Raw genomic sequence first — 55,367 nt, 5'->3', positions numbered from 1 at the left:
TTGGGGCATGGGCTATGCCCTGATGGAGCTGGGCCACGTCCGCATCGACATCTTGCGCGCCCGCGCCGGCCAACGCCTGAGGGCCGCTTTCGACCTGTTTGCCATGCTGGTGCTGTCGGGCACGATCACCCTGATCGCCATGCGCGCCTGGCCGGTTGTCGAACGCTCGTTGAACAATTCCAGCCGCGCCAACACGCCGCTGGAAACGCCGCTGGCCCTGGTGCAGGTGCCGTGGTTCGCCGGGTGGGTCTGGTTCGCCTTCGTCGCCTGGGCCACGTTTGCCGCTGCGCTGATGCTTGTCGCGCGCGGTGAATTCGCGAAATCCGAGGCCGCCATCGGCAGCTTCTCCGAGGCGGAGACCCTGGAATGATCGGCGCTTTGACCATCGGCCTGCTGGGCCTTCTGTCCCTGTCCATTCCCGTGGGCATCGTTCTGTTCCTGCTGGGGTTCGGCATCGACCAGTTCTTTTCCGCCTTCCCGCTGATCCGGGGGCTGGGCAACCTCGTCTGGTCCACCTCGAACAACGCCACTCTGATCGCCATTCCGTTTTTCGTGCTGCTGGGCGAAATACTCGTGCGCTCGGGGCTGGCCGCGCGCACCTATGCCGCGCTTGACCGCTGGGTCAGCTGGCTGCCCGGCGGGCTGATCCATGCCAACGTGGCCACCGCCACGATGTTCTCGGCCACCTCGGGCAGTTCCGTGGCCACCGCCGCCACCGTGGCCACCGTCGCCATGCCACAGGCCGAGAAACTGGGCTACGACCCCAAGCTCTTTTCCGGCGCCATCGCGGCCGGCGGCACGCTGGGCATCATGATTCCACCCTCGATCAACCTGATCGTCTACGGGTTCCTCACGCAAACCTCGATCCCGCGGCTGTTCCTGGCCGGGTTGATCCCCGGCATCGCGCTGGCACTGGGGTTTGTCCTCATCACCATGATCCTGTGCATGATCCGCCCCTCGCTGGGCGGTGAGCGCCGGGTTTTTCCACTGGCCGTCATGCTGCGCGCGCTGCTTGACCTGATCCCGATCATCTTGCTGTTCACGGTCATCATCGGCACCATCTACAAGGGCTGGGCCACCCCCACCGAGGCCGCCGCCGTGGGCGTCGCGGGCGCGCTGGCCATCGCGGGCGCCTTTGGCGGGATCACCGCGCAGATGCTGATCGACAGCATACTGGGCACCGTCAAGATAACCGCCATGATCATGCTGGTCGTCATCGGCGCCTCGTTCCTGAACTTCACGCTCGCCTCGGCCGGGCTGGGCCGCGAGTTGCAGGATTTCCTGACCGGGCTGGGCCTGTCGCCCATGGGGCTGATACTGGTGGTGGTCTGCATCTACATCGTGCTGGGCTTTTTCATCGAAACCCTGTCGCTGATGGTCGTGACCATCCCGATCATCGTGCCGCTGGTCGTCGCGCAGGGGTTTGACCCGATCTGGTTCGGCATCCTGATGATCGTGCTGATCGAAATGGCGCTGATCACGCCGCCCGTGGGCCTGAACCTGTACGTGGTTCAGGGCGCGCGGCAATCCGGCTCCATGACCGAGGTGATGCTGGGCGCCATTCCCTACGTCCTGGCCATGCTGATGATGGTGGCCGCCCTTATCGCCTTTCCGCAGATCGCGCTTTACCTGCCCGACGCCCTGCAATGACCGACTGGCCGCAAATCCGCCCCGCGGGCCTCGATGGCCTGCTGGTCAGCTTTGGCGACAGGTTGTCGGAACCCGCCAACCGCGCCGCGCTGGCCTTTCGCGCCGCGGTCGAAGGGTCCGGCTGGCCCGCCGTGCAGGAATGTTCCACCTCGCTTGTCTCGACCTACCTGCGGTTCGACCCGCTGGCCGAAACGCCCCAGGCGCTGCACGACGACGTGCAGACCCTTCTGACCAGCCGCAACTGGTATGATGCCGCCCTGCCCGATGGCCGCCGCCTGTGGCGTATTCCCACCGTCTACGGGACCGAGATGGCCCCGCAACTGGACGAGGCCGCGCAAGAGGCCGGTTTGAGCGCGCGGGACGCCATCGAACACCTGTCGCAAACGCGCGTCCGGGTGCAGACCATCGGTTTCGCCCCCGGCCAACCCTACCTGGGCGAATTGCCCGAGGCCTGGAACATCCCCCGCCAGACCGCGCTGACCGACAGCGTGCCGGTGGGCGCGCTGACCGTGGCGATCCGGCAGCTTGTGCTGTTCTCGGTCTCGACGCCCACGGGCTGGCGCCACGTTGGTCAAACCGCCATGCGCCTGTTCCGCCCCGAAAGCGACACGCCCTTCATCCTGCGCCCGGGCGACGAGGTGCTGTTTCCGCAGGTCACGCCCGAGGAACTTGAAAACATGCGCACCGATGCCGATGGCGGCGCGCGGGCCGAGGTGCTGGAATGAGCCGCACCCTGACCATTCACCAGGCCGGACCGGGCGTCACCGTGCAGGACATGGGCCGCCCTGGCTACCTGTCTCTGGGCCTGTCGCGCGGCGGCGCCGCCGATACGCGCGCCCTGGCCGAGGGCGCGGCCCTGCTGCGCCAATCGCCCGACTGCGCCGTGCTGGAAATGACCGGCATGGGTGGCACGTTCGAGGTGGATCATGATACCCGGATCGCCCTGACCGGCGCGCCGATGCAAACCGCGATTGATGGCGACCCGATCGCCTGGAACGCCAGCCATCTGTTGCCGGCGGGCGCCCGCCTGACCATCGGCGCCGCGCGCGCCGGCGTCTATGGCTACCTGCACCTGGGCGGTGGCATTGACACGGACCCGATACTGGGTGCGCGCTCCGTCCACCTGGCCGCCGGGCTGGGCGCGCGCGTCGCGGCTGGCGATGTCCTGCCCCTGGGCGATGACAGCGGCGCCGAAACCGGCCTGGCCCTGCCCCCTGACGACCGTTTCGCGGGCGGCACCGTGCGCGTGGTGCCCAGCCTGCAAACCGGGCTTTTCGCGCAATCCGAAATCGACCGCTTCGAGGATACCGAATTTCACCGCGACAATCGCGGCAACCGCATGGGCGTGCGTGTCGTGCCACCGGGTGAAGGGTTTGCGCCCGAAGGCGGGCGGTCCGTGCTGTCCGAAATCATCGTGCCCGGCGACATCCAGATCACCGGCGACGGCACGCCCTTCGTGCTGCTGGCGGAATGTCAGACAACCGGGGGCTACCCGCGCATCGGTGCGGTTCTGCCCTGTGACCTGCCGCGCGTGGCACAAGCCGCGGCGGGCGCGCAACTGCGCTTTCGCTTCGTTTCCGCCGAAGAGGGGCTGGCCGCGCTCCGCCGCGAGGCCGAGTCGCGCAAGGGGCTGGCCAAGGCCGCCCATCCGCTGGTGCGCGACCCGGCCACCATCCGCGACCTGCTGTCCTATCAGTTGATCAGCGGCGTGACGAACGGCCAACCCTAGGCCCCGCCCGTAGGCCGGGCTTCAGCCCGGCCATCCGCGCGTTCCGGTCTTTGGAACGCCGCGCGATTCCGCCCCGGAACCGCGCAGTTTCTGCATATTTATGCGCGCTCTAATAATACCGAGCCCACGGAATACCCGGCGCCGAAAGAGCATATCATCCCGTAATCGCCGGGCTGCATAGCGTCGGAATGCTTGGCGAACGCGATAATCGACCCGGCCGAAGAGGTGTTGGCATAATCTTGCAGGATGTTGGGCTGTTCCTCGGGTGTGGGCTCGCGCCCCAGCACCTTGCGCCCCACGAAATCATTCATTCCCTTGTTGGCCTGGTGCAGCCACATCCGGCGCAGTTGGTCGGGGGAAACGCCTTCGGATTCAAGATGTTGCAGCATATGCTCCGACACCATCGGCACCACTTCCTTGAACACCTTGCGCCCGTTCTGCATGAACTGCATGTCGCGCCTGTCGGCCATCCCGTCGGGGCGGTTGCGGCGCAGGAACCCGTTGTTGTTTCGGATGTTGTTGGAAAACTCTGTGGCGCAGCGGGCCGATCGCACCAGCCAATGCGCGCCCTTCGCATCCTCGGCACGTTCCAGCACTGTGGCGGTGGCCACGTCGCCGAAAATGAAATGGCAATCCCTGTCCCGCCACTCCAGATGTCCGCTGGTAATCTCCGGGTTCACCACGATCGCGCGCCGGACCGAACCTGCGCGGATCATGTCAGCAGCCGCCTGAATCCCGAATGTCGCCGAGGAGCAGGCAACATTCATATCGAAGGCGAAACCATTGGCCTGCAATGCATTTTGTATCTCGATTCCGACCGCGGGATAGGCGCGCTCCATGTTCGAGGCGGCGCAGATCACAAGGTCGATATCCGAACCCGTCAATCCCGCCTGGGCCAGCGCCGGCTCGCAGGCCTTCAGCGCGATTTCGGTCATGATCCCCGGTTCGTCATCGCTGCGCTGGCGAAACCGCGGATACATGCGCGCGGGGTCAAGAATTCCCTCTTTTTCAAGAACGTACCGTTGCTTGATCCCGCTGGCCTTTTCGATGAAGCCGGTCGATGAATATTCTTTCGCCGCGACATCACCGGCCTCTATCGCCTCGGCATTCTCGGCGTTGAAAAGGTCGACATGCTTGTTGAAGCTTTCCACCAGTTCGTCATTCGTGATGACATGTTCGGGCGTGAACACGCCGGTTCCGCTGATCGCTGGCTGGTGCATCGTTTTCCCTTTCGTCCTGCCCACCCACATCATCCAAACCGCCCGCCCGGGTCAAGGGCAGCCGCCTTGCCGGCATGTTGGGCTAAAGCTTGTTGGGCGGCGCCTCGCCGTTGAAAAACGCCTGCAGGTTGTCCAGGACCATCATCCCCATGTCGATGCGCACCTCCTCGGCAGCCGTGCCCAGATGGGGCAACAGCACCACGTTTTCCAACGCGCGCAGGGCGGCGGGCACCTCGGGTTCCAACTCGTACACATCGAGCCCCGCGCCCGCGATCCGGCCTGACTGCAAGGCAGAGACCAGCGCCCCCTCGTCCACCACGTCGCCGCGGCTGATATTGACGAAATGCGCCGTGGGTTTCATCGCGTTGAACACGTCGGCCCCGATCAGGTGATGGGTTTCCGCCCCGCCGGGCGTGGCCGCCACCAGCACGTCGCAGCGCGCGGCCAGTTCGGCCAAGTCCGCCACCTGCGTGGCCGGGAAATCCACGGTTTTCTGCGAGCGGTTGACGAACAGAACCTCCATCCCGAAACCGAAATGGCAGCGCCGGGCAATCGCCTGGCCGATGCGGCCCATGCCGACGATGCCCACCGTCTTGCCGGAGACATGCAGGCCCAGCATCTGGGTCGGGTGCCACCCTTCCCACGCGCCGGACCGCACCAGCCGCTCGCCTTCGGCTGCGCGGCGTGCGCTCATCAGGATCAGGGTCATGGCGATATCGGCGGTGGCATCCGTTACGGCGCCGGGCGTGTTCGTCACCGTCACCGCGTGGGCGCGGGCGGCCTCGATATCGATATGGTTATATCCGACACCAAAATTGGCCAGTATCTTGCAGCGCGGGCGGCCGAACTCGTTAAAGATGTCGGCGCTGAAACGGTCGCCCAGCGTCGGCATGATCGCATCATAGATCGCCAGCCCCGCGCGCATTTCGGACGGTGTCATGGGCGCGGTCTTGTCACGCAGGGTCAGGTCGAACAGATCATCGGCACGGGCAAGAACCGCATCGGGCAAACGCCGGGCCAAAAGCACTTTCTTCTTTGACATCAATGCATCCTGCCGCCCAGCGGCACCTCTTGATCGGGAGAAACCAGAACGATGTCGCCCTGCGCGTCGCCGACGCCCAGAACCAGCACCTCGGACATGAATGGACCAATCTGGCGTGGCGGGAAGTTGACCACGGCCATCACCTGTCGTCCCACCAGCGCCTCGGGCGTGTAGTGGGCTGTCACCTGCGCGCTTGTCTTTTTCTCGCCCAGTTCGGGGCCAAAATCTATCCACATCTTGATCGCAGGCTTGCGTGCCTCGGGAAAGGGTTCGGCACGCGTCACCCGGCCCGCCCGAATATCGACGCGCAGGAAATCGTCAAACGAGATGTCAGCCATCGCGCAACGCCTTGCTACGCTCGGTGGCCGCCTTGACGGTGGCACGCATCAGCGGCGGCAGGCCGGTTTCGTCATTCATCAACACCTCCAACCCTGCCTGCGTGGTGCCGTTGGGGCTGGTGACGTTGACACGCAACTGCGCGGGCGTCTCGTCCGCTGCCTCGGCCAGCGCGCCCGCGCCCGCCACAGTGGCCCTCGCCAATCGCATCGCCAGGTCCGGCGACAGGCCCTGCGCCTCACCCGCCTGCGCCATGCATTCGATCATGTGGAACACGTAGGCCGGCCCCGAGCCCGACAGGCCCGTCACCGCGTCCATCTGGTCTTCGCTTTCCAGCCGCACCACCTGCCCCACGGCCCGCAAAAGTGCCTCGGCCAGGCCGAGGTGGGCATCGGTGGTCTGCGCATTGCCGATGATCGCGGTAATGCCCTTGGCCACGGCGGCGGGCGTGTTGGGCATCGCGCGCACGATTGGCGTGCCTGCCCCCAGAACGGATTCGAAATGCGCAATCGACGTACCAGCCGCCACGGACACGAACAGCGTTCCGCCGCCGCCCAACGCCTGCATGCGGGGCAGCGCCTCGCCCATCATCTGCGGCTTGACGGCGACCAGCACCAGGCCTGGCTCGGGCGGCAGTTCGGCGTTCAGATGCACGCCCGTTTCGCGCAGCCAGTCCGAGGGGTTCGGGTCGATCACCCAGACAGAGGCCGCGGGCAACCCGCCCTTCAGCCAGCCTTCCAGCATGGCCGAGCCCATCTTGCCGCAGCCCAGCAAGACCAGGCCCCGTTTTTCCAGATCGTCCATATTCATGGAAATACCCCCGTCACATCATTGGATTTGGGGGAGTGTTACGCCGCACGGTCGCAGGGGGCAATGGTCTTGGCGCAGGCAGGCGACGGCTTGCCCGCGCCAATACCGTCAGGCGCGCCCGTAAGTCTGGCCGATCGCCACCTGCAACGCCTCGCGCGGTGGGCGGTTGCCCCAGACCACGAGCTGGAACGCGGGGTAGTAGCGTTCGGCGCTCAGCACGGCGGCGCTGATCATGGTATCTATCTGTTCGGCGCTGGCCATCTGCCCGCCCGCCAACACAAGGCCATAGCGATAAACCATGAGCTTGTGTTCATCCCAGTAGCTGAAACCACCGGCCCAGCACTGGTCATTGGTCGCGTTCAGACATTCGTAAAGCGCGGGCAAGCGGTCTTCGGGGGGTTCCATTTCGAAGGTGCAGACCATGCGCAGCGTTTCATCGTAGGCCGACCAGGCCAGGGTGACCGAGTAGGTGCGCCACTGCCCTTCGACGGCCATGGCGATCTGGTCGTCATGCACGCGGTCGAAATCCCAGTCGTTGAATTCGGCCAGATGCTCGACAATGTCGATCGGGTGCAAATCTTCTTGAAGAAACTGCTCGGACAGGGCCATGACGCCACCTCCTGTTTATGCGTAGCGCCGGGGCGTGGCAGCGCCCCAAGCGCTAGCTGCCTGCTCAAGAAACCGGGGCTTTTCGCCCTGCTTCTACCAGATATGGTGTGCGTCAATTCTTGTCCTGTAAAGCAAAAAGTTGGGGATAACCCCTATATCTTGTGGATGACTTCGAAAATTCATCAACTCATCATCCCTCTTTCACCGGCGCGTCGCGCATGGCACGTTGCCGCCAGGGAACGGAGGATCGGATGATTGATTTCCTGGTCATCGGCGGCGGGGTTGCGGGCGTCAGCGCGGCGGCACGGCTGGCACCACATGGCAGCGTGACGCTGCTCGAAGCTGAAGAGGCACTGGCCTATCACGCTTCGGGCCGCTCGGCGGCGATGTTTCTGGAAAGCTACGGCAACAAGGTCGTGCGCGCCCTGAACGAGGCAAGCGCCGATTACCTGCGGACGGCGCATGGCGGCGTGTTGTCGCCACGCCCAATGATGTTGCTGGGTGCCGCGGACGAGGCGACGGGCTTTGCCGCCCAGGCCGCCGATATGGGGCTAAAGCGGATCGGGCTGGACGAGGCCGCAACGCTTTGGCCGCTGCTCGACCGAACGCATGCCGCCCATGCCGCTTGGCGCGACGACACCTGTGACCTGGATACCGACCTGTTCATCCAGAATTTCCTGCGCGAGGCGCGCGGCGCCGGGGCGCAGGTCGTCACGCGCGCGCGCGTTTCAGCCATCGCGCGCGACGGTTCGGGCTGGCGCGTCACAGCGGGAGGTGCGACCCATGTGGCCCGCCATATCGTGAACGCGGCCGGTGCCTGGGCCGATACCGTGGCCCGCATGGCCGGGGTTACCCCGTTGGGCATTCAGCCCTTTCGTCGGTCAATGGCGCGGATCGCCTTGCCGGAGGGCATGAACCCCGCGAACTGGGCCTTTGTCGACGGGGTCGGCGACAACTGGTATGCCAAGCCCGATGCTGGCGCGCTGATCGTCAGCCCGGGCGAGGAAGACCCGATGGACCCGCAAGATGCCTGGGCCGACGACATGATCCTGGCCGAAGGGCTGGCCCGGTACCAGGAATTTTCCACCGCGCCGGTCGCGCGGATGCTGGCCAACTGGGCGGGCCTGCGCAGCTTTGCCCCCGACCGCGCGCTGGTAATTGGCCCCGACGCGGCCGCGCCCGGCTTTCTGTGGCTGGCCGGCCAGGGCGGCTATGGCTTTCAAACCGCGGCTGCCGCCAGTGCGCTTTTGGCGCAGCTGGCCACGGGCACCCCGACCACGCTGGACGCGACAACCGTGGCCGCGCTGTCACCCGCGCGTTTCGCGCGATGACGCTGCGACGGCGCCCCTTTCTGACGGGACTTGGCGCCACAGGCCTTCTGGCCGCTTGCGGCAGCCGCCCGGCGCCCGTCGCCCGTCCCATCCCGCGCGCCTCGAACCCGCGCGCCACGGTGATGGGCGATGACAACCCGGTGGATTGGCCCGGCCGCACGCCACGCGCCTATGCCGTGCACGGCATCGACGCGGCGCGTTTTCAAGGGGTGATCGACTGGCGGCAAGTGCAGGCGGCCAACATCCGCTTTGCTTTTCTCAAGGCGACCGAGGGCGGGGACAGGCTTGACCCGATGTTTGGCGAAAACCTGCGGCGGGCACAGCGCGTGGGCGTGCCCGTCGGCGCCTATCACTTCTACTATTTCTGCACCGACCCAGACACGCAGGCCCGCTGGTTCATCCGCAACGTGCCGCGCGCGCGAATTGACCTGCCCCCGGTTCTGGACCTGGAATGGAACCCCTATTCGCCCAGTTGCACCACCCGGCCAGACCCGGCCGAGGTGCGCCGGGTCGCCACCCGTTTCATCGCGCGGCTCACCGATCATTACGGCCAGCGCCCGATCATATATACCACGCCCGATTTCTGGCAAACGAACCAGGTGGCCCGGCTTGGCGGCGAATTCTGGCTGCGTTCGGTCGCCGACCATCCTTCGGCGGTCTATCCCGGGGCACGCTGGACATTCTGGCAATACACCGGCACGGGTCGCGTGCCCGGTATCGACACCCCCGTTGACATCAACGCCTTTGCAGGCGACGCGCAAGCGTGGCAAAACTGGCTTTCCCGAAGACGCATCCATTAGAGGACACTATGCCCCGCCGCATGACACTGCCCGAAAACGCCTCGGTCGCCACACCGTCCGAAGATGGCCGCATGTTCGCCCCCGCCGCCGCCCGCAATGCCGAGGCGATCGCGGAACTGGTGGCCGCGCATGCGCCAGCGCAAGGCCGCGCGCTGGAACTGGCCGCGGGCACCGGCGAACATGCCGTCACGCTGGCGCGCAGGCTGCCCGGCCTGGCATGGCAGCCCACCGAGATCGACGCCGACCGCCGCCGCTCGATCGACGCGCATGGCAAGATGGCAGAACTGCCGAACCTGGCCCCAGCCATCGCGCTTGATGCCACTGCACCGGGCTGGGGGGCACAGCACGCGGGCCATGATCTGATCCTTTTGGTAAACCTGCTGCACCTTATCAGCGAGGGCGAGGCCAGAACTCTGATCGCCGAAGCCGCGCAGGCACTTGCGCCGGGTGGCCGTTTCATCCTGTATGGCCCGTTTCTGCGCGATGGTGAGACCACGTCAGAAGGCGATGCCAGGTTTCATGCCGCGCTTACGTCACAAGACCCCGAGATCGGCTACAAGGACGATTGGGACGTGATCGAATGGCTGCACCAGAATTTCCTGGAACTGGTGCAGGTTGTGGAAATGCCCGCCAACAACCTCGGGCTCGTGGCGCGCCGCCCCTGACCGTTCGGCTTTCCGGGCCCCCTGCCGCAGGCGCATCTTGCCCCCGCGTGAAAAATCCTGACCATCTGATCGAAGTCAAAGAGCCTGCGCCGCGCCCGTGTTCTGGCTGTGCCGGTACACATTCAAGGAGCGGCAGACATGGCCTGGACCGAAACACTCGACAACACCCGCAATCGCCTTCGCGTGCTTTACAAGACCATCCCCGACGTTACCCGCGGCTTCGGCGCGATGTCGAAGGCGGTCAAGGAGGGCGGCGTTCTTGATTTCAAGACCAAGGAATTCGTCGCCCTGGGCATCGCCGTCGGAATCCGCTGCGAATCCTGCATCGCGCTGCATGTCGAGGCATTGGTGAAGGCCGGCGCCACGCGCGACGAAATTGCAGACGTGCTTGGCATGTCGATCCAGATGGGCGGCGGGCCGGCCACCATGTATGCCAGCAAGGCGCTGGAATGTTTCGATGAATTGACCGAACAGGCATAGGGCGGCACGGCTCGCCCTCTGACACGGAACCGGGCCCCTTTCGGGGTCCGGCGCGCATCATGTTTGGGTCACACGTCCTTGCGGATGGTCTCGTTCTTCGGATCATAAGGGCTGTCACAGGTCACTTCGGCGTCATACAGTGTGCCCATGATCAGCACTTTCAGCTTCTGGCCCTCTTTGGCCAGTTCCGGCGCGACATACCCCATGCCGATGGATTTTCCGAACGCGACAGAATAGCCACCCGAAGTCAGGCGCCCAACCTTCTTGCCATCGACAAACAGCGCCTCGCGCCCCCATGGGTCGGCGTCGTCAGGTCCGTCGATCAGCACGGTCACGCATTTGGAACGCACCCCCAGCGCCTCCATCGTCGCCTTGCCGTGAAACTCCTTGGACAGGTCCACGAAACGCGGCAGGTCGGCCTCGATCGGGGTGGCGTCACGGCCCAGTTCGTTGCCGAAGGCGCGATAGGATTTTTCCTGGCGCAGCCAGTTTTGCGCCCGCGCGCCCACCAGCTTCATCCCGTGCGGTTCACCTGCCTTTTCCAGCAGGTCGAACAGGTAGTTCTGCATCTCGATGGGGTGATGCAATTCCCAGCCCAGTTCGCCGGTATAGGCCACGCGGATCGCGCGCACCGGGCACATGCCCAGTTCGATGTCACGGCAGGAAAGCCACGGGAACCGCTTGTTAGACAGCGCGGTTGACGGATCGGCATCCTTGATCACCGCGTTCAGCACATCGCGCGTTTTCGGGCCCGCGATGGCGAAAACACCCCATTGCGTGGCAACGTCCTGAATCTCGATATAGCCGAATTCAGGGGCCTTGTCCTCGGCCGCCTTGCGCAGGTAATCGCCGTCATAAGCCGTCCAGGCACCCGCGGAAACAAGGTAATATTCGTCCTCGGCCAGGCGCACGATGGTGTATTCGGTGCGCGTAGTGCCCGCCGCCGTCAGCGCATAGGTCAGGTTGATCCGGCCAACCTTTGGAAGCTTGTTGCAGGTGAACCAGTCGAGGAACTGCGTCGCGCCCGGCCCCTTGACCACGTGCTTGGTAAAGGCGGTGGCATCGATCAGGCCCACGCCCTCACGCACGGCCGTTGCCTCGTCCACGGCATATTGCCACCAACCGCCCCTGCGAAAACTGCGCGCGTCGTGATCGAAGTTTTCTGGCGCATCCAGCGGCCCGAAATAGTTGGGTCTTTCGAACCCGTTGGCACAGCCGAACTGCGCGCCGCGCGCCTTTTGGCGGTCATAGGCCGGGGCGGTCCGCAGCGGGCGGCAGGCGGGGCGTTCTTCGTCGGGGTGGTGCAGGATGTAGACGTGCTCATACGCCTCTTCGTTCTTGCGCGCGCCGTATTCGGTGGTCATCCAATCCTGGCCATAGCGGCGCGGATCAAGGCTGGCCATGTCGATTTCGGCCTCGCCCTCGACCATCAACTGGGCCAGGTAGTGGCCGGTGCCACCGGCTGCCGTGATCCCGAAGGAAAAGCCCTCGGCCAGCCACATGTTGCGCAAACCCGGTGCCGGGCCAACCAGCGGGTTGCCATCCGGCGTATAGCAGATTGGGCCGTTATAGTCGTCCTTGAGGCCCGCGCTTTCCGACGACGGAAGCCGGTGGATCATCGACATGTATTCTTCTTCGATCCGCTCCAGGTCCAGTGGGAACAGGTCGGCGCGGAAACTGTCGGGCACGCCGTATTCGAACCGTACGGGCGCGTTGCGTTCGTAAGGGCCCAAGATCCAGCCGCCGCGTTCCTCGCGCACGTACCACTTGGCGTCGGCGTCGCGCAGCACGGGATGTTCGGGGTTCGACTTGCGATAGGCTACCAGCGCCGGGTCCTGCTCGGTCACGATGAACTGGTGTTCGACCGGAATCGCGGGAATCGTGATTCCCAGCAGGCGTGCCGTGCGCTGCGCATGGTTGCCGGTGGCGGTGACGACATGTTCGGCGGTGATGGTGGTCTGCTCCTCGGACGCAACAAGGTTGCCCCCCTTTTCCACCATCCGGGTCAGGGTGACGCGCCAGTCGCTGCCCGTCCACTCATAGCCGTCGACCTGCCACTTGCGTTCGATCACGACGCCGCGCTGGCGCGCACCCTTGGCCATCGCCATCGTCACATCGGCCGGGTTGATGTAGCCATCGGTCGGGTGATAAATCGCGCCCTTCAGGTCGTCGCAATTGACCAGCGGCCACCGTTCCTTGATCTGGGCCGGGGTCATCCATTCATAGGGGATACCCACTGTTTCCGCCGTCGAGGCATAAAGCATGTATTCATCCATGCGCTCTTGGGTCTGGGCCATGCGCAGGTTGCCCACCACCGAGAAGCCGGCATTCAGGCCGGTCTCTTCCTCGAGGGTCTTGTAGAACCTGACGCTGTAATCGTGGATATGGCTTGTTGCATAGCTCATGTTGAACAGCGGCAACAGCCCCGCCGCGTGCCATGTCGAGCCCGAGGTCAGTTCGTCGCGCTCAAGCAACATCACATCGGACCAGCCCGCGCGGGCAAGGTGATAGGCAATCGAGGTGCCGACAGCGCCACCGCCGACGACCAGAGCTTTGACATGGGTTTTCATTGCGCAGGCGACTCCCTTGGATCATGCGTTGCACGATCAATAGCAGCCCGCGCGAATTGCGGATGGCCCAGCCGACGCAATGCCGCCCAAAACCGACCTGCGGGGCGCAAACCGACGCCGCGCGCCGCGCAGCAACAGGCTGCGGCCGGCCGCCGGGGGCATAAGCCGCCCCCGTGCCGCGCGATCAGTAGCTGTAATCCTGATAGATGCGGCTGATATCGCCGTTCCAGTCGGTGTTGTAGCGCTCCAGCAATTCATCCGCCGGGGCCTGCCCGGTTTCGATGCTGTCTTCCAAGGCGTGCAGGAAATGGCGTTCATCCTGCACCATACCGCCCAACCCGGGGCGCGCCCGCGCCTTGAGGCCCGCGCGGCTGACATCCAGCGCCTCGGCGGCCAGGTCGATCATCCGGCGGCCGCCCACGATGGCCTGAAGCCCGCGCACCGATGACTCGACCCGCCATGCCTCGCGCGTTTCCGCATCCCAGTGCTTGCACAGATCCCAGGCCGCATCCAGGCTGGACTGGTCGTACATCAACCCCACCCAGAAAGCGGGCAATGCGCAGATGCGCCGCCACGGGCCGCCATCGGCACCGCGCATTTCCATGTATTTCTTGATCCGCGCCTCGGGGAAAATGGTTGTCAGGTGATCTGCCCAATCCGACAGCGTAGGCGTTTCGCCCGGCAGCGCGGGCAGCTTGCCATCGAGGAAATCGCGGAAGGATTGCCCCAGCGCGTCGATATACTGACCGTCGCGGTAGACGAAATACATCGGCACATCGAGCGCGTAATCGACATAGCGATCAAAGCCGAACCCATCCTCGAACACGAACGGCAACATGCCCGTGCGCGACTCGTCCAGATGGCGCCAGACCCATCCGCGCCAGGATTTGTGGCCGTTGGGCTTGCCCTCGAAAAACGGCGAATTGCCAAACAACGCATTGGCCACCGGCTGCAACGCCAGCGCCACGCGCAGCTTCTTGACCATGTCGGCCTCGGACGAGAAATCCAGGTTCACCTGCACGGTGCAGGTGCGCCGCATCATGATTTTGCCGGCTTTGCCCACCTTGTCCATGTAGGCATCCATCAGCTTGTAACGCCCCTTGGGCATCAGCGGCATCTCTTCATGCGTCCATTCGGGCGCAGCGCCCAACCCGATGAAGCCCACCCCGATCGCATCGGCGATATCCTTGACTTCGCGCAGGTGCTCGTTCACCTCGTCGCAAGTCTGGTGGATCGTTTCCAGCGGCGCGCCCGACAGCTCCAGCTGACCGCCGGGTTCCAGGCTGACATTGGCGCCGTCTTTGCTCAGGCCGATCAGGTTGCCGCCCTCTTCCACCGGCTGCCAGCCATGCTTGTCGCGCAATCCTTCAAGCACCGCGCGCACACCGCTCGGCCCGTCGTAAGGGATGGGGGCGTGCGTGTCCTTGTTGTAGCCGAATTTCTCGTGCTCGGTGCCTATGCGCCATGCCTCTTTCGGCTTGCAACCGCTTTCCAGGTAGCTCGCCAACTGGTCGAAGCTTTCGATAGGGCCGCCGCCGGATTGAGGAATGGACATGGGATGGCTCTCCGACGTTGCTGTTAAAACGGGGTATGGGTGCGACGAATTGTTGTCGCTGTCAATGTAGACGGGGCCTAGTTTTTTGCCAGATCGTAACAGGTGCCTGTGCGCCACCGCGCAATTCGGCCAACATTCGCGGCGTATCCAGGCCCGGCAGTCGCGCGAACGCGTCAAACAGCGCATCGGCCCCTTCCGCCGTCACGGGGATGTCAAGCGGCGCCTGCCCGGGCGCGTGCAACCGCCAGACAGCCGGATCGGATGTCGGGTCAAGCTCCAGCCGGTCGAGTTCGGACAGCGCCACCGCGCCGCCGCCGAAGGGCCCCAGCCAGGCCACTGCGCCCTCGTCGACCGTCACGACACCGGGCCCGCCCCGACCCGCGTGAAATCGCGCCCGGCGGGCCCCGGTCCAGATCAGAACCAGCCCGAGCAGCAACAGCCCCCAGCCCACCCATGACAGAATGCCATGCGCCGTCAGGCCCCACCACGCACCCAGGCCGCCAAGGACCAGCCCAACCAGCGCATCACGCCAGCGCGACAGCGTGGCCGCGGCTTCGGGACGCACAAAGTTCAACGCCAATCCCCCAATTGCATCTGCCACAGCGTCAGCGCGGCCACCGCTGCCGTATCGGCACGCAGGATACGCGGACCCAGGCTGACCGGGTGGGCAAAGGGCAGATCGCGCAAACGCGCGCGCTCGGCATCGGAAAAGCCGCCTTCGGGGCCGATCAGGACGGCCCATGGACCATCCGCACCGCCCTTTTCCACGGCTGACCCCGCAAGGGCCGATGAGCGGCCCGTCAGCGCCTCGTCGCAGAACATCAACTGGCGGTCGGCATCCCAACCCTCAAGCAGCCGATCCAGCTTTTGCAGATCGCAAACCTCGGGCACGTAGGTTCCGCCGCATTGCTCGGCCGCCTCGATAGCGTGGGCTTGCAGCCGGTCTTGGCGAATACGCTCGGCATTGGTGAACTCGGTCTGCACCGGGCAGATGCGTGCGGCGCCCATCTCGGCCGCTTTTTCAACGATGAAATCTGTGCGCGCCTTCTTGATCGGGGCGAACAGCAGCCAAAGGTCGGGCGGCATCTGCAAGGGGCGGGTCTGCGCCTCGCATGTCACTTCACCGCCGCGCTTTCCTGCCTGCGTCACATGGGCCAGCCATTCGCCATCACGCCCGTTGAACAGCAACACCGGCGCGCCCGTTCCCTGCCGCATGACACCGAAAAGGTAATGCGCCTGATCACGATCCAAAGCGACGCATTGCCCAGCCCCCAACGGGTGATCTACATAAAGGCGGATTTTCGCAGTCGTATTCATGGGGCCGACCATATGACCACACCCGACGGGACGCCAGAGGCCAAAGACGCGCAAGGCTCCGTGGCCGACGCCTATCGCGGCAATTGGGTTGACCGGCGCGCGCCGGCCTGGTCGCGGCCCTACCTGCGGCTCAGCCGTGCCGATCGCCCGATTGGCACGTGGCTTTTGCTGATCCCGTGCTGGTGGGGGCTGGCGCTGGCCATCCTGCATGACGGGCAAGCCCGATGGGAAGACGCCTGGATCTTTGTCGGCTGCGGCATCGGCGCCTGGTTGATGCGCGGGGCGGGTTGCACTTGGAACGATATCACCGACCGTGATTTCGACGGATCGGTGGCGCGCACGGCCTCGCGCCCGATTCCGTCGGGCCAGGTCAGCGTCAAGCAGGCCGCCGCATGGCTGATCGTGCAATCGCTGATCGCCTTCTGCATCCTGCTGACGTTCAATACCGCGGCGATCCTCATGGGCATCGTGGCGCTGCTGCCGGTGGCGATCTACCCCTTTGCCAAGCGGTTTACCTGGTGGCCGCAGGTGTTTCTGGGGCTTGCGTTCAACTGGGGCGCGATGCTGGCCTGGGTGGCGCATACCGGGTATCTCCACCCCGCGCCGTTGATCCTTTACATGGCGGGCATCGCCTGGACGCTGTTCTACGACACGATCTATGCCCACCAGGACAAGGAAGACGATGCGCTTATCGGCGTGAAATCGACCGCGCGGCTGTTCGGGGCCGACACCGCGATCTGGCTGCGGCGATTTCTTGTGGCCATCGTCAGCCTGATGGCCATGGCCATTCTTTCGGCCATGGCCGGGCGCGGCGGCGACCCGCTGGCAATCGGCCTGGCGATATTCGGACCTTGGGGCATGGGGTGGCACATGGTCTGGCAACTGCGCAAGCTGCAGATCGACGACCCCGATACCTGCCTCATGCTTTTCAGGTCGAACCGCGACACCGGGCTGATCCCCTTGCTGTTTTTCGCCGGTGCCATGTTCGTGTGATTGCACCCCGGCGCCAGCGGCCCTAAACACGCCCTGTCATTCACTTGTCACGGCTGTTCCATGCGCTTGTCCTCGATCGCTCTTGTCTTCGGCACCTTCCTGATCGGGGCGGTGCTGTGCCTTGTCACCGCCCTTTTCGCGGTGAACGTGATCCAGGACAATTCCGAGCGTGGCGTGCGCCGCGCGCTCGACCTTGCCGCGCTGCACTGGGCCGAGGTCGAGGCCGATGGCCTGCGCGTGTACCTGGCCGGCACCGCCCCCAGCGAGGCGCTGCGTTTTCAGGCGCTGTCAACGGCGGGAGCGGTTGTCGACGCAGCCCGGATCATCGACCAGATGGAGGTCGAAGAAACCAAGCAAATGGCCCCCCCGCGCTTTTCGATCGAGATCCTGCGCAACGATGGCGGCATTTCGCTGATCGGGCTGGTGCCTTCTGCCACCGACCGCGAGGCGCTTGCTGCACGGCTTGGAAAGCTGACCGAAGACGGGTCAGTTGCCGACCTTCTTGAAAGCGCCGATTACGCCACGCCGGATGGCTGGGATACTGCCGTCGACTATGCCGTTTCGGCCTTGCAGCGCCTGAAACGCGCCAAGGTGTCTGTCAGCGCCCAGCAGGTCGAGATCACCGCGATTTCCAACAGCCCCAATGCCAAGCGCAGCCTGGAAAGCGAATTGTCCTCGTCCGCGCCGCGCGGCCTGCGCCTTTCGCTGAACATCAGCGCGCCGCGCCCCGTCATCACACCTTTCACGCTGCGCTTCCTGATCGAGGACGGTACTCCGCGATTCGATGCCTGTTCGGCCGACACCGAAGAGGCGCGCAACCGCATCCTGAGCGCGGCCACGTCCGCAGGCCTGACCGGCAAGGCGGCCTGCACTATCGGGCTGGGCGTGCCCACGCCCAACTGGGCCGCCGCCGCCGAACAGGCCATTGCCGCACTGGCCCGGCTGGGCGGCGGCTCGGTTACTTTTTCGGACGCGGATGTAACGCTTGTCGCGGCCGAGGGCACCGAGCCGGACCTGTTCGACCGCACCGTGGGCGAGCTGGAAAACAGTCTGCCCGATGTCTTTGCGCTGCACGCGGTCTTGCCCGAACCCAAGGATGACAAGGCCACCGGCCCACCGGAGTTCTTGGCGACCCTGTCGCCCGAGGGGCTGCTGCAATTGCGTGGCCGGCTAAGCGACGAGTTAAGCCGCACCACCACCGAAAGCTTTGCCAGGGCGCGTTTTGGCTCGGGCAATATCTATGTCGGGGCGCGGCTAGACGACAGCCTGCCCGCCGATTGGCCCGTGCGCGTGCTGACCGGGCTCGAGGCGCTGTCGAAACTATCGAACGGTGCCCTTATCGTGCAGCCCGACACGATCCGCGTCAGCGGTAATACCGGCAACACAGAAGCCTCGGCCGAGATCGCGCGCCTTCTGGCCGAGAAACTGGGCGAGGCCGAGCGGTTCGACATCGACGTGACCTATCAGGAAAAGCTTGATCCCGTCGCTTCGATTCCCACGCCGGAAGAGTGCGAGGCCGAGATTGCCGCCATCCTCGATACGCGCAAGATCAACTTTGAACCGGGATCGTCCACGCCCGATTCCGCGGCGCGTGGCACCATCGACGACATCGCTGAAATCCTGAAGACTTGCGGCGAGGTCCGCATGGAAATCGGCGGCCACACCGACAGCCAGGGCCGCGAAGTGATGAACCAGCAGCTGAGCCAGGCCCGTGCGCAGGCAGTTCTGAACGCTTTGCGCGAGCGCCGTGTTCTGACTGCGAACATAACCGCCAAGGGTTATGGTGAAGAAACCCCGATCGCGGATAACGATACCGAAGAGGGCCGCGAGGCCAACCGGCGCATCGAGTTCAAGCTGATCCGGCCGGAACCGACCGACGAGGAACAAACCACGCTTGAAAGTGTGGAGCAGTCCAACGTAGAAGACACCGACGCCGAGGCTCCCTCGGAACAAGGATCGTCCGATGAATAGAACCGAAATCATCATCGCCACAGCGATCATTCTGTTCGTGGCTTTTTGCGTGGGATGGTTCGCGCATTGGCTCATCCACCGTTTCACCCGCGTGTCGCGTTCGGACATGGGTGAGCTTGAGCGCATGGCCCAAGAGCTGCACGAGGCGGAAGAAACCCGCGACCAGGCCATCACCTATCTTCAGCAGCGCGAAGCCGAGCTGACCAACCAGATCAGCCAGACCGAGGCCGAGCTGGCCGCCGCGATGGACGGGTTGCGCGACGCGCGCCAGGAAGCCGAAGAGCTGCGCGGCCAGTTGGAGCGGGTCCGCACTTAAGCGGCCCGCCCCCTGCAATCAGATTTTCAGGAACGGCTGCGCGAGGCGCGGCATCAGGCCACGGAATTTTAGCGGCGCATCGGTTGCGGCAAGGCAAATGCAATCTTCGCCGATATCCGCGACCGGGGTATGTTCAAGCTCTTCATCGGCAACTTCGACATCGCCACGCGCAAACCGGCCGTCCTCGTCAAGAAACGCGCCTTGCAGAACAAGCGTCAATTCGGTTCCGCGGTGGCCGTGATCGGGGACAGCACAGCCCGCAGGTATATACAGCAGGCGCACGCTGGCATCCTCGCTGGTGGGCAAGATGGCCTGCCGCACACCCATTCCGACAGGCTTCCATTTCACCGCTCCCAGGTCGCCACCGACATATTCCTGCAGCGGCGCGGGGAAGACCCCGCTTGGCTTGCGCGGCTTGGCCACCGGCCCGCCCTGCATGATCCGTGCCATCGTCGCCTCGAGCGCGCCGGCCGACATCGCCGTTTCCGCACACTCCTCCAGCACCGCGCCACCGACGGTATCGAAACTGGCCAACTGCGCCCGGCAGTCATCGCACAGCGAAACATGCGTCGCGACGACCAGGCTGAACGCCTCGGGCAAGGTGCCGGCCGAGTATGCCATAAGCAACTCGTCGGTCAGGTGGTGCTTGATCTTCTCTGTGGTCATGGTCATTTTCACTTCATTGAATGGCGCAACCTGTCGAGCGCCAACCGTATCCTCGATTTGATCGTGCCAAGCGGCAAACCGGTCTCTGCCGCGATCTCGCTGTGCGACAAATCTCCGAAATAGGCTCTTTCGACCAGATTTCTCTGTTTCTCCGGCAATTCGGCCAATGCCTGGCCCAACGCGCTGGTTTCCTGTTGCAGGGTCAGGAGATCTTCCTGATCCGGCTCCGCTTCGGGGCCCCAGGGCAAATCCTCGGGCTCGGGTCTTTTTTGCTTGCGCAGCGCGTCGATCTTCTTGTTCCGCGCGATGGTGAACACCCAGGTGGCCACCGACGCCCGGCCGGGGTCGAACATGTGCGCCTTGTGCCAAAGCGTCACCATGACTTCCTGAGCGCATTCTTCGGCCAGAGATGCGTCGGCGCCAGACCGCATCAGGAATGCCTTGACCCGCGGGGCGAAATGGCGGAACAGCTCGGCGAAAGCGGCCTGATCCTGCGCATCTCTTATGCGAATGACATGGTCTACCCACTCATCCGCGCGCGCCTTTGCGTTGCTCCTCAACTTTTCGCTTCCCACGCCTGATTTGCGGTCGACCACACCCCTAGCACGCACGGCTACCGGGGGCGAGGCAAAGTCTTCGCAAGGCTTGGTCTGCTCAAACATGTTCAGAATACGCATCGCCTGCCGGGGCGGATCACATTCGCCCAGAAAATTTTTTTCCATCCGCTTTGCGCCTGGCACCGTACCTACCCATGAAACGACAATCGCCGGAGAAACAAGAATATGCCATTTGAGGCTGGGCCAGTTGCCCCGAAAAAGATCGCCGTGATCGGTGCAGGAATCGCAGGCATGGGCGCGGCGCACATGCTGTCGGCCCATCACGACGTCACGTTGATAGAGGCCGAGCCGCGCCTTGGCGGCCATGCCCGCACGATCATTGCAGGCAAGAACGGCGATCAGCCGGTCGATACGGGGTTCATCGTGTTCAATTACGCCAACTACCCGCATCTGGCGGCCCTGTTTGCCGAACTCGATGTTCCGGTCACCAAATCGAACATGAGCTTTGGTGCATCGCTCAAGGGGGGGACGCTGGAATACGGGCTGGCCAGCCTGGGCGCGCTGTTTGCACAGACACGCAACATGGCAAACCCGCGTTTCCTGCGCATGATCCGCGACGTGATGCATTTCAACGCCAACGCCTTGAGCGAGTCGCAGGATCGCAGCCTGTCGATTGCTGATTTTCTTGAAAAGATGGGCACAGGCGATTGGTTCCGTGATTACTATCTTCTGCCGCTGTCAGGGGCTATCTGGTCGACCCCGGTCGAAAAGATCATGGATTTTCCCGCCCACGCGATGGTCCAGTTCTTTGAAAACCACGCGCTGCTGCATCACAGTGGCCAGCACCAGTGGTTCACGGTCGAGGGCGGTTCGGTGTCTTATGTAACCCGGATCGAGGCCGCCATGCGCGCGCGCGGTGTCAGGATATGCCTGGGGTCGCCGGTCGAGGCGGTGCGCCGAACCACGCTTGGGGCCGAGGTAAAGCTGCCCGGCACCGAGTGGGAGGCGTTCGACGACGTGGTGTTTGCGACCCATTCCGACGACACGCTGCGCCTGCTGGCAGACCCCTCGTCACAGGAGCGCGCGGGGCTGGGGGCCATCGCCTATCAGCCCAACGATATCGTTCTGCACGCCGATGTCTCGATCATGCCCAAACGGCGCAAGGTCTGGTCCAGCTGGAACTACATCGAAACCGCCGACAAGCAGTGCGACAAGATCGACCTTACCTACTGGATGAACTCGTTGCAGCCGATCCCGCAGGACGATCCGCATTTCGTCACGCTGAACAGCACCCGCCCGATCCGCGAAGACCTGATCTATGACACGGTGACGTTGCGCCATCCGGTCTATGACCTTGCCGCGCTTCAGGCGCAAAAGGACATCGCGGCGATGAACGGCACGCGAAACACATGGTTCTGCGGCGCCTGGATGAAGCACGGTTTTCACGAAGACGGGCTATCGAGCGCGGTTGACGTGGTCGAGGCCATCGCCAAGCGCAGCACCGTCGCGATGGCCGCGGAATGAGCGGCATCGACCATATCGCCGGCCACACATGGCATGGCCGCAAGGGGGCGGTGGAAAATGCGTTCCGCTACAGTGTCGACTACATCCTGCTTGAGCCCGAAGCGCATCCGCGCCTGCCAAGGCTGATGTCGCGCAACCGCGCCAACCTGACCGCGCTGCATGACAGTGATCACGGTGGCGCGCCCGGCAAAGGGCGCGGGGCGGCCTGGGTGCGCGAGGTGCTTGAGACGCATGACCTGCCCAAACCCGCCCGGATCGAACTGCTGACACAGCCGCGGATGCTGGGCCATGTATTCAACCCGGTGTCATTCTGGCTGTGCCGGGATGCGTCTGACGATCTGCGCGTGGTGGTGGCCGAGGTCAGCAACACGTTCGGTGATCGGCACTCCTACCTCGTACACCGCGACGATCTTGAGCCGATCACAGCCACCGACCGGCTGCGCGCAACCAAGATATTTCATGTCTCGCCCTTTCAGCCGCTCGATGGGTGCTATGAATTCAGGTTTGATATTCGCGATGACCGGATCGGCATCTGGATCGACTTTACTGGCGGCAATGGCGGCGTGATCGCAACGTTGTGCGGCACGCGTAAACCCGCCAGCAGCGCCGGGCTGTTGCGCGCCGCGCTTCGGCGGCCCTTCGGGTCGCGCCGGGTACTGGCGCTGATCCATTGGCAAGCGCTGAAGCTGTGGTGGAAGGGTGCGGGCTATCGCGCCCGCCCCGAGCCCCCCGCCGAAGAGGTGTCGCGGTGAGAAACCGGGTTGCCCCGCTGCCGGCCTACGGCTTGTTTGCCGGGCTTTTGGCCGCGGCAGGGCTGCCGCTATATATCCACGCCCCCAAGGTCTACGTGGATCAATACGGCGTATCGCTGGCGGCGCTTGGCTCGGTCCTTTTCGGGCTACGGTTGCTGGATGTCGTGCAAGACCCTTTGCTGGGGCGGCTGGCCGGACGGCTGCGCGACCACCGTGGCCTGGCGGTCACGGCGGCGGTGACGCTGATGGCCGCTGCGATGCTGGGGCTTTTTGCCGTAACGCCTCCGATGGCGCCGCTGCTTTGGTTCGCGCTGATGCTGACGGGGATATTCTCGGCCTTTTCCTTCCTGACCATCTGCTTCTATGCCCAGGGGGTCGATCGCGCGGGCCGAATGGGTACAGGCGGACATTTGCGCCTGGCACGTTGGCGCGAGACCGGCGCCCTTTTGGGCGTATGCGCGGCAGCCGTGGCACCCACCGCGCTGGGGGGCTTCTCGGCCTATGCGCTGGCCTTTGTCGCGCTGGCGGCGCTGGCAGCCCTGTCCATGCGGCGCGAATGGCGCGGCATCACGGCACCCGACTCGGGCTTTGCGCCCGTTTTGCAAGATGCGCAGGCGCGCCGGCTTTTGCTGTTGGCGCTGGTCAACGCGGCGCCCGTGGCCGTCAGTTCAACACTGTTCTTGTTCTTCGTCGAAAGCCGCCTTCAGGCGCCGGGGGCCGAGGGGCCGCTTTTGCTGTTGTTTTTCCTGTCAGCCGCGCTGGCAGCGCCGGCTTGGTCGCGCGCAGCCGAACGTTGGGGCGCCAAGCCTGTGCTGATCGCGGGCATGGTACTGTCGATCATCGCCTTCGGCTTTGCAATTACGCTGGGCGCGGGCGACATCTGGGCCTTCGGGCTCATCTGCGTGGCATCGGGCGCGGCGTTGGGGGCCGATATGACGCTGCTGCCCGCGATCTTTGCCGCGCGGATGGAACGGATCGCTCCCGGCGCGGCGGGCGCCTTTGGCCTGTGGTCCTTCGTTTCGAAATTCACCCTCGCCTTCGCCGCGGTCACCCTGCTGCCCGCGCTGCAATTGGCGGGCTTCACACCCGGCGGCGAAAACGGCGCGGTCGCACTGACGGCGCTTTCACTGGCCTATGGCGCGGTGCCATGCCTGCTGAAATTGCTGGCCATCGTGCTGGTTGCAACGATCGAGACATCGGAGGTCTGAAACGATGGATACCGCCCTCTGGCTGCTGGCAGGCATTCTCTTGGCTTTCGTGCTGGTCTGGCTTCGCCACCGCTTTGCAAGCTTCGCCGCCCAGAGACCCGAGGATTACGAAAGCGGCGATCCGTTTGACCTGCGCACCCATTTGAACGGTGCGCTGCAATGCGACGGCGTTATATACGGGCCCACGGGGCGCGTGGCGTCACGCTTCACTGCCGATTTCGATGCCCGGTGGGAGGGCAACCGATGCGTCATGGCCGAGCATTTCCACTATGACAGCGGCAGCAGGCAAGACCGCGAATGGCGGCTGGACCTGGGCAATGACGGCCGCCTGCGCGCGCTGGCCGATGACGTGGTGGGCACCGGAACCGGGCGGCAGCATGGCTCGGCCCTGCATCTGAAATACCGAATCCGCCTGGCCGAGGATGCCGGGGGGCACGTGCTTTCGGTGACCGATTGGATGTATCTTGCCCCCGATGGCGCGATCGTGAACCGCAGCCAGTTTCGGAAGTTCGGCATCAAGGTGGCCGAGCTGGTCGCGGTGATGCGTCGGAAGGACACAGATACGAAAGGACGTGCCGCATGATTGACTGGACCACCAAGACCTATTGGCTGATTGGCGCCTCCGAAGGGCTGGGGGCCGCGCTTGCCCACAAGATCAGCGCCACGGGTGCGCAGGTGATCTTGTCGGCCCGCAATGCCGAACGGCTGCAAGAACTGGCCGACAGCCTGCCCGGCCCCGCCCGCATCCTGCCGATGGATGTACAAGATGATGACAGCGTGGCCGACGCGGTTGCCCAAGCGGACGAGATTGACGGGCTGGTATGGCTGGCCGGCGTCTATTGGCCGATGCCGGCCACCGATTGGGATGTCAAAAAAGGCGTCGCCATGGCCGACGTGAACTTTACCGGTGCCTACCGGGTGCTTGGCCGGGCGGTGCCGCCGATGGTGGCGCGCGATACCGGCCATATCGTGCTGGTCGGCAGCCTCTCGGGCTTTCGCGGCCTGCCCGGCGCCATCGGCTATGCCCCGTCCAAGGCGGGGGTCATGGCGCTGGGTGAATCGCTTTATGCAGATCTGCATCGCACCGGCCTGAACGTTCAGTTGGCCAACCCCGGTTTCATCCGCACACGGCTGACCGACAAGAACGATTTCAAGATGCCCTTCCTGATGGAACCCGAGCAGGCCGCGCAACAGGTGTTCGACCTGATGTGCACGCCCAAGCGGTTCAAGAAAAGTTTTCCAACGGTTTTCAGCTGGGTCTTTCGTCTGTCGCAATTTCTGCCGGATTGGATTTACTACCGCCTATTTGCGTAGGATCATGGCCCCGATCCATGCTATGGGGTGATCGTGCGCGATAGAAACGCGAGAGGACCCAATGCTAGATATTTCCCTTAGAAAAGTCGCCAATGTCATCCTCATGGCGCGCGAAATGAGTCGCGCCGAGGGCGAATTGCGCGCCTTCATCGACCGCCTCACAGAAGATGAACAGGTTTCACTGGTAGCCCTTATGTGGATCGGGCGCGGCAGTTTCGACGCCGAAGAGTTGGACGAGGCCAAGGCCACTGCCGCCTCCGAGGCCACCACCCCGACAGCCGACTACCTGCTCGGCTCGCCCCATCTGAGCGACCATCTCGAGAACGGCCTGGACGCGCTGGGGTTGTCGGTAACCGATGAAGAAGACGACCTGTTGGGACATCGCTAAAGCCGTCTGCGCATTTATGCACATTTGATCTTCCAAAATCGAAAATCCGGCCGGTATTCCGGTCGGATTTTTTTTGCCTTCTGGTATTTCAATCGGAATTTTTCCAACCGCGACCTAGCAAATCCGTGAGGATCATACTGGAAAAACTTTGCAAGAACTCGCCCTAAGATACTTTTTTTTATTATCTTTTTACAAAACTTCCGAACCCTGATCAGGATAGCTGAACAGATATCTCGCACCTGCTCACACATGGGTGAATACTGGTGTTTTGAAACTGCGCATCTACGCACCCAACTTGATAAGCATAACGCACCGTACAGAGCGGGGCACGCAAATCACCATAGATGGCCGCGGCCATCGGAAGGAGAGACAAGATGAAACGCATGACCATCGCATTCGCACTGATCGCCAGCGCAGCCGCAGCACCGGCATTTTCGCAAGAGCTGGATGGAACCGTGATTTCCACGATGGGTGAAACGTCGACCGTTGCCCTGAGCCCCGCAGAAAGCGGCCTCGGCAACAATGGCATCGTGACAGCCACCAGCGGTCAGCCCGTTGAATTGCCCAAGGAGCGTGTTCTGCTTGAACGCGAAAAGGGCCAGGTCTCGGGCGAGTTCGTGACCGCCTACACGTTCCCCAGCAATGAATCCGCCGTAACGCCTTATGGCGCGCGGTGACGCACGACCCGGGGCGCCCAACCGGCGCCCCACCTGACCAAGAAAGACTTTGGAAAGAAAGGAGTTCACAATGAAACGCCTGATCGCAACAATCGCTCTGACCACCGCAACCGCAGCGCCGGCCCTTGCCAGCGAAATGCTGGATGGCACGGTCATCTCGACCAGCGGTGACAGTAACATCGTTGCCCTGCATCCGCGTGAACGTGCTATCGGCGACGAGGGCTATGTCGAGGCACAGGACGGCTCGAAAATCCGCCTGTCGGCCGAACGTGTTCTGCAAGAACGAGAACAGGCCCGCGTCGATGGCAACTACGTGACCGGCTACAGCTTTCCCAGCGAAGGTGATGCCGTCACGCAATACGGCGCACGGTAACACTGGTGACAGGCGCCTCGCGCCTTGACCCTGGAAAGGCCCCGCTCGGCAATAGCCGGGCGGGGTTTTTGCGTTTCACGTGTGCGACACGATCTGCAAATGCTGCGCCAGTTTGTCGATCTCGGCCATGAAATCACCGACCAGTTTCGGGCTCGATGGCGCGGCGCTCACGCCCGCCGGAATTTCGTTGTTCAGCACCGCCTCAACCGCCAGTGACACGGGGATGGACACCAGCCGCGCCATTGCCGTGCCGCGCGCATCGCCCCAGGCATCCATCACATAGGTCTTGTGCCATACCGCCTGGCCGTCTTTCTCGGCCTTCAACCCCACGCACAGAACAACGCGGTCTGCTTCGCCCTCGTCATAGGCGTTGTCGCGCCAGAACTGGTCGGACATCTCTTGCAGGCGCGCCTCGCCGGCCGGGCCTTCAAGCGTTTCGATCTCGGCGAACACGTCTTTCCACGCTTCGGCCCAGCCGTTCAGACGCAGCGTGCCGCGCACGAATTCCCTGACGGGCCAATCCTCGTCGAAATCATACTGCGCCATGAAGGGAACCGAATCGCGGTTCGGGTAAACCTCGAACGCCTCGGGGTGCGGCAACGGCGCGGTATAGCTGGAAATCGCGTCCCACGGACGGGCCACGCGCAGTTCTGAATACTCCTTGATCGAGCGCGAGGGCGAGCGAAGCGCCTTGAGCACACCCAGCGGCGACCAGCTGAACTTGTAGCGGAACGGGTTGGGTTCCTTGGGCACTCCGCCGCAATAAGAAATAAAGGAAATCGCGTTGTCCGGGTCAAAGGCATCGGACGCGCGGTATTCATGAACCAGGTGATGCGCCATCAGATGGTCAATGCCCGGGTCCAACCCGATCTCGTTCACGAAACGAAGGCCCTTTTGGCCCGCGGCCTCGTCAAGCGCGCGCATTTCCGGCGCGATGTAAGAAGAGCTAACGAAATCCGCCTCTTTTTCAAGGCACAGCTCGGCCAGTGGCACATGCCATTCGCCCGGCAGCATCGACACCACCACGTCGCCCGGTGCCAGCACGGCGGCCAACGCGTCGCGGTCAAAGGCACGAATGTCATCTGTAAGGTCGCCCACGGCCTCTTGCGCCTTGTCGACCGTGCGATTCCAGACCGTAACCGCGTGCCCGTTTTGCAGCAGACGCCGAAGCCCCGGAATTGCCGACAGCCCCGTGCCGCACCAATGGATTGTCATGTCAGTCTCCCTATTTTCGTTGGCGGCGCGGTCAAAGCCGCGCGATATGTTTGTCGAACGTGGCCCTTGCCCGGCCCCAGACCCCCTCATCAAGCTGGCCCAGCGTAAGCAGCGCCGGCAAAAGTTGCCCGGCGTAATCGCGGCTGCTTTCGATGGGCAGCATGGATGGCAGGTTATCGATGGCCATAACGTCCAGCACCGGCTGGTCATGCACGCGCAGCGCCGGTGCATCCCAGGTGGTCGTACGCCCGTACACCTTGATGGGCGAGAAATCAGAGGTCGGATCACAGGCGATATCGCCAATGGCCGTCAAGGCGCGCGGGGCGGTTTTGGCCTCGGCCGGGACGAAAACCGGGCAACCCGGCTGCGCCAGGATGCAGTTCAGGAACACCTCGTGCTCCAACACCTGCGGAAACGGGCCGCCATACGCGGTTTCGGCCATGTCCCAGCGGGTGACGGGCACACCGACCGCCTCGCACAGATCGGCCGCGCCGGTGCCCACGCGCCCCAAGGCGCCGATCACGATGGCGCGGGGACGGGCGGGGCCGGTGGCCTCCATCTCGTTGGACAGCGCCGATACCAGCGCATCGCGCCCGGCATACACGCCGACCGGCCCGCATAAGTCGCCGCGTTGCTGCGCGGCCCAGGCCAGCAGCGTCACTGCCGCCCCCGCGAAGCCCGCCCAATAGCCAAAGGCAGCGACGCGGCGGCCCGTCTCATCCACCAGGTATTCCAGGTCGTAAAGCGTGCCGCCCCCCGCATTGAAGCGGCGCAACAGATCCTGCCCGGCAGGCTGCCCCTTGTAGGCATGGCCGAACATGATGTGGCGATGGCGTAGCGGAGTGCCGTCCTCGGGCAGCTCCTTCAGGCCGAATATGATTGCCTCGGCAGGTGCGTCTGGCCAGCTGTTTTCCGGCGCGATCTCGGCGCCTGCGTCGCGGTAGCCGTCGGTCGGGATGGCGCGCACGCTGCTTTCCTCGACCGTTACGCGCAGGCCCGCCTTGACCAGTTCAGCGCAACCTTCGGGCGTCAGGCCCACCCGCTCTTCGTTCTTGCGCTGTTCGGCGCGCACCCACAGATGTGTCATATCTTCCCCGTCACGAATTTCACGCAGCCTAGCGCCGCCATGCGCAAGCTTAAAGATGGGTCTGCGCAAATTGTCGCTCGGGCCGATCCAGATGTGGGACGGCGTTGAACTGCGTCAGTGCCAGCGCCCCCCCGATTGGGTGCAGCCGATGAACCGAGGTGTTCATGATCGTGATCGCAGTACGGGCAAAGCCGGTCAGGTCCAGCCCCATCACCTGACGCACGCCCATGCCGATCAACCCGCCCGACGTGACGACCAGCGCCGGGCCGTGGCCCTGCGCGATGTCTTGCAATACCCCGGCGATACGCCCTTCGAAAGCCTCAAAACTTTCGGGCGCCCCCTCCAGCCGACCTTCGGCCCAGGCCGTCATCAGGCGCGGCATGTAGCCCACGAATTCCTCGCGGCTGGCGGGCATGGGCACGCCATGCTCGGCCTGCAGGGCGTAGGCCAGGGTAAAGAATTCCAACTCGTTCAGGCGCGCATCGGTGACGGTATCGGCGGCAAACCCCATCGACTGCGCGGTTTCGCGATGCCGGCGCAAGGTGCCGGTATAGACCCGGCTGTAATGCTCGCGCGTGGCGCGCAGGTGATCGCCCAGCCATTCGGCCTGGCGGTGGCCAAGCGCGCTCAGCCGGTCATAATTCTGTTCGTCACGCGCGGCGGTGTTCGCCTGCCCGTGGCGGATCAAGGTGATGGTGGACATGACGCGCCCCTTCGTTCCGGTTGTCTTTCGATTAGGCCCGCCGAACGCGGGATGCAATGGCGCGCTTGCACCCGCTCGCGGCGTGGTGTTGGGTTGCCCTGACACGACAGAGGAGCGCCAGATGCAGATCGACCCAAACCGCTTTCTAGCCGACCTCCACGCCCTGCGCGAATTCGGCGCCTCGGGCGTGGGCAAAGGCGTGGTGCGCCCGGCCTATTCCGATGCCGATATCTCCGCGCGCGATTGGCTGGCAAGCCGCATGCAAGAGGCCGGCCTGACCCCGCATTTCGACCCGGTGGGCAACCTTTTCGGCCTGGCCGAGGGACCATCGCTGCTGGTCGGTTCACATTCCGACAGCCAGCCCGAGGGTGGCTGGCTGGACGGAGCGCTTGGCGTGATCTGCGGCCTGGAACTGGCCCGCGCCGCAGCCGAGGCTGGCGGGCCCGCCATTTCCGTGGCGAACTTCCAGGATGAAGAGGGGCGTTTCGGCGTCACCACAGGATCGACTATCTGGGCCGGTGAGCTGCCGCTGGATCAAGCCGACCAACTGACCGACCGCGACGGCACGACATTCGCCGAGGCCCGCAGCGCCATGGCCAACCGGGCGCAAGGCTTTGTCGACCCGGCCCGCTTTACCGGGTTTGTCGAATGTCACATCGAGCAGGGGCCGTGGCTTTACGAGGCGGGCGAGGCCGTTGGGGTTGTCACCGATATCGTCGGCATCCGCGACATGCGCATCACCTTTACGGGCGCGCAGAACCACGCGGGCACCACGCCCATGCATCGCCGGCAAGACGCGGTGCAGGCCATGACGGCGTTCATCACCGCGATCAACGAGCGGTTCCAGAACGTGGTGTCGCCGCAGACCGTCTGGACCAACGGCCATATCGACGTGCACCCCAACGCCCATTCCATCGTGCCGGGGCGCTGCACATTCTCGATGCAATGGCGCGATGGCGACGGGGATCGCCTGCGCCGGATGGAAACCATCATCCGCGACACCGCCACCGAGGTTGCCGAGGCCCGTGGAATGCAGGTGGATTTCGGCACCATGCTGGGGTTGGAGCCAGTGGACATGGCCGCACCCCTGCAACAGGCGCTGACCGATGCAGCCGAGACCACATGCCCCGGGCGCTGGCGGCGGATGCAATCGGGCGCGCTGCATGATGCGGCGAACGTGGCCAGGCTGATGCCGTCGGCAATGATGTTCGTGCCCTCGATCGACGGGATCAGCCACGATTTCGCCGAGGACACCGCCGAGGCGGATCTTGTCACCGGCATGCAGGTACTGGCCCGCGCCATCGGCAGCCTTTAGGCGCGGCGCGTCATTGCGCGAGGCCGCCGGGGTTGATCAGGCCGCCTGCCCGTCGGTGAATTGCAACCGCGCCAGCCGCGCGTAAAGGCCGCCCTGCGCTACCAGTTCGTCATGGGTGCCCTGGGCCACCACGCGGCCGGCTTCCATCACGATGATACGGTCGGCCTTTTTCACCGTGGCCAGCCGGTGCGCCACGATGATCGTGGTGCGCCCTTCCGACAACACATCGACCGCTTGCTGGACCGCGCGTTCGCTTTCGGCGTCGAGCGCGCTTGTCGCCTCGTCCAACAACAGAACCGGCGCATCCCGAAGGATGGCCCGCGCAATGGCGATGCGTTGTTTTTGCCCGCCCGACAGCATCACGCCACGCTCGCCCACCTGGCTGTCATACCCCTCGGGCAGCGCGGTGATGAACTCATGCGCGGCGGCGGCGCGGGCGGCGGCCTCAACCTCGGCATCGGTGGCCTCGGGGCGGCCAAAGCGGATGTTTTCACGCGCGGTCGTGGCAAAGATCACCGGATCTTGCGGCACCAGCGCCAGGTGACGGCGAAAATCGTCGCGAGCCATTTCGGTCAGGGCGACACCGTCCAGCGTGATGCGCCCCGCCTGCGGGTCGTAAAAACGCTGGATCAGCTGAACCACCGTGGTCTTGCCGGCCCCCGACGGGCCGACCACAGCAACCGTTTCGCCGGGATGGATCACAAGCTCGACCCCATCCAGCGCCGGAATATCGGGCCGCGCAGGATACTGGAAAGACACGCGCTCGAAGGCGATTTCACCACGCACGTTGGCCGGCGCGGGCCGCGGCTGCGCGGGGTCTTGCACGGCATCCTCGGTTTCCAGCAACTCGACCAGTCGCTCGGTCGCGCCCGCGGCGCGTTGCAATTCGCCCCAGATTTCCGAAAGCGCCCCGACGCCACCGGCCACCATTACCGAGTAGATCACGAACTGAACCAGCGCACCCGCGCTCATGTCACCGGCACGCACGTCATTGGCGCCGATCCACAGCACGCCCACGATCCCCGAGAACACAAGGAAAATCACGATCACCGTCATGATCGCGCGCGTGGTGATTCGCCGCCGCGCCGCGTCAAAGCTTTTTTCCGTCACGGTGGCGAAATCCGCGCGTGTGGCACGCTCATGCGTGAATGCCTGGACCGTTTGCACGCTTTGCAGCGATTCCGACGCGCTCCCCGAGCTGGCGGCGATCCAGTCCTGGTTCTCGCGGCTCAGCTTGCGCAGCTTGCGGCCCAGCGTCAGGATCGGCACCACGACGATAGGCACCAACAACAGCACCAGCCCCGTCAACTTGGGCGATGTCAGCAGCATCAGCGACAACCCACCGACAAAGATCAGAATGTTGCGCAGGGCGATCGACACCGACGAGCCGATGACAGAAAGGATCAACGTGGTATCGGTGGTAATCCGGCTCAGCACCTCGCCCGTCATGATGCGTTCGTAAAAGGCGGGGCTCATGCCCAGCACGCGGTCGAACACGGCCATGCGTATATCGGCCACGACCCGCTCGCCCAACCGCGTGACCAGCGCGTAGCGCAGCCCGGTGCCGATGGCCAAAAGACCGGCAAGGCCAAGCGCGGCGGCAAAATACCGATCAAGCAGCGCACCATCGGCAGCACCGAAATTATCAACGACGCGGCGTACTGCCATCGGCAACACCAACGACACGCAGGCCGTCAGCACCAACGCCAGCACGGCCGCGCCCATCAGCCCGCGATAAGGCATCATGAAGGGCCACAACCGCGCCAGCGCGCCAACCTTTTTCGATTTCTGACGATCTTCCTCGCCGCTGGGCGCCGCCTGTGCCATCGGGTATGTCCTTCCTGTGTCGCGCGATAGCGGTTTAAGCGTTCCGCGCCCTGCGGGCAAGCGCCGGGCTGTCGCGGCCCCAACGCCACTGGCCAAAGCCCGTATACCCAGGGCGCTTAGGCACAACGCATACGTACGAATTGCGCCGCACCCCGTCTGGCAGGCAGACGCCTATTTGCGCGCCCAGCCGTCAGCCCGTTCGTCCCTGCAATGCAGGACATGGCAGACTGTTGCTGACACCGCTTTTGCCCGGCCCGACCGTATTGGGTTGATTTCCCAGCCCAAAAGGTGAACCTTCTTGCCGCAACCATTCCCGGGGAGGATCAGATGACCAATTTCACACGCCGCAACACGCTGGGCCTGATGGCCGGCGCCGCCACTTTGCCGATGCTGGGCACGCCTGCGCTGGCCAGCAACAAGATCACCGTCGGCGCACTGCGCTTTACCAGCCACGCCGCCAGTTTCGTCGCCTATGAGCGGGGCTATTTCGCGGAGGCCGGGCTTGACGTGGAATTCAAGTTCTTCCAGGCCGCGCAGCCGATGGCCGTCGCCATCGCCAGCGGCGACGCCGATTACGCGGTCACCGCGGTGTCGGGTGGCTTGATCAACCTGGCTGAAAAGGGCGCGACCAAGGTCATCGGCGGTGCCCTGTCCGAAGAACCGGGCATCGACGGCCAGAAAATTCTGGCCTCCGACGCAGCCTTCCAGGCCGGCCTTACAAGCCCGGCACAGATGGCCGGCAAGAAATTCGCCATCACGCAGGCGGGCTCATCCTTCCACTACATGGGCTCCAAGATCGCGCAGGCGGAGGGCATCGAAATGTCCTTTACCCCGCTGCAAAAGGTCGGCGCCATCATCGGCGCGATGAAATCAGGCCAGGTCGACGCGTGGTCGATCGTGCCGCATATCGCCAAGCCGCTGGCGGGTTCGGGCGCGGTGCATGTCATCGGAAACGTGGCCGATTACATCCCCGATTACCAGGTCACGACTGTCTTCACCTCTGCGCAGAACGCCGCGAATGAACGCGCCAAGACCGAGGCCTTCCTGGCCGCCTTCGCCAAGGGTGCCGATGATTTCAACGCCGCGCTGGTCGATCGAACCGCGGGCGACGAGGCCGCCGAAGACATGGTCAAGCTGATCCACAAATACGTCTACACCGACCGCGAGTACGAGAAGGCCAAGCCCTCGATCGTGAACGGTGCCATGCGCATCAACAAGGGCGCGGCGCTGAACATGACCTCGGTGCAGGATCAGATGGACTGGTTCAAATCCGAAGGCCTGATCAAGGACAGTATCACCATGGACATGCTTGTCGATCCGTCCTACGTCGCGACGATGTAATGCCCTGCGGCGCGGGCCACCCGCCCGCGCCGCACAAGGAGCCCGCATGGACCTGACAATTGATGGCCTCACCCACCGCTATGACGCGGTCGAGGTGTTGTCCGATATTTCGCTGACCATACCCTCGGGCCGGATCGTCTGCATCGTCGGCCCGTCGGGCTGTGGCAAATCCACCCTGCTGCGCATGATCGGCGGGCTGGAACGCCCCAGCGCGGGCCAGGTCCTGCAACTGGGGGCCCCCGCGTCCGATTGCCTCAATCCGCTGACCTTCGTCTTCCAGGATTTTGCCCTGCTGCCCTGGCGCTCGGTTTCGGGGAACGTGTCGCTCGTGTTGGAAGACCACGCCCTGTCGCGCCAGGACCGGGCCGAGCGCATCGCGGACGTGCTGGCACGCACCAACCTGACCGATTTCGCCGATGCCCTGCCCCGCCAACTGTCTGGCGGAATGAAGCAACGGGTGGCCATCGCGCGGGCGCTGGCCGTCAACCCGGCGGTCATGCTGATGGACGAACCGCTTTCGGCGCTCGATGCGCAAACTCGCGAACTCTTGATGGATGATCTTGTGCAACTCTGGACTCGCACGCCCTTTACCTCGGTGTACGTGACCCACAACCTGTCCGAGGCCACGCGCCTGGGCCACCGGATCGTGGTGCTGTCACGCCGCCCGGGACGTATCCGCGAAGTGATCGAGATCGACACTCCCCTTGATGCACGCGACAGCACCGACCCCGTTCTTGCCCGCCACCAGGACCACCTGTGGCAATTGATGCGCGAAGAAGCGCGCGCCGCCGATGCCGAGCTTGCCCATGGCTGATCCGCATCCCGTCCCGTTCCGTGGCGGCGGCTTTCGCCCGGTTCAGAAACGCGGCGTGGGCCTGGTGGTCTTTGTCGCGCTCATCGCGCTGGTCGAATGGGGTACGCGGTCAGGCTGGATTTCCAACCTGACGCTGCCGCGCCCCTCGGACGTTGCGCAAACGCTGATCGACTTGTGGCAATCGGGGCTTTTCCTGCAACATGTGCTGCCATCGCTGTCACGTCTTGCCGTGGGCAGTGCCATGGGCGTCACGGCGGGTATTGCCGTGGGCGTTCTGATCGGCCTTTTCAGCCTTGCGCGGGCCGGGCTGGTGCCGCTGGTGGCCGCCCTGTTTCCGATCCCGAAAATCGCGCTGTTGCCACTCTTCGTAATCTGGTTCGGCATCGACGAAGGCTCCAAATACGCGCTCATTGCGCTTGGCACCTTCACTCCCACGGTGGTGGCAACGTTTGGCGCGGTGGATAATGTCGATCGCACGCTGATCCGCATGGGCCAGAGCTTTGGCCTGCCCTGGGCCTCGACCGTGCGAAAGATCGTGCTGCCCGGCGCCATGCCCGGCATCCTTTCGGGGATGCGCATCTCGCTGTCCATCGGGATCATCCTGCTGGTGGCCGCAGAAATGCTGGGCGCCGAATACGGCATCGGCGCCTATATTCTCGAGGCCGGCTCGCTTTACGATCTAGAACGGCTGTTCGCAGGCGTGGTGATCCTGTCGGTGCTGGGCGTCGTGGTCAGTTGGACAATCGGCCGGGTCGAGCAGCGGATGCTGCGTTGGCGCAGTTGACCAGGGCCCTGGCTGCACCTTGCCCGGTAAATGCGGGGAAATAAGGCCGCAGGCCGAAGGGGCAAAACCCCGATGCGCCGCGCTTGCGCGCGGCGCGCCCATCCTTAGCGGACGATGCGGTTTTTCAATACGCCGATCCCCTCGATCTCCAGCTCGAACTCGTCCCCCGGCTCCAGCCGCTTGCCCAGTTCCAGCCCGCAACCCGTGCCAACCGTGCCCGAGCCGATCACCTCGCCCGGATAGAACGTTTCCGAGGCCGAGATATGCGCGATGATGTCGGCGAAGCTGTGCTGCATCTGGCGCGAATTGCCGCCGCCCCACCGGTCGCCGTTCACACGCACCTCCATGTCCAGCGCGACGGGATGTTCAAACTCGTCGGCCGTCACGATCCAGGGGCCCAGGATGTTGCCGGTGTCGAAATCCTTGCCCTTGGCCGGGCCAAGCTGGCCGGCCATCTCAACCATCTGCGCATCGCGCGCGGTCATGTCGTTGAGGATCGTGTAACCCCAGATATGGCCCGGCGCATCGGCGGCGGAAATATCCGCACCGCCCTTTCCGACGATGATCGCCAGTTCCAGTTCGAGATCGAGGAACTCGGCATAGCGCGGCCAGCGCACGTCCTGGCCATGGCCGATGAAACTCATCCGGTTGCCCTTGTAGTAGATCGGCTGATCGTACCAGACAGACGGGATTTCATGCGCGCGACCTGTCACCTTTTCCATCGCGACGAAACAGTTTTTCAGGTGCTCTTCGAAAACCAGGCAATCGCGGTATTGCACGGGCCGGATGGGGCAGCGCATCTGCACATCCTCCATTCCGATGGTCGCGCCGAATTGCGGGTCGGCCAGCGCGTCGCGCACGGCCTCCAACCCCGCATCCCCCATGTCGACCAGTTGCACCATGTCACGGATATCCAACCCCGCAGCGCGCAGATCCAGCAGGGTGTCGGCGTCGATGACGGCGACGGGTTTTTCCACGCCCTCATGGGCGACGGTGCCAAGTTTCATGTGCTCACTCCTCGAAAATCGCGACAGCCCGCGTGAACCCGGCCGAACCACCCTTCAGCTTCATCGGAAAGCAGCTGATGGTAAAGCCGGTCGGCGGCAGGCTGTCCAGGTTGGCCAGTTTTTCCATGTGGCAGTATCCAATGTCGATCGACGCGCGGTGACCTTCCCAGATAATGCTCGGGTCATGAGTTTCCGCCCATTTCTTTGCCGTGTGCGAAAACGGCGCGTCCCAGCTCCAGGCGTCGGTGCCGGTGATGCGCACGCCGCGCTCCAGCAGGTAAAGCGTGGCCTCACGCCCCATGCCGCAACCGGAATCGACGTAGTCCGCTTGCCCGTACCTGGCGCCCGCACCGGTATTGACCACGACGATATCAAGCGGCTGCAACTCGTGGCCGATCCGCTTCAGCTCGTCCTCGATCTCTTGTGCGCTCACCAGGTGACCATCCGGAAAGTGACGAAAATCCAGCTTCACCCCCGGTGCGAAACACCATTCCAACGGCACCTCGTCGATGGTGATCGCGCGTTCGCCGTTATTCATGGTGGAATGGTGGTGCCAGGGCGCATCAAGATGCGTGCCATTGTGGCTGCTGATGCGTAGTATCTCGACCGCCCAACCATCGCCGCCGGGCAGGTCGCTTTCTTTCAGCCCCGGAAAAAAGCCCGCGATCTGCCCCGCTGTCATCTTGTGATCGAGGTAATCGATCTCGGGCAGCATGATCGGCGGGTCGCTGGCGATCCCGGCCTCAAGCGGGACGGATATATCGACAAAACGGCGTGGCATGGCGTGTCTCCTTTAACGGTCAGCGCCCCGGCACCAAGCCGGTGGCGACAGATGGTATGGCGATGACGATCAACAAGACCGCCACCATCATCAAGGCAAAGGGTGCGGCGCCGCGAAAGATGTCGCCCAGCGTGATGCTGTCATCCTCCAACGTCGCCTTGATGACATAAACGGATATGCCGAAGGGCGGGGTCAACAGGCCGATTTCCACGGCAAGAACCGTGACGATGCCGAACCACACCAGGTCGATTCCCATGGGCGTGACAACAGGAAGCATCAACGGCACGAGGATAAGCATGATCGACGAGCTGTCCAATATCATGCCCAATGCGATCACGATGAGCACGTAAATCAGCATCAGGCCCCAGAACCCGAGGTCAGCCCCCGCAGCCCAGGCCCCCAGCCCGCCCGGAACACCCGACAGGGCCAGCATGCGAGAATACATTTGTGCCGCGATGATCAGGAAACAGATCGTGGCTGTGACCATGCCCGTATCGACCAGCACCCGCCAAAGCTTGGACCAGTTCAGCCGGCCCATGGCGACCCCCAGCGCCAGTGCACCGATGGCCCCCATCGCCCCCGCCTCGACCGGGGTAAAGATACCGGCATAGATGCCGCCCAGAACCAGCACGATCAGCCCGGCGATGGGCAGGCCCTTGCGCGCCATCTCGGCTGGCGGCAACCCGCCCTCGTCAACCGCGTCGGGGCGGCCCACGAAACGCGGGGTGAAAACGGCCATCGCCACGATGCCCACCGCAAAGAACACGGCAAGCAGGATGCCCGGCCCGATACCGGCGATGAACAGGTCACCGATGCTTTGTTCGGTCAGGATACCGTAAAGGATGAGCAGCAATGAGGGCGGAATCATCATGCCCAGCACGCTGGAGCCCGCCACGACCCCCACGGCAAAGCGGGGCGCGTATCCGTGCCGGATCATCTGTGGCACGGCAATCTTCGTGAATACGGCGGCCGACGCAATCGATATGCCGGTGATGGCCGCGAAAATCGCGTTCGCCCCGACCGTACCCACGCCAAGCCCACCCTTCAGCTTGCGGAACATCGAATTGGCCACGTCAAAGGCATCTCGTCCGAACCCGGCCTCGGACACAACAAAGCCCATCAACACGAATAATGGCACCACGCCGAAGAAATAGCTGGAAATCGCGTCATTGGCCGCCAGCGCCAACAGTTTTGACGCCAGCAGCGGCGACCCCTTGATCGCCCAGACCCCGAGAAACGAACACAGCATCAGGGCAATCGGCACATAAAGCCCCAAAAGGACAGTGCCGAACATCGCCGCCAGCGCAATAAGGCCGATGTCAAAGGGGCTCATGCGCGCGCTCCCCCGACCCAGCGCCGCAAGATACGGGCGGCGAATTGCAAGGACAGCAGGGTACAGCCCAGCAGGATCGTGGCCTTGACGGGCCAGACAGGTGCGGTGAAATCACCCAGCGCGCCGATGAATTCGCCACGTTCCCACGCGCGGGTGAACAGCGGCCAGGTCTGGCGCAGGATAACCCAGACCACCGCGATGGCCGCGAGGTCGAACAGGGTTTCCAGCAATTTGCCCAAAACCGGGGCCCGACGGTTCAACCAGCCGGGAAAGGCGTCGGACCGGGTCATCCGCCCTGCCCGCAGCGCTTGCGGAATCTGCAGGAACACGATTGCCACGATGGACAGCGTCACCATTTCCGGCACGCCCGGAACGGGTGCGCCGAACAGGTTGCGCCCGGCCACGTCAAGTCCAACCAAGACCATCAGCGCCAGAATCAGCAGCGACCCGGCCACGTTCGCGGCCTGGGTCGCTCCGTCAAGTGCGCGCAAGATGCGCCGCATGGCTTATTCCTTGTCCCAGTCCCGCAGCGGCGTGGCGCCGGCGGCACGCATCGCGTCCATATAGTCAGACAAGATATTCGAGGCCGGCCGGCCCTGCGCGTCAAGCTGTTCGGCCCAGGTTTTCGCCGCGTTGTCCATGTTCGCAGCCCAGGTCTGGCGCATTTCGGGGGTCGCCTCGGTGATGGTGGCGCCCGCCTCGTCCATCTGGGTCAGCGCGATGTCGACAAAGCTTTCCAGGTCGTCGTGATACCACGCCATCGCGGCATCCGCGCCCTTGTCCATCGCGGCCTTCACCGCGTCGGGCAGGCTGTCATACCATGCTTCGTTCGCGCAAAGCGATCCGGCATATTGCGCACCCAGCCCGAACTTGGTGATGTAGGGCGCAACCTCGTAAAGCTTGCCAGGCAGCGCGGCGCTGGCAAACACCAGAACGCCATCATACACGCCTGTCTTGATCTCGTTGTAATAGGTGGTCAGGTTGCCCGCCACGCCGACGGCACCCGTGCCCGACAACCAGTTGATCGCCGCACCCGGTGCCGCGATCTTGCGGCCGTCCAGATCATCCAGGCTGTCGACGGGGAAATTGGTCATCAGCAGGTAATCGTCGATGCCGATGGGCGCCCCGATATAGACCACGCCGTTGTCGGCATAGGCGCGCAGCATGTCGGCGTTGTCATCGTGCAGGGCGTCGACGGTCGTGGCCACCTGGCGCACATCGGCCGACACGAAAGGCGTGTAATAACTGACGTTCTGAACCGCCAGTTTCGCGGGGTCGAACAGCGACTGGCAAGTGCCGATTTCGGCAAGCCCTGCCTCGACGGCTTCAAGCTCTTCACCGACGCCGGCAATGGAGCCACCGAATTGCTCGGAAAAATTCATGCTGTGGCCCGTGCCTTCCAGTTCGGCCTGCACGGTGGGGATGAATTGCTCGGAAATCATCCGCACCCAACGAAACACCGGCGGATGGCCCGCGGCCACGGTCACGTTGTAGGTTTCGGCGATGGTTGCGGCGGGCATCACACCCAGCGCCAGCGCCGCTGTCAGTGCCTTGAATTGCATGGGCTTTCTCCTCCCCATAGGGCGCGGTTGCAGCCGGGTAACCGGATAGCGCGCCTATCCCGCCGCATCGGCGGGATTTCTCCCGCCGCGCACCCTACGCCCAATATGCACAAGGTCAAGCAGCCCGGACCGGATAACCGGCCCGGGCCTGTCACATCAGAAAATCGGTGACATCAGCCGGAATCGCTCCAGCCAATCGCCACCATCCATGGCCAGCATCATGGCTGCCGGAAGCCCCAGCATGAACACGCTTACTATGATGATTGAGCGGGTCAGTCCCCTGAACATTGCGTCCTCCATTGTGTCCGTTCGCAAGACAAACCTGGAGGCGAAACCACGCTTGAAAAGCGGCAGGGTGTCGCAATGGCCATTCAAGAAAGGATGGAGCGGGTAGACGGAATCGAACCGACATAACCTGCTTGGAAGGCAGGGGCTTTACCATTAAGCTATACCCGCGGGGCCACTGTTGCTTAGAGCAGGTCAGAATGGCGGTCAAGCGGTTCATACACAACACCCCTTACCCGCCCGGGCACCCGGCAATCAGACACGACCACAAGGCAGACAATCACCATGGCCGACAGCAAGAATTACACCTATCAATCCATTGCCCGGGCGGTAACCGACCAGGGGTTGGACACCATGTTCGGGTTGATGGGCGATGCCAACCTTTTCATGGTCGACCATTACGTGCGCGGCTGCAGCGGAAATTTCGTGCCCGTGGCCTACGAGGGCAGCGCCGTGCTGATGGCGCAGGCCTATGCCCGCATCGCGCAAAAGGTAGGCGTGGCCACGGTGACCCACGGGCCGGCGCTGACCAATTGCGTCACGGCCCTGACCGAAGGGGCGCGCGGCAATATCCCGATGGTGCTGCTGGCGGGTGACACGTCGGTGATGGCCCCCCAGAACCTGCAGAACATCGATCAGCGCGAGGTGGTCAAGACCACGGGCGCGGGCTTTGAACAGATGCGCTCGCCCGAAACCGCCAGTTACGACGTGGCACATGCGTTCCACCGCGCACGGGTGGAACGGCGGCCCATCGTGTTGAACATGCCCGCCGATTTCATGTGGGCCGAGGTGGCGCATGTGAAACATGCTTTCCCGGTCTTCGGTGCCCCCTCCTATGTGCCCGAGGGCGACGACCTGGATGAGGCCGTGGGCATGATCGCCTCGGCCAAACGGCCGATCATCCTGGCAGGTGTTGGCGCGCTCGACGCACGCGAACAGATCATCGCCCTGGCCGAACGAATGGAGGCACCGCTTGCCACCACGCTGAAGGCCAAGAGCCTTTTCAACGGCCACCCCGCCAACATGGGCATTTTCGGCACACTCAGCACGCCCGCCGCCTACGATGTGATCGCCAAGGCCGATTGCGTGGTGGCCTTTGGTGCCAGCTTGCACCATTTCACTACCGATCAAGGCAAGCTGATGAAGGGCAAGCGCGTTGTGCAGATCAACGATGACCTGGCCGCCGCAGCGCGCAATTATCACCCCGATGCGGCGCTTATTGCCGATGCGGGGCTGACTGCCGACAATATACTCTGGTGGTTGGACGAGGCCGAGATTGCACCAACGGGCTTTTCCAAGGAGCTCGACATGAACGAGCTGACAACCCACCCGGTCGGCCGCGAGGGCAAAACGGCCTCGGGCTGCATCAATTTCGTGCAGGCGCTGGAGCGGCTGGAAACCGCCCTGCCGGAAAACCGGCTGCTGACCACCGATGGCGGGCGCTTCATGACCGAAGTCTGGTGCCGCATCTCGGCGCCCGACGCGCGCAGCTTTATCGCCACGACCAATTTCGGCTCGATCGGGCTGGGCTTGCAGGTGGCCATCGGTGCGGGAATAGCCGCCCCCGACCGGCCGGTGGTGCTGTTTACCGGCGATGGCGGTTTCATGATGGGCGGAATCAACGAGTTCAACACGGCCGTGCGCCTGAAACAGGACCTGATCGTGATCGTGTGCAACGACAGTGCCTATGGCGCCGAACATATCCAGTTCCTCGATCGCAGCATGGACCCGGGCCTGTCGCAATTCGATTGGCCATCCTTTGCCGAGGTGGCCACGGCGCTTGGCGGGAAAGGCATCCTCGTGACCTCGGATGACGAGCTTGAGGCCGCCCTGCCCGAGATCGACAAGCGCGACCGCCCACTGCTGATCGAGTTGCGGCTTGACCCGCATGACGTGCCGCGGATGCGGATCTGACAGAGCCCGCAGGCGAAAACCGTCATGGCCGCCCAATTCCTGCCGCATTCGTCACGTAAGAATTAACCTTATGATTCTGCGACGGGTGGGGCGCTTGTTGACAGGAGACACGTCATGTTCCGCATAACTGCTGCCGCGGCGCTTGCATTGGGATTGATGACCGGTGGCGTGCATGCCGCCGAGCATGAAGTCGCGATCGTTGCCGGGGCCTTCTTTCCCGAAACCACATATGTGCAGCCGGGCGATACCGTCGTGATCTACAATACCGACGATGTGCCGCGCCTGGTCTTTGGCGACCAGTATCACTTTGTCACGCCGACGCTGAATAGCGGCGAAGAATATACCCTGACGATCGTCGACGCGATGCCGAACCAGTATTACGGCAAATCCATCACGACGGCGGGCGAAGGCGACAACATCGGCGAGAGTGGTATTCCCGCCGAGGACGAGGCCGACACCGACGAAACCGGCAAGACCATGCGCGGTGTCTTCAGCTTTGCCCCCGCGCCGCTGGACGAGGATTGATCACGCCGCATCCAGCGGGCGGATCAGGTCCGGCCCGCTGGCCCGGTTGGAATTGACGCGCGGATCGACGCGCCAGGCCTTCAGGCCGCCTGAAGGGGTGGCCCGAAGGCATTTCGCCGCCCCCTTGCCCGCCTCGCCCAACCACAGCGGCCAGTCGCCCGGATCGAGGATCACCGGCTGGCGGTGATGGATCGTCGCAATGTCGGGCCCGGCCTCGGTCGTGACGATGGCACAGGTCGGAAGACGCGCCTCTTCAGGCCCCCACATCTGCCAGACGCCGGCAAATATCATCGGCGCGCCGTCACTGCGCGTGACAAACCAGGGCAGCCGGCTGCCCTCTGAATCCTTTTCCCATTCGTAAAACCCGTCAGCAGCGATCAGGCAGCGCCGCTTGCGCACGGCGCTGCGAAAGGCCGGCTTGTCGGCGATAGTTTCGGCGCGCGCATTGATCAATAATGGTCCGTCGGTGGGTGACTTGTACCAATGCGGCAAGAACCCCCAGCGCATCGCCCCGATCCGGCGCCCCTGCGCGCCCGATACAACGCCAAGAACCTGGTTTGTGGGGCAGATGTTGTAATCGGGCACATCGGGCAGGTCATTGGCCAAAGTCGCATCGAAAAGCTGCGCCATCGCGTCGGGGGGCATGGTCAGGGCGAAACGTCCACACATGAAAGCAGACTACATTGAAGCGCCGCCAATCCAAAGGCGTATGCGCCATACACTGTTGGTTTTCCCAAAGGCGATTTGACTGTCAGAACGAAGGGGTGCGATGGGTCGAAATTGATTGACAAGGTAAACTATTTCCGGAATCCTTGCGGCAGCGGAAACGGGAGGGACGGATGCGAACACAGGTAGCCATCATTGGCGGTGGGCCTTCGGGGCTTTTGCTGTCGCAACTTCTTCACACCAAGGGTATCGACAGCGTGGTCCTGGAACGGCGCTCACGCGACTACGTTTTGTCGCGGATCAGGGCTGGCGTGCTTGAAACCGGCATGGTTGACCTGATGAAGCAGGCCGGTGTCGGAGACCGGATGGAGAAAGAGGGCTTTGTCCATGACGGCACGCAGATCGCCTTTGATGGGCAGATGTTCCGGATTGATTTCAAATCACTGATCGCCAAGACCGTAACCGTCTACGGCCAGACCGAGGTGACGCGCGACCTGTATGATGCGCGCGACAAGGCGGGTGGCATGGTGCTGCATGACTGCCAGGCGGTGAACCCTCAGGGCCTGGATACCGATGCACCCTTTGTCACTTTCCTGCGCGATGGCACCGTGCACCGGATCGACTGCGATTTCGTGGCCGGATGCGACGGGTTTCACGGGCCGTCGCGCCAGGCTATCCCAACCGATCAGCGCCGTGAATATGAACGCACCTACCCTTTTGGATGGCTGGGCATCCTGTCGGAAACGCCGCCCGTGGATGACGAGTTGATTTATGCCAACTCCGAACGCGGTTTCGCGCTGTGCTCGATGCGCAACGACAATCTCAGCCGCTATTACATCCAGTGCGACTTGTCAGACAGCCCCGATGACTGGACCGATGACGCGTTCTGGGACGAACTGCGCCGCCGCATCCCCGAAGAAGCAGCGGACAAGCTGGTTACCGGCCCCTCTATCGAAAAATCCATCGCCCCACTGCGCAGTTTCGTCTGCGAGCCGATGCGCTGGGGCCGGCTGTTTCTGGCTGGTGATGCGGCGCATATCGTGCCGCCCACCGGGGCAAAGGGGCTGAACACTGCGGCAAGCGACATCCATTACCTGTTCACCGCCTTCGACCGGCATTACAACGGGGGCGACAACGAGGCGCTGGAGCGCTATTCCGAGAAGGCATTGGCGCGGATCTGGAAAACCCAGAGGTTCAGTTGGTGGATGACGACGCAATTGCATCGTTTCCCCGATCAAAGCGCCTTTGACCTTAAGATGCAGCGGGCCGAACTGGCCTTTCTGCGAGACAACGAGGCGGCGCAGATGGCGCTGGCCGAGGCTTATACGGGGATGCCCTACTGATGCGTGTTGCCGATCTGAACGATCTGAAAATTCACTATACCGATGAGGGCGACCCGAACGGCACGCCCATCGTTTTCGCAAATTCACTGGGCACCGATCTGCGGCTTTGGGACAAGATCGTGCCCATGCTGCCTTCAGGTTTGCGCATCATACGATATGACAAGCGCGGGCATGGGCTGACGCAGGCCACGCCCGGCCCCTACAAGATGGGCACGCTGGTAAACGACCTGGAGCGCCTGCTCGACCACCTGGAGGTGCGCGATTGCCTGCTGGTCGGGCTGTCCATCGGCGGCATGATCGCGCAAGGGCTGGCGGTCAAGCGGATGGACCAGGTGCGCGCCGTGGTATTGTCGAACACCGGCGCCAAGATCGGCACGCCGCAAATGTGGGATGAGCGTATCGCCGCGGTTCACGCCGGCGGGATCGAGGCGCTGGCCGACGCGGTCATGGAGCGGTGGTTTTCTGCCGCATTCCGCAAAACGGACGAGTTTCACGCCTGGCGCAACATGCTGGTGCGCCAGCCGGCTGAGGGCTACGCGGGATGTTCGGCCGCGATATCGGGCACCGATTTCTACACGCCCACAAGCGGCTTGCGCCTGCCCGCGCTTGGAATTGCCGGCTCCGAAGACGGATCGACCCCGCCCGACCTGGTGCGCGAAACCGTCGATCTGGTCCCGGGTTCCAAATTCGAACTGATCCGCGGCGCGGGGCACCTGCCCTGCGTGGAAAAACCCGAGGAATATGCCCGCATCCTGAACGGCTTCATCGCAGATACCGGCCATGTCTGATCGCCATGACAAGGGAATGGAGGTGCGCCGCCGCGTCTTGGGCGACGCGCATGTTGACCGCGCCGAGGCCGCGAAAACCGAGTTTGACGCCCCCTTTCAGACGCTGATCACCGAAGGCGCCTGGGGCACGGTCTGGGCCAGTGACGCCATCAGCCCGCGCGAACGGTCCATGCTGACGCTGGCGCTTTTGGCAGCGATGGGAAATTTCGACGAGATCCCGATGCATATCCGCGCCACCGCCCGCACCGGCGCCAGCAAGCAGGACGTGCAAGAAGTGTTCCAGCACGTCGCGATCTATGCCGGTGTGCCGCGCGCAAACCACGCGCTGAAACTGGCCAAGCAGACCTATGCCGAGATGGAGGATGACACATGAGCGACCTTGGCCCCTTGGTGCCGCGCCGGCGCGACATGCACCCGGTTCCCTATGACCCGGATTACAAGACATCCGTGACGCGCAGCCCGAACTGGCCGCTTTTGTCGATGGAATCGACACCAAGCGAGGAAACAGGCCCGCGTTTCGGCCATTCCATGCTGGGGCCGCTCGATAACAACCTGATCCTCAATTACAGCCGCGACCCCGAAAAACCCGCGGTGGGCGAACGTATCTTGATGCATGGCCGGGTGCTGGACGATTTCGCGCGCCCGGTGCCCAACACGCTGGTTGAAATCTGGCAGGCCAACGCGGGCGGGCGCTATCGCCACATCAAGGACAGTTATTTCGCGCCGCTCGACCCGAATTTCGGCGGTTGCGGGCGCACCCTCACCGACGACCAGGGGCGATACCAGTTCCTGACCATTCGGCCCGGCGCCTACCCCTGGCCCAATCGCGCCAATGACTGGCGACCGATGCATATTCATATCTCGGTCTTTGGCCACAGCTTCGGTCAGCGCCTGATCACGCAGATGTATTTCCAGGGCGACCCGCTGATCGACCGCTGCCCCATCGCCGCGACGATCAAGGATCGCGGCCAGTTGGACCGGCTGGTGGCCCCCCTGGACATGAGCATGGCGCGCCCGCTCGATTTCCTGGCCTACAAGTTCGACATCGTGCTGCGCGGGCGGCGGCAAACCATGTTCGAAAACAAGCTGGAGGGGATGTGACATGACCCAACCGCTCGACACGCTGATCGAAACTCCGTCGCAAACAGGCGGTCCCTATGTGCATATCGGCTGCATCCCCACGTTCGCCGGAATCGAGGGGGTCTATCCGCAAGACCTCGGCCTGTCGCCCATCACGGATGGGGCCAAGGGGCCGCTGGTCACCATCACGGGCCAGGTGATCGACGGCACCGGCTGGGCGTTGCGTGATGCGCTGCTGGAAAGCTGGCAGGCCGACGCCGCGGGCAAGTTTCCCGGCCAGCAGGGCGCAGACCCCAACGTGACGGGCTTTTGCCGTTTTGCCGCCGACAAGGACAGTGGCGAGTTCACCCTGCGCACCGTGAAACCCGGCCCCGTGCCCATGCGCGGCGGCGGCCTGCAAGCGCCCCATATCAGCCTGTGGATCGCCGCGCGCGGCATCAATATCGGGCTGCACACGCGGGTGTATTTCGAAGACGAGGATAACAGCACCGACCCCCTGCTGGCCCGGATCGAACAGAAAAACCGCCTGCCCAGCCTGATCGCCGGCAAGACGGGCGAGGGCGAATACCGCTTTGACATTCGCTTGCAAGGCGAAGGTGAAACCGTGTTTCTGGATATCTGACGCGACGGGGCGGCCCCGCGCCGCCCCTTGCCAAACTTTACGCGCCGGGCCACAAACGGCGCAGGCACGCCAATGGCGCAACCCAGCACCGACGCAATACCGGACAGGCCCGCCATGCCCACCCAAGACCCTTTCCAACCCGCCGACGACAACGCCCGGCAAATCGCCCATGACCTGCTGGGCGGGGCTACCCATGCCGCGTTGGCGGTGATCCGGCCAGGCAGCCCCCTGCCCTCGGTCAGCCGCATCGCCATGACCACTGCCCCCGACGGCGCACCGCTGTCGCTGATTTCGTCACTTGCGCCGCATAGCGCGGCGTTGCTGGCCACGCCCGACTGCGCCTTGCTGCTGGGCGATCCGGGCGAAAAGGGCGATCCTCTGACCTATCCGCGCCTGACGATCCACGCCCGCGCCACGCTGATTGCGCGCGACGATGCCGATCATGCGGGCTTGCGCTCGCATTACCTGGCCCGGCGGCCGAAGTCGAAACTCTATATCGACTTTGCCGATTTTCGGCTGGTGCGTTTCACCGTCACCGACGGGTTGCTGAACGGCGGGTTCGGCAAGGCGTACATCCTGTCTGCCGCAGACCTGATCGACGGTTCCCCCGCACCCGAAACCATGCCAAAAGACGGGGCATGAGCAATTTTCTTTTGATCCATGGCGCAGCCCACGGGGCCTGGTGCTGGCGCGACGTGATCCCCGAACTTCAGGCGCTTGGCCACACCGCCCGCGCCATCGACCTGCCCGGCCACGGGCAGGACGCAACGCCCTACACCGATGTCACGCTGGATGCCTATGCCGATGCGATTACCGCCGCGCTCGATGGCCCGACGGTGCTGGTGGGCCATTCGATGGGCGGCTATCCCATCACCCTGGCCGCCGAGCGTGCGCCCGACCTGGTGCAGGCGTTGATCTATGTCTGTGCCTACGTGCCTGCCCCAGGCCTCAGCCTGTCGCAAATGCGTATGCAGGCGCCGTACCAACCGCTACTGCCACATATCCGCATGACAGGCGACCGCAAGGGATGGACCGTGCCGCGCGACGACCTGCACGACCTGTTCTACCACGACTGCCCGCCCGGCACCGTCGATTACGCCGCCGAGCGGCTGTGCATACAAGCAACGCAACCGACATCCGTGCCGGTTGATGTGACCGCGCGAAGCGCGGAAATCCCGCGGTATTACATCCGTTGCGCCGATGACCGCACCATTCCGCCCGAGTACCAGGGTACCATGACGGAAGACTGGCCGACCGATCATGTCGTGACGATGGCTTGTTCCCATTCGCCCTTTTTCGCGCAGCCCCGCGCGCTTGCCACCCATCTGCACGAATTCGCAAAAGGATAAGCCATGGCCGGTTCCGTTTACGACAGCCCGCTCTACCACCTGTTGTTCCCGGCCGGTGACGTCGGCAAGCTGTTTACCGACAGCGCAGAGATCCGCGCCATGCTGCTGGTCGAAGGCGCCTTGGCGCAGGCCCAGGGCGCGTTGGGGGTGATCCCCGAAACGGCGGCCGCTTTCATCCACCGCGCCGCCATGGAGGTGCAGATCGACCCGGCGGGCCTTGCGGCGGCAACGGGGCAGAACGGCGTCACCGTGCCCGGGCTGGTCGCGGCTTTCCGCCGCGCGATGGAAGCGCCCGACTACGCGCAATACCTGCATTGGGGCGCCACCAGCCAGGACATCATGGATACAGGGTTGATGCTGCGGCTACGCCAGTTCCTGTCGCTGCTTGAACGCGACATGCGCACCACGCTTGTCGCACTGGCCCGGCTGGCCACTCCGCATGCCGAAACCCCGATGGCGGCGCGCACCTATGGCCAGCACGCCACGCCCACCAGTTTTGGCGCGGTTGCGGCAGGTTGGGGCCAGCCGCTTTTGACGCTGCTGGATGAATTGCCCGCGCTGCGCGCGCGGCTGGTGGTTTCGCTTTCGGGCGCGGCAGGCACGTCGGCAGCGCTGGGGCCACAGGCCGATGCGACCCGCGCGGCGATGGCCAAATCGCTGGGCCTTGCCGATTCCGGGCAGGGTTGGCACGCCGACCGCAGCAGCCTGCAGGCGATCTGCGCCTGGGCCACGCGGGTTGCGACCGCCTGCGGCAAGATGGGCGAAGACCTGTTGCTGCTCACCCAGTCGGGCATTGCCGAGGTCACGCTTGACGGCGCGGGTGGCTCCTCGACCATGCCGCAGAAACAGAACCCGGTCGGGCCATCGGCCATGGTGGCATTGGCACGGCAGATCGTGGCGCTGAACGGGGTCATGCAGGGCGCCGGACTGCACCGCGAACAGCGCGATGGCGCGGCGTGGTTCTCTGAATGGCTGACATTGCCGCAGCTTTGCCTGGGCACCGCCGCCACGCTTTCCCACGCCCAGCGGCTGGCCGAAACGCTCACCCCCGATCCCGCGGCCATGCGCGCCACGCTGGATGGGGGCCAGGGCCTGATCCACGCCGAGGCGCTATCATTCCGCCTGTCGGAAACCATGCCCCGCCCCGAGGCGCAGGCCAGGGTCAAGGCCCTGTGCAAGGAGGCTCTTGCAGAAAAGCGTGACCTGGCCGGGCTTGCACGAGCCGCCTTTCCCGATCTGCCGCTTGACGACGTGTTCGACCCGTCCTTCCAGATGGGGCAGGCCCCCGATACCGCGCGTCGCTTTGCCCAACAGGTGGCCAACCTGCCTGACCCCGGCTGATACGCCGCGCGTGGCGCGGCCGCACCTTCGGATCAGGCGCGGCGGTGCGGTTGGCACCGACCGCTCTTGACAGCCTGCGCATCACGCGGAAATCCTGCTGCGTCACCCGCCAGGAAAGGCCAGCGCACATGTCCAGGGATCCGCTGCTTCAGCCCTACCAGCTCAAGCACCTGACGCTGAAAAACCGGATCATGACCACTGCACATGAACCCGCCTACCCCGAAGACGGCCTGCCCAAGGACCGTTACCGCGCCTACCATGTCGAACGCGCCCGTGGCGGGGTGGCCATGACGATGACCGCGGGTTCGGCAATTGTCAGTCGTGACAGCCCGCCCGCCTTCAACAACGTCTTGGCCTATCGTGACGAGGTCGTGCCCTGGCTGCGCAAGCTGGCCGACGAATGCCACGATCACGGCTGTGCCGTGATGATCCAACTGACGCACCTGGGCTGGCGCACCGGCTGGAACAAGGGCGACTGGCTGCCCGCGCTCGCCCCATCGGGGCGGCGCGAACCGGCGCACAGGGCATTCCCGAAGGTGATGGAAGAGTGGGATATCGCCCGCATCATCTCCGACTATGCCGACGCCGCCGAACGGATGCAGGCGGCAGGACTCGACGGCATCGAGCTCGAAGCATATGGCCACCTGATGGATGCCTTCTGGTCGCCCCGGCAAAACCATCTGGATGGCCCTTACAATGGCGACCTGGACGCACGAATGAAATTCTCGCTCGACGTTCTGGGCGCCATCCGCGATCGGGTCGGGCCGGATTTCATCGTCGGGCTGCGCTATACCGCCGACGACCTGGCCGCGAACGGTATTTCAACCGAGGACGGAATCGAGATCGGCAAGCGCCTGCGCGATACCGGCCAGGTCGATTTCCTGAACGTCATCAAGGGCCGGCTCGAAACCGATGCCGACCTGACCGATGTGATCCCGGTCCAGGGAATGGCCCATGCCCCACACCTGGATTTTGCCGGTCATATCCGGGCCGAGGTGGGCTTGCCCACCTTTCACGCCGCGCGCATCCCCGACGTGGCCACGGCCCGCCACGCCGTCGCCACCGGCCGGCTTGACATGGTTGGCATGACGCGCGCCCACATGGCCGACCCGTATATCGTGGCCAAGATCGCAGCAGGACGCGAGGATGACATACGCCCCTGCGTCGGCGCCACCTATTGCCTGGATCGCATCTACCAGGGCGGCGAGCTGGAATTGCCTCATGTCATTCCGGCCAGTGATACGCCCAGTCGCGCCGTCATCATCGGCGCCGGCCCGGCCGGGCTGGAGGCCGCGCGCGTCGCCGCCGAACGCGGGCATCATGTCACCGTGTTCGAGGCCGCCGACCAGCCCGGCGGCCAGGTCCGCCTTGCCGCACAAGACAAGCGCCGCGCCGAGATGATCGGCATCATCGACTGGCGCATGGCCCAATGCGCCGCGCGGGATGTGGAATTCAGGTTCAACACATGGGCCGAAGCGGCAGATGTGACCGCGCTTTCGCCCGACATGGTGATCGTCGCCACGGGCGGGATACCCGACACAGATATCCTGTCTTCGGGCAACGACCTGGTTGTGAGCACTTGGGACATACTTTCAGGCGCGGTAAAGCCGGGGCAGGACGTGCTGATATTCGACGATGCGGGCGACCACCCGGCACTGATGGCCGCCCAGGCCATCGCGGCGCATGGCGCACAGGTGGAAATCATGACCCCTGATCGCAGTTTCGCCCCCGAGGTGATGGGCATGAACCTGGTGCCCTACATGCGCGCGTTGCAAGACAAGGCGGCGCGCTTCACCGTGACCTATCGCCTGAAATCGGTCGCACGCGACGGCAATCGCCTGGCCGCCACCATCGGCACCGACTACAGCGATCACACGCAGGTCCACCATTTCGACCAGGTGGTGGTGAACCACGGCACCGTGCCGTTGGATGATCTCTATTTCGACCTCAAACCGCTGTCGAAAAACCTGGGCGCGCTGGATCACGACGCCTTCATCGCGCGCCGGCCGCAAGCCGTCGACACCAACCCAAGGGGCAGGTTTCGCCTGTTCCGCATCGGCGATGCCGTCAGCGCCCGCAACACTCACGCCGCGATCTACGACGCGCTTCGCCTGATGGTGGCAAATTGACGGGGGCGGCACCGGGCTTGCCCGCCCCGGGCAAAGCGCCCTGCGCCCCCCCTACGGCGCCGAATGCGCGGCCGCGACGATCCAGCCATATCCCTGCTTTTCCTTTGCCGTGCCCCGGCCTATCGTCGCGCAACCCGTGACCAAGGCTGCCCATGCCATTGCCCGTACTTTTCATCCTTGTCACCGTTATCCTGAACGCCATGGGCATCGGGTTGATCCTGCCCGTTATGCCCGACCTGATCGTAGAGGTCGCAGGCCGCGGCATCGCAAGTGCCGCCGTCTGGGGCGGTATCCTCTCGGCCAGCTTCGCGGTGATGCAGTTTCTTTTCGCGCCACTGGTGGGTAACCTTTCGGACGCGTTCGGGCGGAGGCCGGTGATGCTGCTTTCGCTATTCGCCATGGCGCTGGATTACATCGTGATGGCGTTGGCGGGCTCGATCTGGCTGCTTCTGGCCGGGCGCATCTTCGGCGGCATCACCGCGGCGACGAACGCCACTGCCACGGCGTACATGGCCGACATCTCGCAGCCTGCGGAAAAGGCGCGCAATTTCGGGCTGATCGGGGCGGGCTTCGGAGTGGGGTTCGTCTTTGGTCCGATGTTGGGCGGGCTCTTGGCCGAGTATGGCACGCGCGCGCCGTTCTACGCGGCCGCGGCGCTGTCGTTTGCCAACATGTGCCTGGGTGCCATGGTGCTGCGCGAAACGGTAACCGACACGACCCGCCGCTCCTTTGTCCTTCACCGAGCAAACCCGTTCGGTGCGTTCCGCGCACTGGCGCGGCTGCCAGACCTGACCGCGTTGTTGTGGGTGTTTTTCTTCTTTCAGGTGGCCACAATGGTCTACCCCGCGATCTGGGCCTATTTCACGACCGAGCGTTTTGCCTGGTCGCCCGGGTTGATAGGTCTGAGCCTTGCGGTCTACGGCACCTCCATCGCCGTTGTTCAGGGCGTATTGGTGCGCCCCGTTATCCGCCTTATGGGTGAACGGATGACGGTAATCTTCGGCCTCGGGACCGAGGTGATCAGCCTGGTCATCCTGGGCTTCATCACCAGCGGCACCGCCGTGATGTTCCTGATCCCGGTCACCGCCCTGGGCGCCATAGGAATGCCCGCGCTGCAAGGGATCATGTCGCGCCTGACCCCGGACAACGCACAGGGCGAGTTGCAGGGCGTATTGGCCAGCGTCACCTCCGTGGCGATGATCCTGGCACCGGTGGTCATGACCCAGACCTTTGCCGCCTTCACCGCCCCGGTTGCGCCCGTCTACCTGCCTGGCGCACCGTTCCTTCTGTCGGCGTTTCTGATGGCGATAAGCCTGGCGTTGTTCCGACGGCGCGTCGCCACGGCCCAGGCCTGACACCAGCCGTGCGCGGCGGCGCATTTCGCCTTGCCAGCCGGCCCAAGCCAATGCAGGCTCTGCGCAAATCACCCCAAGCAACAAGGGTCAGACCATGCCAAAAATCAAAGCCGCCGTATGCCACGAATTCAACGCGCCGCTGGTCGTCGAAGACGTCAACCTGCGCGACCCCGGGATGGGCGAAGTCGAAGTGACGCTGGATGCGGTGGCGATCTGCCATTCGGACATCTCGTTCTGGCAGGGTGGTTTTGGCGGCGCGCTGCCGGCCGTCTACGGGCACGAGGCCGCGGGTATCGTCAGCGCCGTGGGCGCCGGGGTGCAGGGGATCGATGTTGGCGACAGTGTCTGCGCCACGCTGATCCGCGCCTGCGGGCAGTGCCCAAGCTGTGGGTCTGGAAAGCCGACGATCTGCGAAACGCCCTATGACCGCAGCAAGGGCCCGCTCAGCACCACGGATGGCGGGCCGATGGATCACGGGCTGGCCATCGCCGCCTTCGCCGAGAAGATCGTCGTCGACCAAAGCCAGGTGGCCGTTATCCCCGGCGACGTGCCGAAAGATGCCGCAAGCCTCATTTCCTGTGGCGTGATCACCGGGTTGGGCGCGGCGGTGCTGGCCGCCGATGTACGCCCAGGCCAGGACGTGGTGGTGATCGGCGCCGGCGGCGTCGGGCTCAACGCGATCCAGGGCGCGCGCCTTGCCGGTGCCCGCCGCGTGATCGCCGTCGACATGAGCGAGGAAAAACTCGCCACCGCGCGCGATTTCGGTGCCACCGACGGTGTGCTTGCCGAGGGCAAACCCTGGGCCGAGGTCAAGAAACTGCTGGGCCGCGGCGCGGACAAGGTGCTGGTAACGGTGGGGGTTGCCGCCGTCTATGACAAGGCGCCGCGCTACCTGGCCAATGGCGGCCAGGTCGTCATGGTCGGCATGCCGCATTTCGGCGACAATGCCACCTATTCGCCCCTGATCATGGCCGATATCGGGCAGGATATCGTCGGCTCGAAAATGGGCGACATGGTGATCAAGCGCGACATTCCCTGGATCGTGGACCTGTACAAACAGGGCCGGATCAAGCTCGACGAGCTGATTTCGGGCCGCTGGACGCTCGACCAGATCAACGAGGCCATCGCCGACACGCTTTCCGGCGCCGCGCGCCGCAACGTGATCGTGTTCAACCGTTGACCGAAACCCACGTCACTCCCGGCCCGTTTTTCCTCTTGCCGAAAATACCCTGGGGGGAGTCGCGCTTTGCGCGACGGGGGGCAACGCCCCCCGACCGGGGGGGGGGGGGGGGGGGGCCCCCGGGGGGGGCGGGAATGATGCCTCGCGGCATCGGCCGCTCGATCGGCC

58 protein-coding genes and 1 tRNA gene (1 of these 59 running past the window's edge) are annotated in these 55,367 nt (G+C 64.1%); 36 read left to right on the top strand and 23 right to left on the bottom strand.

Annotation, left to right across the window (positions count from 1 at the left end; translation table 11 throughout):
* The 4 genes in view from M8744_RS12430 to M8744_RS12415 are tightly spaced (each overlapping or abutting the next) and all read left to right on the top strand, a layout consistent with a single transcriptional unit that may run on beyond the window.
* Window positions 1-370, top strand: partial view of a TRAP transporter small permease subunit gene (locus tag M8744_RS12430; protein ID WP_251417645.1) — the 3' portion only. 179 nt of this gene lie to the left of the window's left edge; 370 of the gene's 549 nt are visible here — the last part of the coding sequence; its start codon lies beyond the left edge, outside the window; its stop codon occupies window positions 368-370.
* Window positions 367-1,650, top strand: a complete 1,284-nt coding sequence (locus M8744_RS12425; RefSeq protein WP_251417638.1) for a TRAP transporter large permease — start codon at window positions 367-369, stop codon at window positions 1,648-1,650. The genes M8744_RS12430 and M8744_RS12425 overlap by 4 nt, the downstream gene beginning before the upstream one ends.
* Window positions 1,647-2,375 carry a 5-oxoprolinase subunit B family protein gene (locus M8744_RS12420; protein WP_251417631.1) on the top strand — a complete coding sequence of 243 codons (729 nt, stop codon included), beginning with the start codon at window positions 1,647-1,649 and terminating at the stop codon, window positions 2,373-2,375. The genes M8744_RS12425 and M8744_RS12420 overlap by 4 nt, the downstream gene beginning before the upstream one ends.
* Window positions 2,372-3,379, top strand: coding sequence for a 5-oxoprolinase subunit C family protein (locus M8744_RS12415; protein WP_251417623.1), 1,008 nt, complete (start codon window positions 2,372-2,374; stop codon window positions 3,377-3,379). The genes M8744_RS12420 and M8744_RS12415 overlap by 4 nt, the downstream gene beginning before the upstream one ends.
* Before the next feature lie 98 nt (window positions 3,380-3,477).
* On the opposite strand, the gene M8744_RS12410 is transcribed toward M8744_RS12415, so the two are convergent.
* The 5 genes from M8744_RS12410 to M8744_RS12390 all read right to left on the bottom strand — a co-directional run bounded on the left by M8744_RS12410 (window position 3,478) and on the right by M8744_RS12390 (window position 7,396).
* Window positions 3,478-4,599, bottom strand: a complete 1,122-nt coding sequence (locus tag M8744_RS12410; RefSeq protein ID WP_251417616.1) for a beta-ketoacyl-ACP synthase III — start codon at window positions 4,597-4,599, stop codon at window positions 3,478-3,480.
* Window positions 4,600-4,681: 82 nt separating this feature from the next.
* A complete protein-coding gene (locus M8744_RS12405) occupies window positions 4,682-5,641 on the bottom strand; it encodes a 2-hydroxyacid dehydrogenase (RefSeq protein ID WP_251417595.1) in 960 nt (319 codons plus the stop codon).
* Window positions 5,641-5,979, bottom strand: coding sequence for a tRNA-binding protein (locus M8744_RS12400; RefSeq protein WP_251417588.1), 339 nt, complete (start codon window positions 5,977-5,979; stop codon window positions 5,641-5,643). Before M8744_RS12400 ends, M8744_RS12405 begins: the two co-directional genes overlap by 1 nt.
* Entirely contained in the window at window positions 5,972-6,787 is an 816-nt protein-coding gene (gene proC / locus M8744_RS12395; RefSeq protein ID WP_251417585.1) for a pyrroline-5-carboxylate reductase, read from the bottom strand. Before proC ends, M8744_RS12400 begins: the two co-directional genes overlap by 8 nt.
* Before the next feature lie 108 nt (window positions 6,788-6,895).
* Entirely contained in the window at window positions 6,896-7,396 is a 501-nt protein-coding gene (locus M8744_RS12390; protein WP_251417567.1) for a type III secretion system chaperone family protein, read from the bottom strand.
* A gap of 251 nt (window positions 7,397-7,647) precedes the next feature.
* Here M8744_RS12390 and M8744_RS12385 point away from each other — a divergent pair, with 251 nt between their 5' ends.
* The 4 genes from M8744_RS12385 to M8744_RS12370 all read left to right on the top strand — a co-directional run bounded on the left by M8744_RS12385 (window position 7,648) and on the right by M8744_RS12370 (window position 10,672).
* Window positions 7,648-8,727, top strand: a complete 1,080-nt coding sequence (locus M8744_RS12385; protein ID WP_251417564.1) for an NAD(P)/FAD-dependent oxidoreductase — start codon at window positions 7,648-7,650, stop codon at window positions 8,725-8,727.
* The gene (locus M8744_RS12380; RefSeq protein WP_251417559.1) at window positions 8,724-9,527 is read left to right on the top strand and encodes a glycoside hydrolase family 25 protein; all 804 of its coding nucleotides are present in this window, start codon (window positions 8,724-8,726) and stop codon (window positions 9,525-9,527) included. The genes M8744_RS12385 and M8744_RS12380 overlap by 4 nt, the downstream gene beginning before the upstream one ends.
* A gap of 20 nt (window positions 9,528-9,547) precedes the next feature.
* Window positions 9,548-10,192 carry a DUF938 domain-containing protein gene (locus tag M8744_RS12375; protein ID WP_434481368.1) on the top strand — a complete coding sequence of 215 codons (645 nt, stop codon included), beginning with the start codon at window positions 9,548-9,550 and terminating at the stop codon, window positions 10,190-10,192.
* Between the two features lie 138 nt (window positions 10,193-10,330).
* Entirely contained in the window at window positions 10,331-10,672 is a 342-nt protein-coding gene (locus tag M8744_RS12370) for a carboxymuconolactone decarboxylase family protein (RefSeq protein ID WP_251417547.1), read from the top strand.
* 68 nt (window positions 10,673-10,740) lie between these two features.
* Here M8744_RS12370 and M8744_RS12365 read toward each other — a convergent pair whose 3' ends face one another.
* The 4 genes from M8744_RS12365 to M8744_RS12350 all read right to left on the bottom strand — a co-directional run bounded on the left by M8744_RS12365 (window position 10,741) and on the right by M8744_RS12350 (window position 16,114).
* A complete protein-coding gene (locus M8744_RS12365; RefSeq protein WP_251417540.1) occupies window positions 10,741-13,242 on the bottom strand; it encodes a GcvT family protein in 2,502 nt (833 codons plus the stop codon).
* 184 nt (window positions 13,243-13,426) lie between these two features.
* A complete protein-coding gene (locus M8744_RS12360; RefSeq protein ID WP_251417534.1) occupies window positions 13,427-14,797 on the bottom strand; it encodes a glutamate--cysteine ligase in 1,371 nt (456 codons plus the stop codon).
* A 61-nt stretch (window positions 14,798-14,858) separates the two neighbouring features.
* Entirely contained in the window at window positions 14,859-15,362 is a 504-nt protein-coding gene (locus tag M8744_RS12355; protein ID WP_353049794.1) for a hypothetical protein, read from the bottom strand.
* Between the two features lie 5 nt (window positions 15,363-15,367).
* Entirely contained in the window at window positions 15,368-16,114 is a 747-nt protein-coding gene (locus M8744_RS12350) for a 16S rRNA (uracil(1498)-N(3))-methyltransferase (protein ID WP_251417524.1), read from the bottom strand.
* Window positions 16,115-16,126: 12 nt separating this feature from the next.
* Between M8744_RS12350 and ubiA the strand changes: the two genes are divergently transcribed.
* The 3 genes from ubiA to M8744_RS12335 are packed head-to-tail and all read left to right on the top strand — an operon-like array spanning window position 16,127 to window position 19,394.
* Window positions 16,127-17,107 (top strand): 4-hydroxybenzoate octaprenyltransferase, encoded by a 981-nt coding sequence (gene ubiA, locus M8744_RS12345; RefSeq protein WP_251417503.1) that lies wholly within the window; start codon window positions 16,127-16,129, stop codon window positions 17,105-17,107.
* 60 nt (window positions 17,108-17,167) lie between these two features.
* Window positions 17,168-19,078, top strand: coding sequence for an OmpA family protein (locus M8744_RS12340; RefSeq protein WP_251417474.1), 1,911 nt, complete (start codon window positions 17,168-17,170; stop codon window positions 19,076-19,078).
* Complete coding sequence (locus M8744_RS12335) at window positions 19,071-19,394, top strand: hypothetical protein (protein WP_251417466.1); 324 nt, start codon at window positions 19,071-19,073, stop codon at window positions 19,392-19,394. Before M8744_RS12340 ends, M8744_RS12335 begins: the two co-directional genes overlap by 8 nt.
* Window positions 19,395-19,412: 18 nt before the next feature.
* On the opposite strand, the gene M8744_RS12330 is transcribed toward M8744_RS12335, so the two are convergent.
* On the bottom strand, window positions 19,413-20,060 hold the full coding sequence (locus M8744_RS12330) for a ChrR family anti-sigma-E factor (protein WP_251418274.1): 648 nt from the start codon (window positions 20,058-20,060) through the stop codon (window positions 19,413-19,415).
* An 8-nt stretch (window positions 20,061-20,068) separates the two neighbouring features.
* Entirely contained in the window at window positions 20,069-20,722 is a 654-nt protein-coding gene (locus M8744_RS12325; protein ID WP_434481370.1) for a sigma-70 family RNA polymerase sigma factor, read from the bottom strand.
* A gap of 120 nt (window positions 20,723-20,842) precedes the next feature.
* On the opposite strand from M8744_RS12325, the gene M8744_RS12320 reads away from it, so the two are divergent.
* From M8744_RS12320 to M8744_RS12285, 8 genes are all read left to right on the top strand, one after another.
* A complete protein-coding gene (locus M8744_RS12320; RefSeq protein WP_251417459.1) occupies window positions 20,843-22,141 on the top strand; it encodes an NAD(P)/FAD-dependent oxidoreductase in 1,299 nt (432 codons plus the stop codon).
* Window positions 22,138-22,893 (top strand): DUF1365 domain-containing protein, encoded by a 756-nt coding sequence (locus tag M8744_RS12315; RefSeq protein WP_251417429.1) that lies wholly within the window; start codon window positions 22,138-22,140, stop codon window positions 22,891-22,893. The genes M8744_RS12320 and M8744_RS12315 overlap by 4 nt, the downstream gene beginning before the upstream one ends.
* The gene (locus M8744_RS12310) at window positions 22,890-24,101 is read left to right on the top strand and encodes an MFS transporter (protein WP_251417423.1); all 1,212 of its coding nucleotides are present in this window, start codon (window positions 22,890-22,892) and stop codon (window positions 24,099-24,101) included. The genes M8744_RS12315 and M8744_RS12310 overlap by 4 nt, the downstream gene beginning before the upstream one ends.
* A 4-nt stretch (window positions 24,102-24,105) precedes the next feature.
* Window positions 24,106-24,684, top strand: coding sequence for a DUF3833 domain-containing protein (locus M8744_RS12305; RefSeq protein WP_251417417.1), 579 nt, complete (start codon window positions 24,106-24,108; stop codon window positions 24,682-24,684).
* Window positions 24,681-25,415, top strand: a complete 735-nt coding sequence (locus tag M8744_RS12300) for an SDR family NAD(P)-dependent oxidoreductase (protein WP_251417413.1) — start codon at window positions 24,681-24,683, stop codon at window positions 25,413-25,415. Before M8744_RS12305 ends, M8744_RS12300 begins: the two co-directional genes overlap by 4 nt.
* 61 nt (window positions 25,416-25,476) lie before the next feature.
* The gene (locus M8744_RS12295) at window positions 25,477-25,803 is read left to right on the top strand and encodes a DUF3775 domain-containing protein (RefSeq protein ID WP_251417391.1); all 327 of its coding nucleotides are present in this window, start codon (window positions 25,477-25,479) and stop codon (window positions 25,801-25,803) included.
* Between the two features lie 374 nt (window positions 25,804-26,177).
* Window positions 26,178-26,480 (top strand): hypothetical protein, encoded by a 303-nt coding sequence (locus M8744_RS12290; protein ID WP_251417386.1) that lies wholly within the window; start codon window positions 26,178-26,180, stop codon window positions 26,478-26,480.
* Window positions 26,481-26,550: 70 nt separating this feature from the next.
* Complete coding sequence (locus M8744_RS12285) at window positions 26,551-26,853, top strand: hypothetical protein (protein ID WP_251417381.1); 303 nt, start codon at window positions 26,551-26,553, stop codon at window positions 26,851-26,853.
* A gap of 75 nt (window positions 26,854-26,928) precedes the next feature.
* Here M8744_RS12285 and M8744_RS12280 read toward each other — a convergent pair whose 3' ends face one another.
* The 3 genes from M8744_RS12280 to M8744_RS12270 are packed head-to-tail and all read right to left on the bottom strand — an operon-like array spanning window position 26,929 to window position 29,858.
* Window positions 26,929-28,068, bottom strand: a complete 1,140-nt coding sequence (locus M8744_RS12280; RefSeq protein WP_251417373.1) for a saccharopine dehydrogenase family protein — start codon at window positions 28,066-28,068, stop codon at window positions 26,929-26,931.
* A gap of 31 nt (window positions 28,069-28,099) precedes the next feature.
* Window positions 28,100-29,155: a saccharopine dehydrogenase gene (locus M8744_RS12275; protein ID WP_251417353.1), complete on the bottom strand. Its 1,056-nt coding sequence runs from the start codon at window positions 29,153-29,155 to the stop codon at window positions 28,100-28,102.
* 49 nt (window positions 29,156-29,204) lie between these two features.
* Window positions 29,205-29,858, bottom strand: coding sequence for a histidine phosphatase family protein (locus tag M8744_RS12270; RefSeq protein ID WP_251417346.1), 654 nt, complete (start codon window positions 29,856-29,858; stop codon window positions 29,205-29,207).
* A gap of 121 nt (window positions 29,859-29,979) precedes the next feature.
* On the opposite strand from M8744_RS12270, the gene M8744_RS12265 reads away from it, so the two are divergent.
* On the top strand, window positions 29,980-31,173 hold the full coding sequence (locus M8744_RS12265; RefSeq protein ID WP_251417339.1) for a Zn-dependent hydrolase: 1,194 nt from the start codon (window positions 29,980-29,982) through the stop codon (window positions 31,171-31,173).
* 36 nt (window positions 31,174-31,209) lie between these two features.
* On the opposite strand, the gene M8744_RS12260 is transcribed toward M8744_RS12265, so the two are convergent.
* Window positions 31,210-33,000 (bottom strand): ABC transporter transmembrane domain-containing protein, encoded by a 1,791-nt coding sequence (locus tag M8744_RS12260; RefSeq protein ID WP_251417332.1) that lies wholly within the window; start codon window positions 32,998-33,000, stop codon window positions 31,210-31,212.
* 327 nt (window positions 33,001-33,327) lie between these two features.
* On the opposite strand from M8744_RS12260, the gene M8744_RS12255 reads away from it, so the two are divergent.
* Genes M8744_RS12255 through M8744_RS12245 form a run of 3 tightly spaced genes read left to right on the top strand, consistent with a single transcriptional unit; the run spans window position 33,328 to window position 35,939 of the window.
* Window positions 33,328-34,341: an ABC transporter substrate-binding protein gene (locus M8744_RS12255; RefSeq protein ID WP_251417312.1), complete on the top strand. Its 1,014-nt coding sequence runs from the start codon at window positions 33,328-33,330 to the stop codon at window positions 34,339-34,341.
* Between the two features lie 46 nt (window positions 34,342-34,387).
* Window positions 34,388-35,155 (top strand): ABC transporter ATP-binding protein, encoded by a 768-nt coding sequence (locus tag M8744_RS12250; protein WP_251417306.1) that lies wholly within the window; start codon window positions 34,388-34,390, stop codon window positions 35,153-35,155.
* Window positions 35,148-35,939, top strand: coding sequence for an ABC transporter permease (locus M8744_RS12245; RefSeq protein WP_251417300.1), 792 nt, complete (start codon window positions 35,148-35,150; stop codon window positions 35,937-35,939). Before M8744_RS12250 ends, M8744_RS12245 begins: the two co-directional genes overlap by 8 nt.
* Window positions 35,940-36,043: 104 nt before the next feature.
* On the opposite strand, the gene M8744_RS12240 is transcribed toward M8744_RS12245, so the two are convergent.
* The 7 genes from M8744_RS12240 to M8744_RS12215 form a co-directional block, all read right to left on the bottom strand.
* On the bottom strand, window positions 36,044-36,946 hold the full coding sequence (locus M8744_RS12240; RefSeq protein WP_251417296.1) for a fumarylacetoacetate hydrolase family protein: 903 nt from the start codon (window positions 36,944-36,946) through the stop codon (window positions 36,044-36,046).
* A gap of 4 nt (window positions 36,947-36,950) precedes the next feature.
* Complete coding sequence (locus M8744_RS12235; protein ID WP_251417291.1) at window positions 36,951-37,727, bottom strand: cyclase family protein; 777 nt, start codon at window positions 37,725-37,727, stop codon at window positions 36,951-36,953.
* 19 nt (window positions 37,728-37,746) lie between these two features.
* On the bottom strand, window positions 37,747-39,060 hold the full coding sequence (locus tag M8744_RS12230) for a TRAP transporter large permease (RefSeq protein WP_251417287.1): 1,314 nt from the start codon (window positions 39,058-39,060) through the stop codon (window positions 37,747-37,749).
* Window positions 39,057-39,563 (bottom strand): TRAP transporter small permease subunit, encoded by a 507-nt coding sequence (locus M8744_RS12225; protein WP_251417280.1) that lies wholly within the window; start codon window positions 39,561-39,563, stop codon window positions 39,057-39,059. The genes M8744_RS12230 and M8744_RS12225 overlap by 4 nt, the downstream gene beginning before the upstream one ends.
* Before the next feature lie 3 nt (window positions 39,564-39,566).
* Entirely contained in the window at window positions 39,567-40,622 is a 1,056-nt protein-coding gene (locus tag M8744_RS12220) for a C4-dicarboxylate TRAP transporter substrate-binding protein (protein ID WP_251417274.1), read from the bottom strand.
* Window positions 40,623-40,778: 156 nt separating this feature from the next.
* Window positions 40,779-40,910, bottom strand: coding sequence for a hypothetical protein (locus tag M8744_RS17795; RefSeq protein ID WP_285813436.1), 132 nt, complete (start codon window positions 40,908-40,910; stop codon window positions 40,779-40,781).
* A 94-nt stretch (window positions 40,911-41,004) separates the two neighbouring features.
* Window positions 41,005-41,078 (bottom strand) — tRNA-Gly (locus M8744_RS12215).
* Between the two features lie 114 nt (window positions 41,079-41,192).
* Between M8744_RS12215 and M8744_RS12210 the strand changes: the two genes are divergently transcribed.
* Together M8744_RS12210 and M8744_RS12205 are read left to right on the top strand one after the other, a co-directional pair.
* Entirely contained in the window at window positions 41,193-42,821 is a 1,629-nt protein-coding gene (locus M8744_RS12210; RefSeq protein WP_251417269.1) for a thiamine pyrophosphate-binding protein, read from the top strand.
* Window positions 42,822-42,935: 114 nt separating this feature from the next.
* Window positions 42,936-43,346, top strand: coding sequence for a cupredoxin domain-containing protein (locus M8744_RS12205; protein WP_251417262.1), 411 nt, complete (start codon window positions 42,936-42,938; stop codon window positions 43,344-43,346).
* Here M8744_RS12205 and M8744_RS12200 read toward each other — a convergent pair whose 3' ends face one another.
* Window positions 43,347-44,015, bottom strand: coding sequence for an SOS response-associated peptidase (locus M8744_RS12200; protein WP_251417254.1), 669 nt, complete (start codon window positions 44,013-44,015; stop codon window positions 43,347-43,349).
* Between the two features lie 170 nt (window positions 44,016-44,185).
* Between M8744_RS12200 and pobA the strand changes: the two genes are divergently transcribed.
* The 11 genes from pobA to M8744_RS12145 all read left to right on the top strand — a co-directional run bounded on the left by pobA (window position 44,186) and on the right by M8744_RS12145 (window position 55,199).
* A complete protein-coding gene (gene pobA / locus M8744_RS12195) occupies window positions 44,186-45,355 on the top strand; it encodes a 4-hydroxybenzoate 3-monooxygenase (RefSeq protein WP_251417248.1) in 1,170 nt (389 codons plus the stop codon).
* Window positions 45,355-46,143 (top strand): 3-oxoadipate enol-lactonase, encoded by a 789-nt coding sequence (gene pcaD / locus M8744_RS12190; RefSeq protein ID WP_251417231.1) that lies wholly within the window; start codon window positions 45,355-45,357, stop codon window positions 46,141-46,143. The genes pobA and pcaD overlap by 1 nt, the downstream gene beginning before the upstream one ends.
* On the top strand, window positions 46,136-46,516 hold the full coding sequence (gene pcaC, locus M8744_RS12185) for a 4-carboxymuconolactone decarboxylase (protein ID WP_251417212.1): 381 nt from the start codon (window positions 46,136-46,138) through the stop codon (window positions 46,514-46,516). Before pcaD ends, pcaC begins: the two co-directional genes overlap by 8 nt.
* Window positions 46,513-47,244 carry a protocatechuate 3,4-dioxygenase subunit beta gene (gene pcaH, locus M8744_RS12180; protein ID WP_251417191.1) on the top strand — a complete coding sequence of 244 codons (732 nt, stop codon included), beginning with the start codon at window positions 46,513-46,515 and terminating at the stop codon, window positions 47,242-47,244. The genes pcaC and pcaH overlap by 4 nt, the downstream gene beginning before the upstream one ends.
* A 1-nt stretch (window position 47,245) precedes the next feature.
* Window positions 47,246-47,845 carry a protocatechuate 3,4-dioxygenase subunit alpha gene (gene pcaG / locus M8744_RS12175; protein ID WP_251417176.1) on the top strand — a complete coding sequence of 200 codons (600 nt, stop codon included), beginning with the start codon at window positions 47,246-47,248 and terminating at the stop codon, window positions 47,843-47,845.
* A gap of 72 nt (window positions 47,846-47,917) precedes the next feature.
* Complete coding sequence (locus M8744_RS12170; protein ID WP_434481367.1) at window positions 47,918-48,487, top strand: HugZ family pyridoxamine 5'-phosphate oxidase; 570 nt, start codon at window positions 47,918-47,920, stop codon at window positions 48,485-48,487.
* Entirely contained in the window at window positions 48,484-49,194 is a 711-nt protein-coding gene (locus M8744_RS12165) for an alpha/beta fold hydrolase (protein WP_251417163.1), read from the top strand. The genes M8744_RS12170 and M8744_RS12165 overlap by 4 nt, the downstream gene beginning before the upstream one ends.
* A gap of 3 nt (window positions 49,195-49,197) precedes the next feature.
* Complete coding sequence (locus M8744_RS12160) at window positions 49,198-50,535, top strand: class-II fumarase/aspartase family protein (protein ID WP_251417157.1); 1,338 nt, start codon at window positions 49,198-49,200, stop codon at window positions 50,533-50,535.
* 128 nt (window positions 50,536-50,663) lie between these two features.
* A complete protein-coding gene (locus tag M8744_RS12155; protein ID WP_251417151.1) occupies window positions 50,664-52,664 on the top strand; it encodes an oxidoreductase in 2,001 nt (666 codons plus the stop codon).
* A gap of 152 nt (window positions 52,665-52,816) precedes the next feature.
* Window positions 52,817-54,019 (top strand): TCR/Tet family MFS transporter, encoded by a 1,203-nt coding sequence (locus M8744_RS12150; protein WP_251417146.1) that lies wholly within the window; start codon window positions 52,817-52,819, stop codon window positions 54,017-54,019.
* Between the two features lie 94 nt (window positions 54,020-54,113).
* Complete coding sequence (locus tag M8744_RS12145) at window positions 54,114-55,199, top strand: zinc-binding dehydrogenase (protein ID WP_251417140.1); 1,086 nt, start codon at window positions 54,114-54,116, stop codon at window positions 55,197-55,199.
* Window positions 55,200-55,367 lie beyond the last annotated feature (168 nt).

Source organism: Lutimaribacter degradans (assembly GCF_023703375.1).
Taxonomy (GTDB): domain Bacteria; phylum Pseudomonadota; class Alphaproteobacteria; order Rhodobacterales; family Rhodobacteraceae; genus Lutimaribacter; species Lutimaribacter degradans.
This window is presented reverse-complemented; position numbering and strand designations above follow the sequence as displayed.

Coding starts and splice junctions, on each gene's coding strand:
- M8744_RS12235 (WP_251417291.1), bottom strand. CDS start 37,727: ATGCCACGCCGTTTTGTCGATATATCCGTCCCGCTTGAGGCCGGGATC.
- pcaH (WP_251417191.1), top strand. CDS start 46,513: ATGAGCGACCTTGGCCCCTTGGTGCCGCGCCGGCGCGACATGCACCCG.
- M8744_RS17795 (WP_285813436.1), bottom strand. CDS start 40,910: ATGTTCAGGGGACTGACCCGCTCAATCATCATAGTAAGCGTGTTCATG.
- M8744_RS12315 (WP_251417429.1), top strand. CDS start 22,138: ATGAGCGGCATCGACCATATCGCCGGCCACACATGGCATGGCCGCAAG.
- pobA (WP_251417248.1), top strand. CDS start 44,186: ATGCGAACACAGGTAGCCATCATTGGCGGTGGGCCTTCGGGGCTTTTG.
- M8744_RS12320 (WP_251417459.1), top strand. CDS start 20,843: ATGCCATTTGAGGCTGGGCCAGTTGCCCCGAAAAAGATCGCCGTGATC.
- M8744_RS12350 (WP_251417524.1), bottom strand. CDS start 16,114: ATGAATACGACTGCGAAAATCCGCCTTTATGTAGATCACCCGTTGGGG.
- M8744_RS12390 (WP_251417567.1), bottom strand. CDS start 7,396: ATGGCCCTGTCCGAGCAGTTTCTTCAAGAAGATTTGCACCCGATCGAC.
- M8744_RS12385 (WP_251417564.1), top strand. CDS start 7,648: ATGATTGATTTCCTGGTCATCGGCGGCGGGGTTGCGGGCGTCAGCGCG.
- M8744_RS12225 (WP_251417280.1), bottom strand. CDS start 39,563: ATGCGGCGCATCTTGCGCGCACTTGACGGAGCGACCCAGGCCGCGAAC.
- ubiA (WP_251417503.1), top strand. CDS start 16,127: ATGACCACACCCGACGGGACGCCAGAGGCCAAAGACGCGCAAGGCTCC.
- M8744_RS12360 (WP_251417534.1), bottom strand. CDS start 14,797: ATGTCCATTCCTCAATCCGGCGGCGGCCCTATCGAAAGCTTCGACCAG.
- M8744_RS12425 (WP_251417638.1), top strand. CDS start 367: ATGATCGGCGCTTTGACCATCGGCCTGCTGGGCCTTCTGTCCCTGTCC.
- M8744_RS12170 (WP_434481367.1), top strand. CDS start 47,918: ATGGCGCAACCCAGCACCGACGCAATACCGGACAGGCCCGCCATGCCC.
- M8744_RS12210 (WP_251417269.1), top strand. CDS start 41,193: ATGGCCGACAGCAAGAATTACACCTATCAATCCATTGCCCGGGCGGTA.
- proC (WP_251417585.1), bottom strand. CDS start 6,787: ATGAATATGGACGATCTGGAAAAACGGGGCCTGGTCTTGCTGGGCTGC.
- M8744_RS12325 (WP_434481370.1), bottom strand. CDS start 20,722: ATGTTTGAGCAGACCAAGCCTTGCGAAGACTTTGCCTCGCCCCCGGTA.
- M8744_RS12295 (WP_251417391.1), top strand. CDS start 25,477: ATGCTAGATATTTCCCTTAGAAAAGTCGCCAATGTCATCCTCATGGCG.
- M8744_RS12330 (WP_251418274.1), bottom strand. CDS start 20,060: ATGACCACAGAGAAGATCAAGCACCACCTGACCGACGAGTTGCTTATG.
- M8744_RS12230 (WP_251417287.1), bottom strand. CDS start 39,060: ATGAGCCCCTTTGACATCGGCCTTATTGCGCTGGCGGCGATGTTCGGC.
- M8744_RS12300 (WP_251417413.1), top strand. CDS start 24,681: ATGATTGACTGGACCACCAAGACCTATTGGCTGATTGGCGCCTCCGAA.
- M8744_RS12380 (WP_251417559.1), top strand. CDS start 8,724: ATGACGCTGCGACGGCGCCCCTTTCTGACGGGACTTGGCGCCACAGGC.
- M8744_RS12255 (WP_251417312.1), top strand. CDS start 33,328: ATGACCAATTTCACACGCCGCAACACGCTGGGCCTGATGGCCGGCGCC.
- M8744_RS12405 (WP_251417595.1), bottom strand. CDS start 5,641: ATGTCAAAGAAGAAAGTGCTTTTGGCCCGGCGTTTGCCCGATGCGGTT.
- M8744_RS12205 (WP_251417262.1), top strand. CDS start 42,936: ATGTTCCGCATAACTGCTGCCGCGGCGCTTGCATTGGGATTGATGACC.
- M8744_RS12340 (WP_251417474.1), top strand. CDS start 17,168: ATGCGCTTGTCCTCGATCGCTCTTGTCTTCGGCACCTTCCTGATCGGG.
- M8744_RS12370 (WP_251417547.1), top strand. CDS start 10,331: ATGGCCTGGACCGAAACACTCGACAACACCCGCAATCGCCTTCGCGTG.
- M8744_RS12160 (WP_251417157.1), top strand. CDS start 49,198: ATGGCCGGTTCCGTTTACGACAGCCCGCTCTACCACCTGTTGTTCCCG.
- M8744_RS12400 (WP_251417588.1), bottom strand. CDS start 5,979: ATGGCTGACATCTCGTTTGACGATTTCCTGCGCGTCGATATTCGGGCG.
- pcaD (WP_251417231.1), top strand. CDS start 45,355: ATGCGTGTTGCCGATCTGAACGATCTGAAAATTCACTATACCGATGAG.
- M8744_RS12165 (WP_251417163.1), top strand. CDS start 48,484: ATGAGCAATTTTCTTTTGATCCATGGCGCAGCCCACGGGGCCTGGTGC.
- M8744_RS12155 (WP_251417151.1), top strand. CDS start 50,664: ATGTCCAGGGATCCGCTGCTTCAGCCCTACCAGCTCAAGCACCTGACG.
- M8744_RS12145 (WP_251417140.1), top strand. CDS start 54,114: ATGCCAAAAATCAAAGCCGCCGTATGCCACGAATTCAACGCGCCGCTG.
- pcaC (WP_251417212.1), top strand. CDS start 46,136: ATGTCTGATCGCCATGACAAGGGAATGGAGGTGCGCCGCCGCGTCTTG.
- M8744_RS12265 (WP_251417339.1), top strand. CDS start 29,980: ATGCAGATCGACCCAAACCGCTTTCTAGCCGACCTCCACGCCCTGCGC.
- M8744_RS12270 (WP_251417346.1), bottom strand. CDS start 29,858: ATGTCCACCATCACCTTGATCCGCCACGGGCAGGCGAACACCGCCGCG.
- M8744_RS12240 (WP_251417296.1), bottom strand. CDS start 36,946: ATGAAACTTGGCACCGTCGCCCATGAGGGCGTGGAAAAACCCGTCGCC.
- M8744_RS12250 (WP_251417306.1), top strand. CDS start 34,388: ATGGACCTGACAATTGATGGCCTCACCCACCGCTATGACGCGGTCGAG.
- M8744_RS12260 (WP_251417332.1), bottom strand. CDS start 33,000: ATGGCACAGGCGGCGCCCAGCGGCGAGGAAGATCGTCAGAAATCGAAA.
- M8744_RS12220 (WP_251417274.1), bottom strand. CDS start 40,622: ATGCAATTCAAGGCACTGACAGCGGCGCTGGCGCTGGGTGTGATGCCC.
- M8744_RS12285 (WP_251417381.1), top strand. CDS start 26,551: ATGAAACGCCTGATCGCAACAATCGCTCTGACCACCGCAACCGCAGCG.
- M8744_RS12375 (WP_434481368.1), top strand. CDS start 9,548: ATGACACTGCCCGAAAACGCCTCGGTCGCCACACCGTCCGAAGATGGC.
- pcaG (WP_251417176.1), top strand. CDS start 47,246: ATGACCCAACCGCTCGACACGCTGATCGAAACTCCGTCGCAAACAGGC.
- M8744_RS12365 (WP_251417540.1), bottom strand. CDS start 13,242: ATGAAAACCCATGTCAAAGCTCTGGTCGTCGGCGGTGGCGCTGTCGGC.
- M8744_RS12280 (WP_251417373.1), bottom strand. CDS start 28,068: ATGACAATCCATTGGTGCGGCACGGGGCTGTCGGCAATTCCGGGGCTT.
- M8744_RS12150 (WP_251417146.1), top strand. CDS start 52,817: ATGCCATTGCCCGTACTTTTCATCCTTGTCACCGTTATCCTGAACGCC.
- M8744_RS12420 (WP_251417631.1), top strand. CDS start 1,647: ATGACCGACTGGCCGCAAATCCGCCCCGCGGGCCTCGATGGCCTGCTG.
- M8744_RS12415 (WP_251417623.1), top strand. CDS start 2,372: ATGAGCCGCACCCTGACCATTCACCAGGCCGGACCGGGCGTCACCGTG.
- M8744_RS12305 (WP_251417417.1), top strand. CDS start 24,106: ATGGATACCGCCCTCTGGCTGCTGGCAGGCATTCTCTTGGCTTTCGTG.
- M8744_RS12200 (WP_251417254.1), bottom strand. CDS start 44,015: ATGTGTGGACGTTTCGCCCTGACCATGCCCCCCGACGCGATGGCGCAG.
- M8744_RS12275 (WP_251417353.1), bottom strand. CDS start 29,155: ATGACACATCTGTGGGTGCGCGCCGAACAGCGCAAGAACGAAGAGCGG.
- M8744_RS12410 (WP_251417616.1), bottom strand. CDS start 4,599: ATGCACCAGCCAGCGATCAGCGGAACCGGCGTGTTCACGCCCGAACAT.
- M8744_RS12335 (WP_251417466.1), top strand. CDS start 19,071: ATGAATAGAACCGAAATCATCATCGCCACAGCGATCATTCTGTTCGTG.
- M8744_RS12290 (WP_251417386.1), top strand. CDS start 26,178: ATGAAACGCATGACCATCGCATTCGCACTGATCGCCAGCGCAGCCGCA.
- M8744_RS12245 (WP_251417300.1), top strand. CDS start 35,148: ATGGCTGATCCGCATCCCGTCCCGTTCCGTGGCGGCGGCTTTCGCCCG.